Raw genomic sequence first — 55,754 nt, 5'->3', positions numbered from 1 at the left:
TCACGGTCAGCTCGTCGGCGTCCAGCAGTTCGTCGCCGTCGCGGGCGGTGGCGAGGGCGCTGATCAGGTCCTCGCCGGGCGCGGCGCGGCGGGCCGCGGTCAGCTCGCCGAAGTAGGCGCGCAGCGCGACCTTGGCGGCCTCCTGGCCGTCCCGGCTGCCCGGGCCCATCCGCATCATCGCGACGGCGTGGCCGCGCAGTTCGGCGCGGTCGGCCTCGGGGATGCCGAGCAGCTCGCAGATGGTGGTGAGCGGGAGCCGGCCGGCCAGGAAGTGCATCAGGTCGGCGGGGGAGCCGTGCTCCGCCATCTCGTCGTAGTAGCCGTCGACGATCCGCTGGGTGGCCGGGCGCATCCGCTCGACCTGGCGGTTGGTGAAGCCCTGGGCGACCAGTCGGCGAAGCCGGTTGTGGGCGGGCGGGTCCATCAGGTTGATCGCCTCGGCCTGGGCGATCGGGGCGGGCGTCATCCGCGGCAGGTCACGGCCGATGCCCGCGGCGCGGCTGAACCGGCGGTCGGTGGTGACCACCCGGACGTCCTCGTAGCGGGTGGCCAGCCAGGCCTCGCCCTCGCCGTGCGGCAGCCGGATCCGGGCGATCGGGGCCTCGGTGAGCAGCCGCTTGAGGAGGGGGTCGAACTCCAGGCCGTCGGTGTGGTGGAAGGGGCAGTCCCACACGGGGGCGGTGGTGGTCACGGGCCTGTCCAATTGTCTTCGTCCTGGTCTTCGTCATGCCGGGTGATGCCGCCCGAGGTGGTTCTTCCGTTCGGGCGCGGACATGCAGATGTTGCCCCATGGATTGGCAAAAAAGGCGATTCGACAGGGAGTTAGCTCTAATGAGTGAGATGCATGATTGTCATGCGAACTGCCTGATGCAGGAAGCCTGTTGGGGATCAGCCCTTGCCCGGCGCGACCAGGCCGGTCTCGTAGGCGAGGACCACCGCCTGCGCCCGGTCGCGCAGGTTCAACTTGGCGAAGATCCGGGCCACGTGCGTCTTCACCGTCGACTCGCTGAGGGTGAGCTCGCGCGCCAACTCGGTGTTGGAGAGCCCACGTCCGAGCAGGGCGAGCACCTCCGCCTCGCGCGGGGTGAGTGGGGTGAGGTCGCGGTGCAGCGGCGGGCCCTCGGCGCCGGGGGCCGGGCGTGGGGCGTCGGCCGCGAAGCGCTCGACCAGGCGCCGGGTGATCGAGGGCGCGAGCAGGGCGTCCCCGGTGTCCACCAGCCGCACGGCGGCGGCGAGGTGGGCGGAGGTGACGTCCTTGAGCAGGAAGCCGCTGGCCCCGGCGGACAGGGCGGCGTAGACGTAGTGGTCGAGGTCGAAGGTGGTCAGCATGATCACCCGGCAGCCCGGCACCCGGGCGAGGATCCGGCGGGCGGCCTCCAGACCGTCCATGCCGGGCATCCGGATGTCGAGCAGGGCGACGTCCGGCCGGTGCAGGACGGCGGCGGCCACCGCCGCCTCGCCGTCGCCGGCCTCGGCCACCACGTCGATGCCGCGCGCGGTCAGGATCATCCGGAAGCCGGTGCGGACCAGCTCCTGGTCGTCGGCGATCACCACCCGCGGGCGGCGCTCCGCCGCCGGGTCCCGCACCTCTGCCGCGGTGCCCTCGTTCACGGTGCCCTCGTCCATGGTGCCCTTCTCTGCAGTGGTCTCGTCCACGGCTCTCTGCGTCACGGCCCTCTGCGTCACGGCCCTCTGCGTCACGGCGCGGGCTCCGTCACGGCTCCCCGTCACGGTCGGTCCAGCGGGATGCGGGCGCGGACCCGGTAGCCGCCGCCGAGCCGGCGCCGGGCGTCCAGGTCCCCGCCGTACACGGCGGCGCGCTCGCGCAGGCCCAGCAGCCCGCGCCCGGTGCCGTCGGCCGGGCGCGTCGCCGGGGCGGGGCCGTCGGCGAGCACGCTGGGCCCGCTGTTGAGCACCTCGACCCGCAGGTAGTGGTCCGCGTAACGCACCGTCACCTCCGCCGTCACCCCGTCCCCGTGCTTGAGCGCGTTGGTCAGCGCCTCCTGGACGATCCGGTACGCCGTCACGTCGATGCCGGCCGGCAGCGGCCGGGGCTCGCCGGAGATCCGCACCTCGACCGGCAGCCCGGCGAAGGCGAAGCGGTCGATCAGCGGGCTCAGTCGGCTCAGGCTCGGCTGCGGCGCGAAGTCGCCCCCGTCCGGGTCCTCGCTGCCGTCCGCGGCGGGTGCCAGCAGGCCGAGCAGGTGCCGCAGTTCGGTCATCGCGTCCCGCCCGGCGGCCTCGACCGCGCCCATCGCCGCCGCCGCCTCCTCGGGCATGGTGGCCAGCACCTCGCGCGCCGCCCCGGCCTGCACCACCATCAGGCTCACGTTGTGGCTGACGATGTCGTGCAACTCGGCGGCGATCCGGGCCCGTTCGGCGTCCACGGCGGTACGGGCGGCGCTCTCGCGCTCCCGCTCCAGCAGCCAGCCGCGCTCGCCGATCGCCGATCGGTACAGCCGCCGCGCCCGCGCGAGCGCCACCGCCAGCCGTGCGGCGCCCGCGCACGCCACCACCGCCACCGCGACGGACACCCACTCCGCTTCCGATCCCCACACGGCGTCAGCTTCCCAGGTCACGACATGATCCACATCATCCGGGGGTGCCGCGCCCGTACATCCCCGGTACTACGGCGGCCCGCGGTTACACCCCGGGTGGGACGTACCGGCCGGGCGCCCGCGCCTACCGTCGTCCACCATGAGCAACGACCACGACGGGACCTCCCGGCCGGACGACGCGCAGGTCGTCGTCGAGCTGTCCGGGGTGCACAAGGAGTTCGGCGACGCCAAGGCGCTCGACGGCGTCGACCTGCGGATCCGGGCGGGCGAGGCGGTCGCCGTGATGGGCCCCTCGGGATGCGGCAAGTCCACCCTGCTGAACATGGTGGCCGGGCTGGACCGGCCCACCGCCGGCACCGTCCGGGTGCAGGGGCAGGACCTCGGCGGGCTGAACGAGACCGGCCTGGCGCTGTTCCGCCGCCGGCACGTCGGGATGATCTTCCAGTTCTTCAACCTGATCGACGACCTCCCGGCCCTCGACAACGTCGCCCTGGCCGCCCAGCTGACCGGCACCACCGCCCGCCAGGCCCGCCGCCGCGCACTGGAACTGCTGGACGAACTCGGCGTCGCACACCGCAAGGACGTCTACCCGGCCGCGCTCAGCGGCGGCGAGCGCCAGCGGGTCGCGGTGGCCCGGGCGCTGATGAACCGCCCGGCCCTGCTGCTCGCGGACGAGCCGACCGGCGCGCTGGACAGCCGCTCCGGCGAGCAGGTGATGGACCTGCTGATCGACCTCAACCAGATCGGGCAGACCCTGCTGATCGTCACCCACGACCCCAACCTGGCCACCCGGTGCGCCAGTCGGCTGGTCGAGATGGCGGACGGCAGGGTGGCGCGCGAGCGGATGCTGGAGGCCCGGTCATGAACGGCGGAGCCGTGTGGCGGGCCTCCCGGGCGGCGGTGAAGCGCCGCCGGGTGCAGACCATCGTGATCGGCCTGGTGGTCTTCTGCTCCACCACGACCGTGCTGCTCGCCCTCGCGGTGATCAGCGCCGCCCGGGCCCCCTTCGACGACGCCTTCGGCGCCCAGCGCGGAGCGCACGTCGTGGCGGCCTTCGACGCGGGCAGGGCCTCCGCGGAGCAGCTCGCCGCCACCGCCCACCGGCCGGGCGTCGAAGCCGCCGCCGGGCCGTTCGACCAGGCCGTGGTCGAGATCCCCACCGACTGGGTCGGCAACCCGCCGGGCCCGCTGAACCTGGTCGGCCGGGCCGATCCCGGCGGCCCGGTGGACCGGGTGGAGCTCCTGTCCGGCCGCTGGGCCGCCGCACCGGGCGAGGTGGTGCTCGACTCGCCGTTCGGCGGAGCCGCGCCGAGCCAGCTCGGCAAACCGATCACCACCAGCACCGGACTGAAGCTCACCGTCGTCGGCTTCGCCAACAGCATGAGCCGGTCCGCCGGCGGCTGGGTCACCCCCGGGCAGGCCGCCGACCTGCAACCCACCGGACGGCAGATGCTCTACCGCTTCGCCGACGCCGACACCGCGCAGCAGGTCACCGCCTCCCTCGGCACCGCCACCGAGGGCCTGCCCGCCGACGCGCTCACCAGCGCACAGTCCTACCTGGTGCTCAAGCAGGCCTTCTCCGCGGGCGCCGACGCCTACCTGCCGCTGATGACGGTCTTCGGCGTGCTCGGCCTGGTGGTCGCCGTGCTCATCGTCGGCAACGTGGTGAGCGGCGCGGTGGTCTCCGGCTACCGGCACATCGGCGTGCTGAAGTCGATCGGCTTCACCCCGCGCCAGGTGGTCACCGTCTACCTGACCATGGTCTCGGTACCCGCGGCCGTCGGCACCGTCCTCGGTACGGCGGCCGGCTGGGCGGCGGCGCACCCGATCCTCCGCACCGCCTTCAGCGGCATCATGACCGGCGTCGCCGTGATCGAACCGGCCGGCTGGCTGCCCGCCGCCACCCTGGCCGGCGTCCCGCTGCTGGTCGCCCTCGCCGCGCTCGCCCCGGCCTCCAGGGCGCACCGGCTCTCCGCCGCCCAGGCCATCTCGGCCGGCAGCGCGCCGCGCACCGGACGCGGGCTGAAGGTCCAGCGGTGGCTCAGCGGCACCCGGCTGCCGCGCGCCGTCAGCCTCGGCCTCGGCCAGCCCTTCGCCCGCCCCGCCCGGACCGCGCTGACCATGGCGGCGATCGTGCTCGGCGTCGTCACCGTGACCGTGACCACCGGCGTGAGCAGCACCCTGGCCCGCACCATGGCCCCCACCGACGGCAGCACCCACATCAACGTCAAGACCGCCCACTTCGGGGGCAACCGGACCGCGCCGCGGCTCACCCCGGCCCAGACCGAGGCGATGCTGCGCGCCACCCCCGGTGCGGCGGCCGTCGTGACCCGGGGGCTGGTCCAGGTGGGCCTGGTCGGCTACGGCCGGCCCGTCTTCGGTGACTTCTACGGCGGCGACGACATCGGCTCCAGCAGGTGGCTCCGAGTGGTCGACGGCCACCCGCCGACCGGCCCGAACGAGGTCGCGGCCGGGCCGGCCTTCCTCGACCAGCGCGGGCTCAAGGTCGGCGACCGGCTCACCCTCGACCTGGAGGGCCGGCACCTGACCGTCACCATCGTCGGGAAGGACATCGAGGGCAACGCGAACGCCATCACCTCCAACGACGCGACCCGGGCCGCGCTCACCGACGACCCGCACCACGTCGAGTACGACGTACGGCTCGCCGCGGGCGCCGACACCGCGGCGTACCGGAAGGCCGTGACGGACGCCGACCCGAGCCTGACGCCCTCCGTCGTCGAGTCGCACATGGACGCGGGAACCGTCGCGATCAAGAGCTTCACCACGACCTTCACCGTCCTGCTGTCGGTGGTCGCCGCGCTCGGTGTCTTCAACACCCTGCTGCTCACCATCCGGGAACGCCGCCGCGACCTCGGCATGCTGAAGTCGATCGGGATGACGCCCCGGCAGGTCGTCACGATGACGATCACCTCGGTGGCCTGGCAGGGCGCGCTCAGCGGTGTCATCGGCATCCCGGTCGGGATCCTGGCGCACCGGCTGATCGTCGAGAACGTCCGGATCATCGCCTTCACGGAGGATTCGATCGACGTCTGGGGCGCTCCGCTGCTGGTCGGCCTCGCCCTCGCGGGCGTCGTGATCGCCGTCCTCGGGGCACTCGTCCCGGCGCGTTCGGCGGCCCGGCTGTCGATCGCGGAGGTGCTGCACAACGAGTGAGCCTCGGCGAGACCGGGACCGGGGCGGAGACGGGACGGGCGGCGGGCGGACTCCGGCTGTCCGCCCGTGCCCGTCCGTCGTCTCTGCCGGAACCGCCGGGCTGTCCGCTCGCGTCCCAACTCCCGCTGAGGACAAGGTGATCGGGGGAGGACGTCGTGTCACTGTTCAGGGCGCCGGGCCTGGGCCGCCGGGCGGCGGTCACGCTCGGCGGGATCGTCCTGCTCCGGCTCGGGCAGAACCTGCCGCTGCCGGGCGTCGACCCGACCGTGCTCGGGCGGGTCGCGGACGGGTCACCGCCCGGCGACCAGGTACACGGACTGGTCGACCTGATCACCGGCGGCGGGCTGTACCGACTGGCGCTGCTCCCGTTCGGGGTGCTGCCGTTCCTCCTGGCCCGTCTGCTCGTCCCCGCCCTCGCCCGGCTGCACCCCCGGCTCGGCGCACTGCGCGCCGTGCGCCCCGGGCTGGTCCTGCTGCAGCGCCGCACCGCCCTCGTACTCGGCCTGCTCGGCGGGCTCGCCCTCGCGCTGGTCGCATCGAGCGGACACCTGCTCCCCGGCGCGGCGGCCGGGGACGGCGTGCTGCGGCTGCACGGCGCGCCCGCCGTCGCCGTCCTGACCGCCGGGGCCGCGGCGGGCACGGCGGCGCTGGTGCCGCTCATCCGGTGGATGGACCGGCACGGGCTCGGCGACGCGGTCGCCGTGCTGCTGTTCGCCCAGGTCGTGGCCGTGCTGCCCGGTCAGCTGTGGGCCGTCCGGGAACGGGCCGGGTCCGGCTCGTACGCGTCGGCGACGGCGGCCGTGCTGATGGGCCTGGCCGTGACGATCGCCCTGGTGATCGCCGGGCGCAAGGGAGAGCGGCGGGTCGAGGTCTTCTACTCGCCGCTCGGGCGCCGGACCGGGGGTGAACGCCGCTACCTGCCGCTGGTGCTCAGCCACCGGGGATTCGTGCCGGCGGTGGCCGCCGCGCTGCTGCTCGCTCCGCTGCGGCTGCCGTGGTTCCCGTACCTGGTCCTGCTGTTCCTGCTCGCCGCGGCCGTGGCCTGGCTGGCCGTGCTGGACGGCCGGTCCGTGCTGACCGACGCCGACAAGCTGCTGCGCACCCGCGCGTACATCCCCGGCGTCGAGCCCGGCAGGGCGACCCTCGACCACCTCGCCGCCGTGCGCCGCCGGCTCGCCGTCGCCGAACTGCTCGGCACCGGCCTGGTCGCCGTCCTGCCGACGCTCGTGCTGTCGGCCGTGGGCGCGCTGGGCGCGCTGGGCGCGCTGGGCGCGCTGGGCGCGCTGGGCGGGGTCGGCGGGTTGGGCGCGTTCGGTGGGTTCGGCGGGTCCGGTGGTGCCGGGGGGTACGCGGGGGGTGGCTACGCCTTCGCCGGGGCGAGCGTGTTGGTGGTGGCCGGGGCGTCGATCGACGCGGTGGGGCCGCTGATGCAGGACGTGCAGCGGAGGCGGATGAGGCGGCACTACCCGCCATATGCCTGACGTGCCGTCAATGACGGGTGTTCGAAGGCCTATCATCGCGCCATGTCCACCGCTGAGCTGATCCGCATCGTCTCCCGCTCCTCGCCCATGGCGCTCGCCCAGGTCGAGCGGGTCCGCGCCGAACTCGCCGTCCTGCACCCGGGCCTGCGCACCGAGGTGGTGCCGGTCACCACCTCGGGCGACCGCTGGACCGGCGACCTCGCCCACCTGGGCGGCAAGGGCGCGTTCACCAAGGAGGTCGACGCCGCGCTGCTCGCCAGGGAGGCCGACGTCGCCGTGCACTGCCTCAAGGACGTGCCCGCCGACCGCCCGCTGCCCGCCGGCACCGTCTTCGCCGCCTACCTGCGCCGGGACGACATCCGCGACGCCCTCGTCCACCCCGGCGGCCTGACCCTCGCCGAACTCCCGCCCGGCACCCGGATCGGCACCTCCTCCGTCCGCCGCACCGCCCAACTCGCCGCCTCCCACCCGCACCTGGAGTGCGTGCCGATCCGCGGCAACGCCAACAGCCGGCTCGCCAAGGTCGACGCCGGCACGGTGGACGCCCTGCTGCTCGCCGTCTCCGGCCTGGAACGGATCGGCGAACAGGCGCGGATCACCGAGATCCTCGGGGTCGAGGCGATGTGCCCGCCGATCGGCGCCGGGATCCTCGTCCTGCAGTGCCGCGAGGACGACACCGCGACCATCGACGCCGTCACCACGCTCGGCCACCACGACACCTGGCGGGAGGCGGCGGCCGAGCGGATGTTCCTGCACGTGCTGCAGGGCCACTGCAACAGCCCGATCGCCGGCTACGCCAAGGCCGAGCCGGACGGCCGCCTCTCGCTGCGCGGCCGGGTCTTCACCCCGGACGGCAAGCAGGTGCTGGACGCCCACGAGTGGGCGGGCGCCCTCAGCCCGGAGGACCTGGGGACCTCGGTCGCCCTGGCGCTCAAGCGGCAGGGGGCGCAGGAGCTGATCTCCTCGATCCCGCACTGACCGGCCCGGTCGATCCCGCGCTGACCGTTCCGGCGGCGTGATCGGGAGGAACGGTCAGAGCAGCGTGTCGGCGAGCCGGTCCACCTGGTCCGGATCCGAGGACCAGCAGTACAGCATGAGCTCGTCCGCGCCGACGCCCGCGAAGCCGTCCACGGCGGATCGGACCGCCTGCTCGGTGGTGAGCAGGCGGTCCGCCACGTGGGCGGCTCGGCCGGTGAAGTCGTAGTACGAGCGGATGTTGTGCCGGGCCTGCTCGATGGTGGGGCCGGGGCCGAGGGCCACGTTCGCCTGGGCGACCAGCCGGGGCCTACCGGACCGTCCGTGCCGCCGCCAGGCCGCCTCGACCTCCCGGAACAGTCCGCCCATCGCCTCCGGCGGCAGCGCCGCGCCGAGGAAGCCGTCCCCGAAGCGGGCGACCCGCTCCAGCGCCGCCGGGGCGAAGCCGCCGAACAGCACCTCGGGGCCGCCGGGCGTCGCGGGCGCGGGGCCGATCGGGCCGACCTCGTCGTCGTAGCGGCCGCCCGCCCAGAGCCGGCGCAGGACGGGCAACTGCTCGTCGAGCCGGCGGCCCCGGCGGCGCAGGTCGATGCCGGCGGCGCGGCAGTCGTCCGCCCGGCCGCCGATGCCGATGCCGAGGGTGAACCGGCCACCGGAGAGCCGGTCCAAGGTCGCGGTCTGCTTCGCCAGCAGTGCGGTGTTGTGGTGCGGCGCGATCAACACCTCGGTCTGGAGGCGGATCCGGGTGGTCGCGCCGGCCAGGGCGGCCAGGGTGACCAGGGGCTCAGGGTTGTCGAACACCAGCCGGTCGAGCAGGCCGAGGGCGCTGAACCGGGCCGCGTCGGCGCGCCGGGCCCAGGTGAGCAGCAGGGCGGGGTCGTCGACGGGAAGGCCGAGGCCGATCTTCATGGGGAACCGTCTTCTCGGAGGGGCAGGCCGCGTGCGCGGGCATGCCGGATACCGGTGCCGCCCCTCCATGGGCCCGCGCTGCGTCCGTGCTGCTGTCGCACGTCGTCCGAGCGGCGGGCCGTGCTCCCGTTCTGCGGCTGCTTCGTCCCAGGGAGCGTGATCGTCAGAGTGCCTCGACGGTAGTGCGGGGGGCGGGCCCGGAGCAAGCCCTTTCCGGCGGGGCGCCGGAGGGGTGCCGGAGGGACGGCGGTGGAGCGGCGGAGGGGCGGCGGCGGAGGGTCGGAAGGGCGTCGGCGGAGTGCTCCTCTGCGGGGGTCGACTGCCGGGAAAGGGATTCCCCGCCCGGGCGAGGGCGGTTTCTAGGGGTCGTTGCAACACGTGGTCGGTTTGATCAGGCCGCGATGAGTTTATGCAGGCGCTCGGCTGGGGTTTCCCAGCCGAGCGTTTTGCGTGGGCGGCCGTTGAGCTCGGCGGCGACCGCGACCAGGTGCTCCGGGCCGTGGACGGACAGGTCGGTGCCCTTCGGGAAGTACTGCCGCAGCAGGCCGTTCGTGTTCTCGTTCGAGCCGCGCTGCCAGGGACTGGCCGGGTCGCAGAAGTAGACCGGGACGCCGGTGGCGACGGTGAACGCGCCGTGGGCGGCCATCTCGGAGCCCTGGTCCCAGGTCAGCGACCGCACCAGGTGTCCGGGCAGGGTCCGCACGGTCTCCACGAGGGCGTCGCGCACGTGCTCGGCGGTGCGGCCGTTCGGCAGGTGCAGGAGCATCACGTAGCGGGTGGCGCGCTCGACGAGGGTGCCGATCGCGGACGCGCCGTCCTTGCCGATGATCAGGTCGCCTTCCCAGTGGCCGGGCACGGCCCGGTCCTCGGCCTCGGCGGGGCGTTCGCTGATCATGACCATGGGGTGGGCGAACCTGGGCCGGCGTGCGGCCGCCTGGCGGTGTGGGACGCGGCGGGCGCGTCCGGTGCGCAGGGCGGTGGCCAGTTCGCGGCGCAACTCGCCCCGGCCCTGGATGTAGAGGGCCTGGTAGACGGTCTCGTGGGCCACGTGCATCTCCGGCCGTTCGGGAAAGGTGTCCCGTAGAGCCTGGCAGATCTGTTCCGGGCTCCACTTCTTGTCCAGGTGGTGCTGGATGAAGTCCCGCAGTTCCCGGTTCTGGGCGATCTTGCCGAGCTTGGGGCGAGGCCGGCGCTCGTCGGCGCGGGCCTGTGCGGCATGGGGCCGGTAACTGCCGCTGCCCGGATGCCGGTTGCGCCGGATCTCCCGGCTGACCGTGGAGGGGCTGCGGCCCAGCTCGGCCGCGATCGCCCGGACGGTGGCCTTCTCCCGCAGCCGGTCGGCGATGTGGAGGCGCTCGTCCTCGCGCAGGTACCGGGACGGCCCGGGCGGCGAGGAATCGGCCGCCCGCGCCGATTGCGCGGGCGGCCGCGGCCTCTTCACACGGCCCTCGGGCCGGCCGTGGCGCCACTCACGGCCGGTCCGCTCGTGGACGCCCACGAGCCGGGACGCCTCTGTGTTGCTGTAGCCCTGCTGCACGAGCCGGAAGTATTCCTCCCGCTCGCCACGCAGCTTCCTGGGCCCCTGCGGCTTCCGGTCCCTGCGGATCTCGAAGTCCATCGCACCCCTTGAGCTGGGGTGTTGCAACGACCATTAAAACCCAAGGAGAACCGGCCGGGGGTTCGCGGCGTCCGTTGAGGAGTGATCAGTGCGGTGCTCGGCGGGATGCCGATGTTCTGGCCCGGGCTGCTGCTCTCGCTGGCGCCCGCGGCTCTGTTGAACCGGCCGGTGGGACGGTTGCTGCGGGCCCACTGGGCGGTGGGCTTCGTCCTGCTGCTCGGGCTCGGTGGGGTGATCGTGGCGACGCTGCTGCCGGAGGCGTTCCGGCTCTCCGAGGACGCCGTGCGGCACTGCACGGTCGAGGGCGGGCGGCCGCGGTCGCCGTACGAGCTGCTGCACGTCCGGTACATCGAGCTCAAGCTGGCGACCTACGCCCCGGTCGGCTTCGCCGCCGCGCTGGCGGGGACCAGGCGGCGGGCGGTGGTGGCTTTGCTCGCCGCGGCGGCGCTGCCGTTCGCGGTGTCGGCGTTGCACTACGCGCTGCCGGTGATCGGACGATCCTGCGATGTGCAGGACGTCTGGGACGGAGTGCAGGGGATCGTACTGGGCGCGGCGGTGGGGCTCCTGGTCGGTCCGCTGGTACGGGCGGTGGCCCGGCAGTCCTGGCGCCGGGCCTGAGCGTGGTCACCGTTCCTCGGGAAGCCCCCGGGGACGGGGACGGGGACGTGGGCGGGTGCGGGGGCGCGGGTCGGGGAGCGTGCCGGGAAGCGCGTCGAGGAGCGGGAACAGGCGGGTGACGGCGGCGACCGGGCGGGCCTCGGCGGGGCGGGTGGCCGGGTCGGCCTCGCGGCCCCGGTAGCGGGCGAGCACCTGACGGACGGCCTCGCCGACGGCCGCGAGCTCGTCGGGGGTCAGGTAGACGACGGCGCTGAAGGCTTCGTCGTGCTGCCAGCCGGCGGGGGCTTCGGCGCGGTGGGCGAGCCACCGCTGGTAGCTCTCGTCCTCCAGGCCGCGGGCCAGCGCGCCGAAGTCGTCACCGAACCCGCTGCGGGGCTCGCTGCCGGGCTCGGTGGCGAACTCGCTGCCGGGCTCCTGCGGGCTCCGGGGCGTTTGCGCTCGGGGCAGGCGCCAGGGCCGGGCGCGGCCGTCGACGGGCGGCGCCTCCTCGATCAGGCCGTGCCGGCCGAGCCGGCGCAGGTGGAAGGAGCAGAGGCCGGAGCTGAGGCCGAGTCGGGCGGCGGCCTCGGTGGAGGTGATGGTGCCGTGCTCGGTGAGCAGGTCCAGCAGGGCGGTGCGGACGGCGTGCTCGGGCAGGGCTCCGGTGGCGGCGAGATCTTCTTCGGTCACTTTGCAAAGCCTGCTACTTTGCAAAGCAAGTGACAAGTTGTCATGCTTGGACTGCGTCGAGGAGCACACCCATGTCCGACCTGCGCGAACGTCCCCCCGTCCGGCGGATCACCGAGATCGGGGAGTCGATCCTGCACGGCCCCTGCCGCCCGGCCGGCGAACAGGACTACGGAAGCGAGGAGTTGGCGCAACTGATCGACTCCATGTTCCTGACCATGTACGTCGCCGTCGGCTGCGGGCTCGCCGCCAACCAGGTCGACGTGGACCTGCGCCTCTTCGTCTACGACTGCCCCGACGACGACGGCGTCCGGCACACCGGCCACCTGCTCAACCCGGTCGTCGAGCCGCAGGCCGCCGGCCGTCGGCTGATCGAGGACGCCGAGGGCTGCCTCTCCGTCCCCGGCGCGGGCACCCCCGCGCTCGCCCGCCCCGCCCACGCGGTGGTGCGCGGCTTCGACCGGCACGGCAACCCGCGCACCGTCGAGGCCACCGGCTACTTCGCCCGCTGCCTGCAGCACGAGACCGACCACCTCGACGGGCGGCTGTACGTGGACCGGCTCTCGCGGCGCGACCGCAAGGACGTGCTGCGGCAGACGGCGGACCACCGGGAGGAGGTGTTCGCAGAGCGCGCAGCGGCCGGCGAGCGACTGAACTGGGCCGGGACGGTGGAGGAGTGCGACGCGTCGTGCCGCTGCCGGCGGCTGGAAGTCCAGGCGTGAGCGAGCCCGGCGTCTCGGGCTTCCCCGACTTTTCCGACCGCCTCGCTGCGATCCGGGCCTCCTAGGACACGTCGCCGCCGACCATGCCCGTGCCGAGACCGTCGTCCCGCCTGCGACCGGGATGGACTCCCGGTCGCAGGCGGAGCCGGCCGCCTTCGTGGGGCTGGTGCGAGGGACGGGGTGCGGGCGCGGGTGCGGGTTCCTGCGCGGGTTCCTGCGCGGGTTCGGGTTCGGGATTCGTGTGCGCCTGTGGGCCCGGTCGCCGACCCTTTACTGCGGACCGGGCGTCGTGCTCGCCCGACGCGACTACCCCGAACTCCGCTTCCTGCAGGGCGCGATGACCGACCTCGACCTCCCGGACGGCACCCTCGGCGGCGAGCCCGATGGCCACCTCCTCCTCGGCGGCCATGTCGGCGACGAGCACCAGCGCCGTGCCTCGGCCCACGGCCACCCGGTGTCGTCCTCCTCCCGCCTCGTCCCGGCCGACCGCCTGGCCGACCGCCCGGCCGACCGCCTGGTTGAGCTGTCGGCCGAGCTGTCGGCCGAGGCCGGCTTCACCGTCACCACACGGCTGGAACAGCTGCGCCCGGACCACCCGGGTCGCGGGTACGTCAGCCTGTCGGCGCACAGGTAGGTGGCTCCGCCGGGGGAGCGGGTTGCGTCGGGCGGACGAGGCGGGGCACCGGTGCTGTCGGCGACGGTGGACGCATGCTGAAGAACATTCCGGTGGGCGACACCGAACGCCCTGTCCCCCGTTGGGCCCTGCGTCTGGCCAGGGCGCTCCCGTTCGTGCTGCTTCCGCACTGCCTGTGGCGGCTGCCGTTCGCGGTGGACTTCCGGATGGGGTCGATCGAGCCGAACGCCCCGGCCTTCACCTGGTGGGCCACGCCGTACGTGATCGGCCTGAGCGCGCTCACCGAGGCGCTGGCGTTGCTCACGCTGGGGCTGGTCAGTGGATGGGGTGAGGTCTTCCCGTCCTGGGTGCCGTTCCTCTCGGGCCGCCGGGTGCCGCGGCTCGCCGCCGTCGCCCCGGCGGTCCTCGGCGGGCTGACCCTCGTCGCCCTCTTCGACCCCATGCCCCTCGCCTGGCTCGGCGTCCTCGGCTTCGAGGAGGTGCCGTACGCCAACGGCTGGTGGCAGGCCCTGGCCCGGATCTGCACCTCGCCCACCATGCTCTGGGGCCCCATCGTCCTGGCCCTCGCCTGCGCCTACTACCACCGCCGCCGCCCCACCCCCGAACCCCGCATCTCCGGGCTGAATATGTAGACCGACCGTCATATTCGTGCCACCCGTCCACAAGAGGCGCCTGCACAGGAAGTCGGCCCGGCCGACTTCTCGCGCAGGCGCCTTTGCAAGCGAGAGCAGTATGTAGACCGGTCGACATATTCTTCCGTCCCGCCTGCCGTGGAGCGTTGCGCAGGAAGTCGACCAGGCCGACTTTCTGTGCGCGTGCAGCGCTGGACCGGGCGAATATGTAGGCCGACCGTCATATTCTGAGCGGGCATGTCGCGGGACGCGCGTGAGAAGTCGACTGGTTCGACTTCCTGTGCGCGTGTACTGCTTGGCCGGGGTGAATATGTAGACCGACCGTCATATTTTGCCCCGGCGCGCCGCAGGTGCCTCACAGGAAGTCGGGCGGGCCGACTTTCGGTGCGCGTGGCACCCTCGCGGACATGTTTATGTAGACCGGTCGTCATATTCCCGTCGGCGCGACGCCCTGCGGCGAGGGTCTGGCGCAGAAAGTCGGGCCGGCCGACTTCTCGTGCGGTTGCGGTTGCGGTTGCGGTTGCGGTTGCGGTTGCTGCTGCGGGCGAGATGTTTATGTAGACCGGTCTTCATATTCGCGTCCGGCTGATCCCGTGGCGTCGGCGTGGTCCCCTCGCTCGGTGCGTGCTGCGGGGTGCGGTGCTGCACGGGCAGTCGGGCGGGCCGACTTCCCGTGCAGCTCGGGGGTGGGGACGGGCCGGCGGTGGGGGTCAGTCGGCGGCGTTTCCGGTGAGTAGGGAGTCGGCGAGGCGTTCGGCCGTGTTCGGGTCCAGTGGGCCGTGCCCGAGGAGGAAGCGGTACCAGAACACCCCGTAGACCTGGTCCACGATCAGCTCCAGGTCGGCGTCCCCGGCGAGTTCGCCGCGTTCGCGCCCGCGGGAGAGGAGTTCGCGCAGGGCGGTGCGGCGGGTGGCGGTGAAGGTCTGCATGAGTTCGGCGAGGTGCGGGTCGCGGGCGGCTTCGCGGGCGAGGGTGCGCAGGGCGGAGGCGGTGGTGCTGCGCTGGGCGGCGTCGAATGTGGTGGCGACGAAGGTGCGCAGGTCGGTGCGCAGGGTGCCGGTGTCGGGGCCGCGGACGTCCTGGTCGGCGCGGTCGGTGAGGGCGTCGAGCAGGACGGCGCCCTTGGAGGGCCACCACCGGTAGACGGTCTGCTTGCCGACGCCGGCTGTGCGGGCGATGGCGTCGATGGTGACGGGGGTGCCGTCCGAGTCGGCGAGCAGGTGGAGGGCGGCGTCGAGGATCGCCCGGTGGGCGGCCTCGTTGCGGCGGCGTCCGGTGTGCGGGCGGGTGGGCGCGGTCTGCTCGGGCGTCTGGTCCGTACGTTCCGGCTGCTGTGTCCGCACTGCCGGTGCGGCCTGTTCCGACCGGGGTTCGGTCTCGCTCATGGTCTCCCTCTCGTCTGCCCCGTTTCCTTGCCCCCCGCTTGACAAGACTAGCAGTCTCGACAAATATCAATGCCGGAACCGACAGTCTCGACAAGTCGAAAGGCCCCACCGCCATGAGCACTGCGTCAAACCTCTTCGCCGGACAGCGCGTCGTCGTGATGGGCGGCAGCTCGGGCATCGGCGAGGCAGCCGCGACCGTCTTCGCGGCGGACGGCGCCGAGGTCGTGGTCACCGGCCGTGACCGCGAGCGGCTCGACGCCGCCGTCGCCCGGATCGGCGGCAAGACCACCGGCCGCCGACTGGACGCGACCGACCCCGCCGCACTCGCCGCGTTCTTCGCCGACGAGGGCACCGTGGACCACCTGGTCGTCGCGGTCAGCGGCGCGGCCGGCAGCGGCCCGTTCGCCCAGCTCGACCTGGCCGACCTCGCCACCGGCTTCGATGCCAAGTTCTGGCCGCAGGTCCGCGTCCTGCAGGCCGCACTGCCGCACCTGCGCGCGGACGGCTCGGTCACCCTGATCACCGCCGCCTCCGCCCGCGCCGCCATCCCCGGCACCGCCGGACTGGCGGCCATCAACGGCGCGCTGGAGGCGATGGTCCCGCCGCTGGCCGTCGAGCTCGCCCCGCTGCGGGTCAACGCCGTGTCGCCCGGCGTCATCGACACCCCGTGGTGGGACCGCGTCCCGGTCGAGCAGCGCACCGCGCTCTTCGAGGGCCTGGCCGCGACCACCCCGGTCGGCCGGGTCGGCCGCGCCGAGGACGTCGCCCGGGCGATCCACATGCTGGCGGCCAACACCTTCGTGACGGGCGTGGTGTTCGACTGCACCGGCGGCGCCAACCTGCCCACCGGGCGCTGAGTGCACCGAGGGCGCCGACGGCACTGAGAATGCCGTACGGCCCGGCCGGGGAGTGCTCCCCGGCCGGGCCGTTGTCGCAGGTCACCCGTACGGTTCGACCGTGAACGTTCCCGAGCTGATCCCGATCCGGCACGAGCCGGAAGGGCGCACCCGTACCATCGGCCGCTGGCAGGGCGGGGAGTTCTTCGCCTCCGTCACGGGTCCGGTCGACCGGCCGGAGTGGTACGCGGTGCTGCACCGCTTCGACTCTGCGGGTCGGCACCTCGACTCGCGCATCCGGGCCACGGGCACGGGCCCCGAGGCCCGGGAGCTGTTGGACGAGTGGCTCGACGCCCTGCCCGGCCGGGCGTACGGGAACATCGCTGTCGCACCCTTCGAAGTCCGGGTCGACGGCGTGCTGTTCGGCCTCGTCATCGAGGAGGACGACGAGGCCGACGAGTACGACGGGGACGGGGACGAGGACGAGGACGAGGGGGCCTACCGCCTCACCGCCGAGCTCCACCCCGACGGCCTGGGTTTCCACGCGCCCTGGTGCGGCTGCTACGACACCTGAGCAACCGCGCGGGCCGGCCGGGAGGCCCGGCCCGTCACCACTCCGCGACCCGGTAGTCCTTGAGGAAGACCCCCGACACCGGGTGCCCCGCCTCGCCCCGCACGATCGGGTCGTAGACGCGGGCCGCGCCGTCCACGATGTCGAGCGGCGTGCGGAAGCCCCGTTCGGCCAGGTGGGCCTTCTTGGGAGCCGGGTTCTCGTCGGTGATCCAGCCGGTGTCGATGGCGCACATGTGCACGCCCTGGGGGGCGAGTTCGGCGGCGCTGGTGCGGGTGAGCATGTTGAGCGCGGCCTTCGCCATGTTGGTGTGCGGGTGCCGGGCGGTCTTGTTGCGGACGGCGAACCGGCCCTCCACCGCCGTGACGTTGACGATGTAGCGGGCGGGGTGCGGGGAGGCCAGCAGCAGGGGCAGCAGTCGGTCGCAGAGCAGTGCCGGGGCGAGGGCGTTGACCAGCTGGGTCTCCAGGACCTCCGCCGGGTCGAGTGATCCGAGGGTGGCGGACCAGGAGTTGGCGGGGGCGAGGTCGGGCAACAGCCCGGCCTCATCGGCGCGGTTGACCAACTCGCCCAGCTCGCCCAGTCCGCCCGGCTCGCCCGCCTGGCCCAGCTCACCCGGTCGGCCGAGTCCGCCCAGTTCCCCCAGGCCGCCGAGTCCGATCAACAATCCGGCACCGGACGACAGTTGGGCGTATCCGGCGGCAGGCCGGAATCCGGGGGCGTGGCTGACCGCCCGGCGGTCGGCGGCGGGCAGGGCGTCCTGCTCGCCGGCGGCCAGCAGGGCGTACGACTCGGGAGGGCGGCGCAGCGTCTGGGCGGCGTTGTTGACCAGGATGTCGAGCGGGCGCCCGTCCGAACGCAACTGCTCGGTCAGTCCGATGACTTGGCGCGGGTCGCGGAGGTCGATGCCGACCACGGTGAGGCGCTCCCACCAGTGCTCGCTGCCCTCGGCGGCGCGGAAGCGTCGGACGGTGTCCTGTGGGAAGCGGCTGGTGACGATCAGCTCGGCGCCGTCGCGCAGCATCATCAGGGCGAGCTGGAAGCCGATCTTCACCCGACCGCCGGTGAGCAGGGCGCGGCGGCCGTGCAGGTCGGTGCGCAGGGCCCGTCGTGCGGTGTTGTCGGCCGAGCAGTCCGGGCAGAGCATGTGGTAGAAGCCGTCGACCTGGCGGTAGGCCTGTTTGCAGACGTAGCACTTGCGTGGGGTCCGCAGCTCGCCGACGGGCCCGCTCCCGGGCGTGAGCGGTGTGAGCGGCGCGTCCTCACGGCGGCGCCGGCTGCCGGTCGCGGTGGTGGCGAGCAGGGCGGCGTCGGCCTGTCGGACGGCCTCCCGGGCCTCCTGACGGCGGCGCTTGCGGCTCTCCATGACGAAGGAGCTGATCTGCCGTTCGGCGTGCAGCCGGGTGTGGTCGTGGGCGGGGAGTGCCCGCAGGCGGCCGAGGGTGCGGCTGAACGCGGCCAGTTCCTCGCTGGTGAGGCCGGCCGCGCAGGCGGCGTCGCTGGTCGGATGGATCGTGCCGAGCTGGTTGTGGTCGTCCCGGACCGTCATGTCCGCCCCCTCGTGCCGTACAGGTGGGAGGGACAGTAGCCGACGGTCCGGGACGATGAGATGCCAATTTCCTCGGGCCGACCCTGGCCGACCCTGGCCGACCCTGGCCGACCCTGGCCGGGCCTGGCCGACCCTGGCCGGGCCTCGGCCGCCGTCGGACCGCAGCCGCCGTCGGGCCTCAGCTGCAGTCGCGGTCAGGGGCGCGACCCGGCCGCCGATCCGCTGCCGGCCGCCGAACGACCCGCTGTCAGCCGGTGTACTGGGCGAAGAGCTTCGCGAACTCGTACGGCTGCTGCGGGATGTTGGTGCACTTGGAGAGCGAGCCGCCGGTGCAGGCGTTGGCGTCCCGGGTGGCGTCCCAGAAGGCGAGCAGGCCGAGGTGGTTCTGCTTGGCGAAGGTCACCAGCTGCTGGGCGTCCGCCTGGTTGTAGATCTGGTGGTCGTCGTTCTCGCCGATCATCGGGGTGACACCGACCATGGCCCACAGCTGGGCGTCGGTCTTCGCCGGGTAGAGCGCCTTGAGCTGGCCGAACAGCGACTGGGCGGCCTGGACGGCGGCGTTGCCGTAGTCCGTCCCGCTCCGGTAGTAGTCCATCGCCATGATGTTGACCAGGTCGGTGTTCACCCCGGCGTCGCGGGCCGACTTGACGATGGCGACGCCCTCGGTGGTCAGGCCCTCGGGCAGCACGGGCAGGGTGAAGGAGACCTTGAGGCCGGGGTGGGCCTGCTGCAGCTTGGCGAGCGCGGCGGAGCGGCGGTCGTTGGCGGCGGTGTCGGCGATCGCGGCGCCCTCGATGTCGAAGTCGACGTAGCGCAGGTTGTAGGCCTTCACCACGGCGTCGTACTCGGCGAAGAGCGAGTCCACCGAGGCGCAGGCGGCGGCGAGTTCGGTGCCGCCGGCGCCGCCGAAGGAGACCTTGACGTCGCCGCCCGCCGCGCGCAGGGCGTCGACCTGGTCCTTGGCCCAACCGGTGCGCGGGTCGTAGGCGTTGAACCAGCTGGCCTTGCAGCCGACGCCGGTGACGAAGCCCATCGTGTAGCCCTTGAGGTTGCCGGCCTTGGCGAGGTCGGGCATGGACGGGGTGGGCCAGGCGCCCATGTCGATGTACGGGGCGACCGGTAGTGCGACGTTCGGCGGCGGGGTGCTCGGGCCGCCGGTCGGGGTGCCGGTGGGGGTGCCCGTGGGTGTGCCGGTCGGGGTCGGCGTGCCCGAAGTCGGTGGCGGGGTGCTGGGGTTGCCGCCGCCCGGGCCGGTCAGCGTGACGTCGTCGGCGAGGTAGCCGCCCTGCCCGTACCAGCCGTGCAGGTACACGGTGACGCTGGTGGTGGCCGGGCCGGTGGTGAAACCGGTGGACAGCTGCTGCCAGTCGGTGCCGCCCGGGGTCCAGGTGGCCGGGTCGGTGACGCCGCTGCCGGTGGCTCCGAGGTAGACGTACTGGCCCTGCACCCAGGCGCTGAGGCTGTACCGGGTGTTGGGCTGGACGCTGACGGTCTGGCCGCACTGCGCGGTGTCGCTCGCGCTCGCGGCCCCCTTCAGCGCGTACGTCCCGCTGTGCGCACCGGAGTTGACGACGCTCCCGGTGCCGGCGGAACAGCTCCAGGGGCTGAGCGCGCCGCTCTCCAGGCCGCTGTTGGCGAGCAGGTTGCCGTCGGCGGCGCCGGCGTTCCCGGCGAGGACGGCCAGGCCGCCGGCGGCCAGTGCGGTGGCGGCGACGAGGCTCAGCAGGGTGGTCCGGCCGGCGGGGCGGCGGTGCGTGGGGGCGTGCTGGGGCGCGCTGGGCATGGGGGTGCCTCTCGGGACGTGGTGGCCGCCCGCGCCGCGAGGGGGGAGACACGGGCGGGCGGCAGCCTGGGGTGGTCCGGCGTGGGGGAGCGCGGTGCTGAGCATCAAACTGGACTAGACCAGCTGTGCACGTCAAGCACTTCCCGGCGCCGGACGCCTCACCGAGGGCAGGTTTTAGGGAGGGTTAAGGCGGCACCCCGGGGTGGCCGGGCCGGTGGCGCTCCGGGCTCCGGCCGGTCAGCCGCAGCACGGCTTGCACTCCTTCACCTGCACGTCGTCGAGCACCGGCCCGTACGCCCCCGCCACGGTGCTGGTGAAGGTCAGGGTGGTGGAGGAGTTCTGTGCGACGAAGCTGAACTGCCGCCCCACGTAGCCCATTGCGGCCATGGTCTTGCCGGTGGAGTCGAAGGAGAAGTCCTGGAACTCCTGGCCGTCGATCAGCGCCCGGCCGGTCTTCACGGCCGGCCCGCCCGCGGGGTTGGCGGCCAGTGCGTACGTCACCGAGTAGGTGGTGCCGGGGGTGGTGGTGAAGGTCTGGGCGATGGTGCCGCTGGTGCCGCCGTTGAGGTCGACGGACTGGTCGCCCTCGGCGGCCTGCCAGAAGCCGGCGCCGATCAGGTCGATGTTCCCGGCGGTGATCCGCCACGGGCCGATGGTCTGGCCGGCGGCCAGGGTCGTGAAGGAGTTCGCCGGGGCCTTGGGCGACTCGAAGCTGCCGTCGTCGAAGCGGCTGAGTGCGCGGTGCCCGCCGGCGGCTTGGGCCGGGACGGCGAGCGCGGTGGCGGCGGCCGCGAGCAGGGCGACGGTGGTGACGCGGGTGCGCGAGAGCTGCATGGGTTTCTCCCCGGTCGGATGTGAACGGACGAGCCTGACGGTGAACCGACGAGCCGATGATCGGCTGTGCACAGAGCGTCGACCGTCCCGGTGAGTCCTGCCAAGACCGGACGGGCGGCGCCCGGTGGTGCGGGAGATCCGTGGGCGGGCTCCTGCGCGCCGGTTTGACGGAGCATCACTCGTGATGGCCCGGCGGAAGGTCCGGGGGCGAAGCTCACGGTGTCGACGGCCGGTTCGCCCGGCCCGGTGGTGAAACCGGAAGCGTGCGCCCCGCTCGCACCCCTACGGTGGGCTGATGACCATACGAACAGACTTCGACGGCCCCCGGATCTGCTTCCTCGGCGACTCCTTCGTCCAGGGCCTCGGCGACCCGGAGTTCCGCGGCTGGGTCGGCCGGGTGCTGCAGGCTGCCGCACCGGGCGCCACCGCGTTCAACCTCGGGGTCCGGCGGGACACTTCGGCGCAGGTGCGGCGCCGCTGGCAGGCCGAGGTCGAGGCGCGGGCCGTTCCCGGGGCGGACAACCGGCTGGTGCTCTCGGTCGGCGCCAACGACGCGACGGAGGAGAACGGCGCGCCGCGCGTGCCGCCCCTCAAGACCCTCCACAACCTCGCCGTTCTGCTCGACGGCGCCCGCGAACTCGGCCTCGGCGCGCTGGTGGTCGGCCCGCCGCCGGTGGTCTGCGACGGAGCGGCGCACCTCGACCGGCTGCGGCGCCTCGTCCCGCAACTGGCCGCGACCTGCGCCGCGTTCGAGGTCCCGTTCGTCGACGTCACCGAGGCGCTGGCGGCCGATCCGGTGTGGGTGTCCGAGGCCGGGGCGGCGGACGGCGCTCACCCCGGCGCGGGCGGGTACGGCCGGTTGGCGGAGCTGGTCCTGGCGGGCGGGTTCCGTGAGTGGATCGGAACGGGCTTGACCTCGAGTGGATCGGAACGGGCTTGACCTTGAGTGCACTCCAAGGTGAAAGCTGAGGGCGTTGATCACCGCACCACCGCGCTGACCAGCACGCGAACCACGCGAGCCGGCACACGAAGGAAGTGAGCCGGCACACGAACCACGATGGGAGCACCGTCATGCGCAACGCCACCTTCGGTACCAACGGCCCGGAGATCGGCGTCATCGGTCTCGGCTGCATGGGCATGACCTGGGCCTACGACGTGCAGAACCGGGACGACGAGAACTCCGTGCGGGTGATCCGGCAGGCGCTGGACCTCGGCGTCGGCCTGATCGACACCGCCGACATGTACGGCCCGTACACCAACGAGGAGGTCGTCGGCGCGGCGCTGGCCGGCCCGTACCGGGAGCGCGCCTTCCTGGCCACCAAGGTGGGCATCGTCCCGGGTGGCGAGGGCCAGATGGAGCGCAACGGCCGGCCCGAGCACGTGCGCCGCTCGATCGACGAGAGCCTGCGCCGCCTGGGCACCGACCACGTCGACCTCTACCAGCTGCACCGGGTCGACCCGGAGGTCCCGATCGAGGAGACCTGGGGCGCGTTCGCCGAGCTCGTCGCGGCGGGCAAGGCCCGGCACATCGGCCTCTCCGAGGTGACCGTCGAGGAGATCAAGCGGGCCCAGTCGGTGCACCCGGTGGCCTCCGTGCAGAACGAACTGTCCCTGTGGACCCGGGACGCGCTGGCCGAGGTCCTGCCGTACACCGAGGAGCAGGGCATCGCCCTCCTGCCGTTCTCCCCGCTCGGCCGCGGCTTCCTCACCGGCAGCATCTCCTCCTTCGACGAGCTGCCCGCCGACGACTTCCGCCGCCGGCTGCCGCGCTTCCAGCAGGACGCGCTCAAGGCGAACCTGGCGCTGGTCGCGAAGGTCCGGGAGGTCGCCGAGCGGATCGGCGCCACGCCCGCGCAGGTGGCGCTGGCCTGGGTGCTGGCGCAGGGCCGGTACGTCTTCCCGATCCCGGGCACCAGGACGCCGCGCTACCTGGTGGACAACGTGGGTGCGGCCGGGGTCGTGCTCTCGCCGGCCGACCTCGCCGAGCTGGACGGGCTGCCGGCGCCGACCGGCGGCCGCTACTGATCTGGCGGTACTGATCGGCCGCTACTGGCCCGTCGGTACCGGCCGGTCGGTGCGGCGGCCGGGTCCGGGTGCTGTCGGCCGACCCGGGCGCTACCGGCCGGTGTCCCGGTCGGCCCGGGGCCGTTCCGTGACCCACACCAGCTGCCGACCGGTCTCGCCCGGCGCCCGGACGGCGGCCGTGGCGACCCGATCCAGCCGGTAGCCGAGCTTGCGCGGGACGGCCGCGCTGGCGGCGTTCGCCCGGTCGCAGCGGATCTCCACCCGGGTGATCCCGGGCAGGGCGAGCGCGGCCTCGGTCAGCGCGGCGGTGGCGGTGGTGGCGATGCCGCGGCCGACGTGCCCGGCGGCGACCCAGTACCCGAGTTCCAGCGCGCCCGGGCCGATCCGCGCGTGCAGGCCGAAGGCGCCGATCACCTCGCCGGGTTCGGCGTCCAGGCCGGCCAGGTACATGAAGTCGGTGCCGGCGTCCCAGGCGGCGGAGCCGGCCCGGGTGAGCTCGGCGGTCCGCGCCCGGGTCGGGGCCTCGGCCGCCCACTCCAGCCAGGGACGCAGGTGGTCCAGGTTGGCGCGGACGGCCCGGTTCAGCGCCACCGCGTGGGTGCTGCGGCGTCGGCGCAGCCAGAGGCCGCCGGGCAGCCGCAGCAGCTCGGGCGGCCGCCCGGTGGTCACCTGCGCCGCGGTGGTCACCTCTGCCGCGGTCGGCACCTGCTCGGCCGCGTGCGCCTGCTCGGCCGCCGGCCCCCCGCCGGCCGCCAGTCCCCGTCCGGCCGCCTGCCCCCGTCCGGTGGTCCGGGCCCGTCCGGTGGTCGGTGCCTGCCCGGCCGGGGCCGGGCCACAGGACCGTGGCTGTGCTTGGCTCATGGCGGCGATTATGTCCTTGGCCCGGACCTGTCACCATTCGACCCCCGCCCGGCCCCCCTGGCGGCGGGCGCGCAGGGTCGCGGATCCCGGTGTCGGGCCGCGCCCCCGGCGTGCCGCCGCGCCTCCGGCGCCCGGTCGCCGCCCCCGGCGCGTCAGAGCCGGACCATCACCTCGTCGAGCTCCTTACGCCGCAGGTCCGGCACGTGCGCCCCCTCGGCCGGGTAGCCGACCGGGATCACGTACGCCGCCCGCTCCTCGGCCGGACGGTCGCACACCTCGTTGAGGAACCTCATCGGGCTCGGCGTGTGGGTCAGCGTGGCCAGCCCGGCCTGGTGCAGCGAGGCCAGCAGCAGCCCGACCGCGATGCCCACCGACTCCTTGGTGTAGTACGGACGCGGCGAGTCGGGCCCCTTGTGCACCTCGAACACCACGATCACGGCCGGCGCGTCCTCCAGGAACGGCTTGCGCCAGTCGGTGCCGATCGGTGCCAGCGCGGCCAGCCACTCCGCCGACGCCCGGCGGGCGTAGAACTCGCGCTCCTCGGCCTCGGCCGCCTCGCGCAGCCGCCGCTTGCGTTCCGGGTCGGTGATCACCACGAACCGCCAGGGCTGGACGTGTGCGCCGCTGGGCGCAGTGCTCGCGGTCCGGACGGCCCACTCCAGGACGCCGTCCGGGATCGGGCGGGTGGCGTAGTCGCGGACGGTGCGGCGCCGGGCCATCACCTCGTGGAAGGACCTGCTGCGGGCCTCGGCCTCGTGGGCCGGGACCGTCATGGGGGTGAGGGGGACGGTCGGGTGGGGCGTCCCCGCCGCGGCGCGCTCCGCGCGCTCTGCACTGTCAACCATGGCCGACAGCACAGCACATGACGACCCCTCCGGGAAGAGGTAGAGACCAATCCCGAGAGGGGTCGCCAGGTCGCCGCCGGTCGGGCGGCTACCGCTCGTGCACCGCCGGGGCGGGCGGCCGCAGCTCCTGCAACGTCCGGAGCCGGCGGTTACAGCTCGTGCACCCGCCCGTCGCGGACCTCGATCCGCCGGTTCACCGCGACGGTGTCCAGCATCCGCCGGTCGTGCGTCACCAGCAGCAGGGTGCCGGTGTACGAGCCGAGCGCGGACTCCAACTGCTCGATCGCGGCCAGGTCCAGGTGGTTGGTGGGCTCGTCCAGCACCAGCAGGTTGACCCCGCGGGCCTGCAGCAGCGCCAGCGCGGCCCGGGTGCGCTCGCCGGGGGAGAGGGACTCGGCCGCGCGCAGCACGTGCACGGCCTTGAGGCCGAACTTGGCCAGCAGGGTGCGCACGTCCTCCGGCGCGAGCTCCGGTACGGCGGCGGAGAAGGCCTCCACCAGCGGCTCCCCGCCGAGGAACAGTCCGCGGGCCTGGTCCACCTCGCCGACCACCACGCCGGAGCCCAACGAGGCGCTGCCGCCGTCGAGTTCGAGCCGGCCGAGCAGGGCGGCCAGCAGCGTGGACTTGCCCGCGCCGTTGGTGCCCGTGATGGCGACCCGGTCGGCCCAGTCGATCTGCAGGTCCACCGGGCCGAAGGCGAAGTCGCCGCGCCGCACCGTGGCCCCGTTCAGGGTGGCGACCACCGAGCCGGAGCGCGGCGCGGTGGCGATCTCCATCCGCAGCTCCCACTCCTTGCGGGGCTCCTCGACCACGTCCAGCCGCTCGATCATCCGCTGCGTCTGGCGGGCCTTGGAGGCCTGCTTCTCGGTGGACTCGGCGCGCATCGCGCGCCCCATCTTGTCGTTGTCGGAGGACTTGCGGCGGGCGTTGCGCACGCCGTGCTCCATCCAGCCGCGCTGCATCCGGGCGCGGGCCTCCAGGCCGGCCTTGGTGTCGGCGTACTCCTCGTACTCCTCGCGGGCGTGCCGCCGGGCCACCGCCCGCTCCTCCAGGTACGCCTCGTAGCCGCCGCCGTACAGGTTGACCTGCTGCTGGTGCAGGTCCAGCTCCAGCACCTTGGTCACGGTGCGGGCCAGGAACTCGCGGTCGTGGCTGATCACCACGGTGCCGGCGCGCAGGCCCTTGACGAAGGCCTCCAGCCGCTCCAGGCCGTCCAGGTCGAGGTCGTTGGTGGGCTCGTCGAGCAGGAAGACGTCGTAGCGGGAGAGCAGCAGCGAGGCGAGGCCGGCCCGGGCGGCCTGGCCGCCGGAGAGCGCGGTCATCGGCAGGTCGAGCGAGACCTTCAGCCCGAGCGAGTCGGCGACCTCCTCGGCCCGCTCCTCCAGGTCGGCGCCGCCGAGGTCCAGCCAGCGGTCCAGGCTCGTCGCGTACGCGTCGTCGGCGCCCGCGCGGCCCTCGACCAGGCCCTCGGTGGCCTCGTCCAGGGCGGCCTGGGCGGCCGCCACGCCGGTGCGGCGGGCCAGGAACTCGCGCACCGACTCGCCCTCGCGCCGCTCCGGCTCCTGCGGGAGGTGGCCGACGTTGGCACTGGCCGGGCTCAGCCGCAGCGAGCCGCCCTCGGGGGCGTCCAGGCCCGCCAGCAGCCGGAGCAGGGTCGACTTGCCGGCGCCGTTCACGCCGACCAGGCCGATCACGTCGCCGGGGGCGACGACCAGGTCGAGGCCGGAGAAGAGGGTGCGTTCGCCGTGACCGGCGCTGAGGTCCTTGACTACGAGTGTCGCGCTCATGATGGGGCCGATTGTAGGAGGAGCGGGGCCCACACGGGAAAAGCCCGGGGGCCGCGGCTGTGGCAGCCGCGGCCCCCGGGACCGGTGGGGGATCATCCCCCGTGGATCACTTGGCCTTCTTCGAGAAGTACTCGAACATGTGCTGGGCCACGTCCTCCAGGTACGGACCGGCCTCGTAGGTGTTCGCGCCGTTGCCGATGGAGGTGTCGCTGACCAGGGCCGGCTTGCCGTCCTTGGTCGCGTACCAGCCGCCGCCGCTGCTGCCGCCGGTCATGTTGCAGCCGATCACCAGCATCGCCGGGCGGCTCGGCTCGCCGGTCTTCTTGGACGGCTTGCCGCCGTCGCAGTGCTCCAGCTCGACACCGTCGAAGGGCTTGCCCTCCGGGAAGCCGTAGTTGGCGACGGAGGCGATCTGGTCACGCGGGGCGTTGAACCACAGCGGCACCGAGCCGCCGACGGTCTCCTCCAGCGACTTGCCGTTCGGGTCGGGGTTGGCGACCTTGATGATGCCGAAGTCGTACTGGCTCCACGGGCCGCCCTTCTCCGGGTCGGCCTCGCCGGTCCACTGCGGGGAGACCATGCCGGCGGTCGCGCCCCACTCGCCGTACGGCTCGGCGTCGTCCAGCTTGGACTTCTGCTTGTTGCCGTTGCTCAGCACGCCGTTGCTGTTGAAGGCCGGGGCGAAGGTGATGTCGGTGTAGTACTTGTTGCCCTTGCCGCCGTGCAGGCAGTGGCTCGCGGTCCACACCAGGTTGCTCTTGCCCGGGTTGGCCGGGTCGGAGACGACGGTGCCGGAGCACACGTAGTCCTCGTCGCCGTCCTTGAAGAAGATCTTGCCGTTGACGTGCATGTTCTTCGGGAACGGGTGCGCGACGGGCTTCGCCTGGACGACGGCGGGCAGCTGGTCCGGGCCGGCCGGCGGCTGCGCGGCGGTGGGCTGGGCCGGGGCCGGGGCAGCGCTGGTGGGCTGTGCGGTCGGCTGGGCGGGCGCCTGCGTCGGGTCCTGACCCGGGGCCTGCGGCAGCGGCTTCGGCTTGGCGTTCAGCAGCTTCTGCAGGGTCCAGTAGCCCTTGACCGCCGGGGTGATGACGTTCGCCTGGGCCCACTTGTCCCAGTCCTCAAGCTTCCAGGTCTTCAGCTCTTCGAGCGTCGGAAGCTTGATCGGTGCCGCGCCCGGCTTGCCGGAGGCGCTCGCCGCGACCGAGGGAGCCGTGGTCTGGGCTCCGGTCACCGGGTCGCTGTTGTCCGGTCCGCACGCGGTCGCGACCACCATGGTCAGCGCGGCGACGGAGGCACCCAGGACGGCGCGGCTCGGCCGGGATATCGGTGACATGAGTTCAAATCCCCCTGTTGACTACCGCCATACGGCCCGTTCCTCGGGTACGGCCCGGGGCCGCAGGTATGGCAGGTGAGGAGTCTGCCATGCAGATGAGGAACTCCTTACACCCACCCCCGACTGGGACGAGGCTGTCACCGGATCGGCACCGGATCGGCACGGAGCCTCCGTTGGGGCCGGAGGAGTCGGGCCGGAGGAGTCGGGTCGGAGGGGTCGGGCCGGAGCAGTCGGGGCGGAGGAGGCGGGGCCGGAAAATCGGTTGCACGTGTCCCGGGGCGTGCCTAGCGTGGTCCGGGTCGTCAACCAGACAAGGAGAAGGCCGTTGATCTACTGAGGCTCCGGGACACCGCCCCGCCGCGCAGGCACTGTTGCCGCGTGGTGCGCGAGTGTGCGACCTCAGTCACGGCCCGGTGGCGATTCGCGATCCTCCACGATCGATGCCCTGTGATCCTCCGTGATCCGCTGCGATCGTCGGTGTGACGCCACCCCTCTCGTCCTTGCCGGCCGTACCGGTCTCCGCACCCGCGGTGTCTCCCCGTGTTGCTCATCACCCCTTCGGCAACCACCCCCGGGAGGCCTCCATGGCACAACCCACCACCGCCGTCCTCTGCACAGACCTCGCGTTCGACTGGCCCGACGGCAAGCCCGTCCTGAGCGGCTTCCACCTCGCCGTCGGCCCCGGCCGCACCGGCCTGATCGGGCTCAACGGCGCCGGCAAGTCCACCCTGCTGCGACTGATCGCCGGCGAGCTCACCCCGACCGGCGGCACCGTCCGGGTCGACGGTGAACTCGGCTACCTGCCCCAGGGCCTGACGCTCGACACCTCGCTGCGGGTGGACGAGGCGCTCGGCATCCGGGCGGCCCGCGAGGCCCTGCACGCCATCGAGTCCGGCGACACCGACCAGCGCCACTTCGACGCCGTCGGCGACGACTGGGACGTCGAGGAGCGCGCCCGCGCCACGCTCGACCGGCTCGGCCTGCGCCGCCTCGGCCTCGACCGCACCACCGGCGAACTCTCCGGCGGCGAGGCGGTGCTGCTGCGGCTGGCCGCCCTGCTGATGGCCCGCCCCGACGTCCTGCTGCTGGACGAGCCCACCAACAACCTCGACCGGGCCGCCCGCGAGCGGCTCTACGAGACGGTGGCCGGCTGGCACGGCGTGATGCTGATCGTCAGCCACGACCGCGAGCTGCTGCAGCACGTCGACCAGATCGCCGACCTCCGGGGCGGCGAAGTCACCTGGTACGGCGGCAACTTCGCCGACTACGAACGCACCCTCGCCGCCCAGCAGGAGACGGCGGAGCGGCTGCTGCGCAGCGCCGAGGCCGACGTCCAGCGCCAGAAGCGGGACTTGGTCGAGGCCCGGAGCCGGCTGGAGCGCAGCGCCGCGTACGGCAGGAAGCGCTCGGTCACCCGCAACGACCCGCACATCTTCGCCGGGATGCTCAAGCGCAAGGGCCAGGAGACCGCCGGGCGGATCCAGGGCATGCACACCGAGCGGCTGGAGGACGCCAAGGCGCGGCTCAGCGTGGCCGAGGAGGCGGTGCGCGACGACGCCGAGATCCGGATCGACCTGCCGCGCACCGAAGTCCCGCCCGGCCGCACCGTCCTCACCCTGCAGAAGGTCCGGCTGCCGCACGGCGGCACCGCCGACCTCGACCTGCGCGGACCGGAGCGGATCGCGCTGGTCGGCCGCAACGGGGCCGGCAAGTCCACCCTGCTGCGCACCATCGCGGGCGAACTCGACCCGCTGGAAGGAGAGATCACCACCCCGGTGCCGCTGCGGCACCTCCCGCAGCGGCTCGACCTGCTGGACGAGCAGCGCAGCGTGGTGGAGAACGTCAAGCTGTTCGCCCCCGCCGCCGGGGACAACGCGATCCGCGCCCGGCTCGCCCGCTTCCTGTTCCGCGGCGCCAGGGCCGACCAGCCGGCCGCCACCCTCTCTGGCGGCGAGCGGTTCCGCGCGACGCTGGCCGCCCTGCTGCTGGCCGACCCGCCGCCGCAGCTGCTGCTGCTCGACGAGCCGACCAACAACCTGGACCTCGCCAGCGTCCGCCAGCTCACCCAGGCGCTGGCCGCCTACCGGGGCGCGCTGATCGTGGCCAGCCACGACCTGCCGTTCCTGCGCGGCCTGGGCCTGACCAGGTGGCTGGAGCTGGACGGCGACCTGCGGGCGGTGGACCCGATGTAGCGGGAACCGCTGCGGCCGCTAACGCTGCTCGCGGGCGTTCCGGGCGTTCCGGGCGTTCCGGGCGTCCTGGGTGTCGTGGTCGCCCTGGGTGTCGTGGTGCCCCTGCTCGCCGTGGTCGTCCTGGTGGCTCTGGTTGCCCCGTGCGTCCTCGGCGAGCACCCGGCGGGCCGTGCTCAGGGCCGAGTCCCTGAGCGCGGCCAGTTCGTCGGGGGTGAAGACCGGGGTGCGGACGTCCGGCGGGATGCCCGGTCCGTCGAAGGTGCTGCCGTTCCGGGTGAGGTACTCCTCGTTCGGCAGGACGACCATCAGCTCCGGCGAGAGCGTCTTGATCAGCACGTCGGAGAAGACGCCCTGGGTGTTCTCCCCGATCCGGACCACGTGCGGGGAGCGGCCCGTCATGGCCTGGGTGAAGGTCTCGGCCGCGCTGGCCGAGATCGAGGAGGTGAGCACTGCCACCGGCCCGGTGAAGTGCCCGCCCGCCGAGGGCTGCACGGGGATCGGCTCGGGCCGGGTGAACCCGGTCGGGTCGGCCGGGTCGTTGCGCGCCACCTTCCGGTAGGCGAGGTACGGGCGGTCGGTGAGCCGGGCGGCGATGTGCAGCCCGAGCGCGTCCGAGCCGCCGCGGTTCAGCCGCACGTCGACGACCAGGCCGGCCAGCCCGTCCGGGCTGGTGCGTCCGTCCGGGCCGGCCAGTCCGTCCGGGCCGGTGCGCCCGTCCGGGGCGGCGAGGAGGGCGTCCAGCGCCCGGTCCAGTTCGTCGGCCTGGCTGCGGTAGTCGCCGTCGGTGTAGTCCTCGAAGCTGCTCACCCGGAGGTAGCCGATGCCGTCGGGGAGTCGTCCCACGCCGATCCGGCCGCCGGCGAAGGGCTGCTCCGGGCCGGTGAGCTGGGCGGTGGACGCCTGCAGGGCCCGGGCGTGCAGCTCGGGGGTGTACTCCGTCGTGCCGGGTCGTCGCCCGCCGAAGACCGGCCGGGGCTGCCCGTCGACCACCCGGGCCAGTCCGGTGTGCGCGTCGCCCAGCGGCCTGAGCATGTCGACGAGGACGTCCTGCAGCTGGGCGGTGGTCGTCGTGGGCGTGATCCGGCGGCGCTGCTCGCCCCGGACGGCGTGCCAGTCGATGCCCTTGGCCGCGAAGAAGGGGTAGTTCTCCTCGAAGGTCTCCCAGAACCGGTCGAAGACCGCGAGCGGGTCGTTCGGCGCCGGCCGGGCGCACAGCGGCGGCAGGGCGTCGAGACGGTTCAGCGTCGTGGTGCCGACCCCGCCCTCCTCGCGGTCGACGGCCCGGTTCCGTCCCTTCGGGGTGAGGGTCAGCGCGTTGGTCCCCATGGTGTAGCGGGTGGTGCCGTCGGGGCCGGGCGGGCCGGCCTGCGTCGCGGTGATCCACGCAGGCACGCAGCTGTGCGCGGTGACGTCGTAGGTGGTGAGCCGGCCCCCGGTGATCGCGACCCCCAGGCCGTAGCCGTCCGTCTGCCAGACGCCCTCCAGTGCGTTCCCGGGCCGCCCCTGTGCCACGGCCGTCCCCGGTGCCGCCGGCCCGACCGCCGTGGCGAGCGCCACCGCCGCGGCCGTCGCCCTGCCGATCCGTCCGAGTGTCGTTTCCGGCCTGTGTGTCATTCCGGCCTCCGCCGAATCCCGGCCTCCCCCGCGGAACCCCTCCGCCGCCGGTTCCGACGTTACGGCGGGCCCGGCCGCCGGGGCGTCATCCGACGCGCCGTGGCTGCTTCCTCCTCCGGGCCCACCCGGGGCCGCGGCGGAACGGTCCCCGGAGGTATCGACAGCAAAGCGTTTTGACGGCGGGTGGAAAGCGGGTGGAAAAACGTCGGCGGCGGCCCCAACTGCCGTGCGCTGCAGTACCATCGGCGGCATGCCTGCGCTCACCATCGAGTACACGGAGCACGAGCTCGCCGCGATCCGCGAGGCCGCCGCAGCGGACGGCAAGAGCGTGAGGGCGTACATCCACGACCTCAGCGTGCGGGAGCAGCAGCGGCGGGCCTTCGTGGACCACGCGGTGGCGTTCTGGAAGTCGGACCGGACGGAGTCCGACGCCCCGCGCCCGGAGGACGCGCCCGCGGCGTGAGAGACGCGCGGGCGGCGTGAGAGACGCGCGGGCGGTCGCTCCCGGGGTGTCGCCCCCGGTGTCGCGTCCGCCGCTGCGGCTACGGCTGCGGTGCTACGGCTGCGGCGCGGGCCGCAGCCTGCCCGCGACCAGCGTCCCGAGCCGGTCCAGCCCGACGACGAGGGCGGCGAGCACGACGAACTCGACGGTCAGCTGGGCGATCTGACCCCAGACGTAGCCGTAGCCCTTGGTGGTCGGGTCGAAGAAGAAGTACGGGTAGGGCAGCGGGTAGTCGTCGAACAGCGCGTTGCGGGCGAGCACGATCGCCGCGTAGCCGAGCGGGAAGGCCAGCCACAGCGGTATGTCCTTCCAGGCCGCCGCGTTGCGCGGCTTCAGCACCAGCCAGTCGACGATCACCATCACCGGCGTCACGTAGTGCAGGAAGAACGAGGACCAGTGCGCCAGCCGGTCCGGCCCGCTGACCAGGCCCGGAAGCGGGTTGGCGCCGTGCTGCAGCAGGATGTGCGAGACCAGCCCGGTGATCAGGATGTACAGCGTGGCGGCGCCGCGCAGCCGGGGCGCGGGTGCGTCCACGGTGCCGCGCCGGTTCATCCAGTACACCGCTCCGATGAAGTAGCCGAGCACGACCACGTTGCTCTGCACGGTGAAGTACACCAGCGGTGCCGTCCCGAGGGTCAGGCCGAGGCCTGCCGAGAGCACGATTCCCATGCGCCACCACAGCGCGGGTCGGGTCCGGACTGTCATACGGCCACCAGTTCGTTTCAGGCGATACGGGAGGTATCGGACGGCGGAGGGGAAGATCGCACTCTACTCGCCGGTACCGGCGGGGTGGAACCCGTGTGCGATCCCCGGAACGCCCGATGGGCTCCCGGCCCCTCCTGCCGGTGCTCAGCCCGGCAGCACGAACCCCGACTCGTACGCCGCGATGACCGCCTGGGTGCGGTCCCGCGCGCCGAGTTTGGCGAGCACGCTGCCGACGTGCGTCTTCACCGTCTCCTGGCTCACCACCAGCCGGGCGGCGATCTCGCCGTTGTTGAGCCCGGTGGCCATCAGTCGCAGCACCTGACCCTCCCGCTCGGTCAGCCGCCCGATCGGCCCCCGGTCGGCGCCGGCCTCCCGCCGGCGGTCCGCGCCGTGCCGTACCGCGAGTTCGCGGACGGCTGCCGGGAAGAGCAGCGAGTCCCCGCGCGCGACCAGCCGCACCGCCTGCACCATCTCCTCGGCCCGGGCCCGCTTCAGCAGGAACCCGGCCGCGCCCGCGCGCAGCGCGTCGTACACGTGGTCGTCGTGCTCGAAGGTGGTGACCACCAGGATCCTCGGCGGCTCGGCCATTCCGCCGACCAGTTGCTCGGTGGCCCGGATCCCGTTGATGCCGGGCATTCGGACGTCCATCAGCACGACGTCCGGCCGCAGTTCGCGCACCAGCGGGACGACCTCGGCGCCGTCGGCGGCCTCGCCGACCACGGTGAGGTCCGGTTCGGCGTCGATCACCACCCGCAGCCCCATCCGGACCAGCCGTTCGTCGTCGGCGATCACCACCCGGATGCCGCCTGCGCTGTCGTCCGCGCCGCTGCCCACACTGCCGTCCGTGCCGCTGCTCATGCCGTTCCCGTCGCTCGTCATGCGGTCCCTCCCACCGGCAGCCACACGGCCAGCCGCCACGTCGTGCCGTCCGCGCTCGGTCCCACCGTGCTGCCGCCGCGCAGGGCCGCCGCGCGCTCCCCGATCCCGCGCAGCCCGCGCCCGCCGCCGGGCCGGCTCGGGCGGGCGGGGCCCAGCGGGTTGGTCAGTTCGATCTCCAGCCGGCCGTCGGCCAGCCCGACCCGCAGCCCGGCCGGGGCCGGCCCGGCGTGCCGCAGCACATTGGTCAGCCCCTCCTGCACGATCCGGTACGCCTCGCGGGAGACCGGGGCCGGCAGGGCGGCCAGGCCGGGGGCCAGTTCGGCGTCCACCGTCACGCCGGTGCGGGCGAGTTGGCGCAGCAGGTCGTCCAGCCCGGCGAGGGTGGGCCCGGCCGGTCCGGCGGCCTCCGGGTCCTCCTCGCGCAGCAGGCCGAGCACGGTGTCGAGTTCGGTGACGGCCGCCCGCGCGGTCTCCTCGATCGCGTGCAGCGCCTCGGCGGCGAAGTCGGGGTCGGTCCGCAGCACCCGGGCGGCCGCCGAGGCCTGGATGCCGACGGCGCTCAGCGCGTGCCCGACCGAGTCGTGCAACTCGCGGGCCAGCCGGTTGCGTTGGGCGAGTACGGTGGCCCGGCGTTCGGCGGCGGCCAGCCGCTCTTCCGGGGTCGGGCCGAGCAGGGCGGGCGCCCAGCGGGCGAGCAGCGCTCCGCAGCCGGCGTTGGTGAGCAGGACCAGCAGCAGGACGGCGACGCCGAGGGTGGGGCCGGTGAACATCCAGCCGGGGAAGCGGTCCTCCCAGAACCGGGCGAGGTCCTCGGCCCCGCCGAAGGAGAACATCAGCACCACCGCGAACGGCACCCCGGCCAGCGTCATCCCGGCGACCACCCCGCCGAAGAACAGGTGCAGCACGTACCAGACCGAGGTGCGCCACCGGGCCGGCCAGGTGCGGGCCGGCCCGCCGGCCAGCTCCTCGGGCCGCTCGGCCGTGCACAGTGCCCGGGCCGCCGCTCCCTCCAGGCCCCGGACGGTCGGCACCAGCGCCGTGACGGCGGCCATCGGCAGCGAGGTGAACAGCGAGAGGAACTGCAGCAGCGCCTGCCGGGCGTTCCCCTGCGCGGGGTCGAGCGCCCCGAGCAGCACCACCGACAGCAGCCAGTACGGCATCAGCAGCGCGCCGCCCAGCACCAGGTGCACCCAGCGCAGCCGGGCCCGCCGCCCGACCACCGCCCCCGCCGCACGCCGCAACCGCGTGCCCGCCCCCGTGATCACCTGGGTGACTCTACGTCAGGGAGGCCTGCGCGGGCTCCCCGTTCGGTCAGCGCGATCGCCCCGACGGCCAGCATCAGCACCCCGGTCACCACCTGGGCGGCCTGCACCAGCGGCATCAGTCCGGGCACCGCCATCCGCAGGTCGGTCACCCGGGTCGTCGTCGCTCCGAAGGCCACCAGCTGCCAGCTGCCCCAGCCGAACAGCGAGCCGGCCGCCGTCCAGGCCACCAGCAGCGGACCGAGCAGCCGCCGCCGCGGCCGGAGGCGGAAGACCACCACCAGCAGGGCTGCCGCCGCGGCCACCGCCATCACGGCGGTGACCCCGTCCATCACCGCCACGCCCCGGTTCCGCTCCTGCGCCATCGCGACCGGCAGCCCGGCGGTGCCGCCCGCCGACCAGTACAACCGGGCGGTCGCGACCCCGGCGGCGAGCAGCGCGGCGACGCAGGCGAGGGCGCGCTGCACGGCCAGCGTGGGGGAGCGCGGCAGATCGCCGATCCGGTCGGTGAGCAGCCCGGCCCAGCGCCGCCGGGCGTACAGGGCGAAGGCGGTGATCAGCGCGAGGCCCTGCACCGCGAACCCGCCGTACACGACGGCGAAGACCCAGTCGCCGAGGCCCTTGTCGTCCGCCGGGGTGCCGTGCTCCGGGCCCAGCACCAGGTCGCCCAGTAGGGACAGCGGCAGCGCCACGAGGATGGTGCCGAGCAGTCCGGTCGCCACCCACATCGGGAACGCCACCAGCCCGGCCGGCGCCCGCTGACCCCACGGCCGGACGAAGGCCAGCGCCAGGGCGACGGCGATCGCGTCCATCCCGAAGGTGAGGAGGTTCAGCAGCCAGAGCTTGTCCATCCCGCCGGGGTCGTCCGAGCCCACCGGATGGCCGGTCAGCCAGAGCAGCTTGAGCGTCAGGTACGGCCCCGTCGCCGCCACCGCCGTCCATGCGGCCCCGGCCCGTACGACGGTCTCGTTGATCCTCATGTCCCCACGGTCGCGCCGGGACCGGCCCGCGGTCCTCCGCCCCGGGCGTGATCCCGCTCCCCCCGGTGGGGGATATCCGGCTCAGGCCATCCGGTGGATCAGCCGGTCCTCGGCGTCGACCCGCCCGTCCGGGTCGGCCACCAGCCCGAGCCGTTCGGCGAGCCGGCGGGAGGGCAGGTTGTCGGCGTGGATCAGCGCGACGACCGGGATCCCGGGGAACCGCGGGCGGCCCTCGGCCATCGCCGTCCGCGCCGCCTCCGCCGCGTAGCCCTTGCCCCAGGCGGACGGCCGGAACCGGTAGTAGAGGTTGAACACCCGCTCCCCGTCCAGGGTGTGCAGGTACAGCCCGGCGAACCCGATGATCACCTCGGGCTGCTCCCGGGTCGACACGGCGCAGTAGCCCACGCCGTCCCGCACCCAGTCCGCCGCGAACCCGTCCAACGCCTCCCGCGCCTCGGCGATGTCCCGCTGCGGGCCGTGCGGGTTGTACCGGTTGGTCTCCGGATCCCCGTGCACGGCGAACATGGCCTCGGCGTCGCCCTCCTGCGGCCGCGTGAGCACCAGCCGCTCGGAGACGGCGACGACCGTGCGGGTGGCGGCGGTCCGGTCGGTGATGGTCATGGCGCTTCCCCGTTGTCCTCGGTAATGGATGCCTTGCAGGCTAGGCCATTACGCCGACAGGTGCTCGGTCGTTTTCCACCGGTGGGCCCCGGGGCGGTGCGCACCGGTGCGGAGGTCTTGTTACCGGCGGGTCGCTTGCCTATCATCGCGAGTGTTACAGCTTTACTGTCAAACCCCGAAGGGTTCTGCGGCCAGTGCGTGACTCAAGCGGTGCAGCGGGCTCGGGCGGCCCGTTGGCGGGTGTGCGGGTGGTGGAGCTGGCCGGGATCGGGCCGGGGCCGTTCGCGGCGATGCTGCTGGGGGACCTCGGGGCGGACGTGGTGCGGGTGGACCGGCCGGAGCCGTCGCCGCTGGGGACGGATCCGGCGTACGACCTCAGCAACCGCAACAAGCGCTCGGTGCTGGTCGACCTGAAGTCGCCCGAGGGGCCCGGACTGGTGCTGGACCTGGTGGAGCGGGCCGACCTGCTGATCGAGGGCTACCGGCCGGGCGTCGCGGAACGGCTCGGCGTCGGGCCCCGGGCGTGCCTGGCGCGCAATCCGGCGCTGGTGTACGGCCGGATGACCGGGTGGGGGCAGCAGGGCCCCCGGGCCGCGACCGCCGGGCACGACCTCGGGTACGCGGCGGTCGCCGGAGTGCTGGGGATGGTGGCCGCGCCGGGCGGCGCCGACGAGCCGCCCGGGATCCCGGCCAACCTCCTCGGCGACTACGCCGGCGGCTCGCTCTACCTGGTCGTCGGCCTGCTCGCCGGGCTGCACCACGCCCGGGCCACCGGCGCCGGCCAGGTGGTGGACGCGGCGATCGTGGACGGCGCGGCTCACCTCGGCAGCATGCTGTGGGGCCTGCTCGCGGCCGGGCACTGGCAGGACCGCCGGGGCGTCAACCTGCTGGACGGCGGCGCCCCGTTCTACGCGATCTACCGGGCGGCGGACGGCGGGCACCTGGCCGTCGGCGCGCTGGAGCCGCGCTTCTACGCCGAGTTCGCCCGGCTGCTGGAGCTGGGCCAGGACGCGCCCGGCCAGCACGACCTCGCCCGCTGGCCCGAGCTGCGCGCCCTGATCGCCGCCCGCTTCGCCACCCGGACCAGGGCCGAGTGGGAGGCCGTCTTCGCCGCCTCCGACGCCTGTGTGGAACCCGTATTGACGATGCGTCAGGCAGCCGCGGACGAACACCTCTCGGCCCGTGGGACGTACGTCGAGGCGGGCGGCGTCACCCAGCCCGCCCCCGCCCCCCGCTTCTCCGCCACCCCCGGGGCGCTGCGCCGCCCGCCGGCCCGACCGGGCGCGGACACCGCCGGGGTGGCCCGGGACTGGGGCGTACCGGCACTCGACCCGTCGGCCCTCGACTCCGTAGCAGAGCAAGGAGAGTAGCGTTGCAGCGCGAGATCTTCACCGAGCAGCACGACGACTTCCGGGCCACCGTGAAGGCGTTCCTCGCCAAGGAGGTGCTGCCGCACTACGACCGCTGGGAGAAGGCCGGCATCGTCGACCGGTCCGCCTGGCTCGCGGCCGGCCGGCAGGGCCTGCTCGGCATCGCCGTCCCCGAGGAGTTCGGCGGCGGCGGCGCCCCGGACTTCCGCTACGCCGCCGTGCTGGCCGAGGAGTTCGCCCGGGCCGGTGCCTCCGGGCTGGCGATCGGCCTGCACAACGACATCATCGGCCCCTACCTCACCTCGCTCGCCACCGACGAGCAGAAGCGCCGCTGGCTGCCCGGCTTCTGCTCCGGCGAGCTGATCACCGCGATCGCGATGACCGAGCCCGGTGCCGGCTCCGACCTGCAGGGCATCCGCACCCAGGCGGTCGACCGCGGCGACCACTTCCTGCTCAACGGCGCCAAGACCTTCATCTCCAACGGGATCCTCGCGGACCTGGTCATCGTGGTGGCCCGCACCACCCCCGAGGGCGGCTCGCGCGGCCTGAGCCTGCTGGCCGTCGAACGCGGCACGCCCGGCTTCGAGCGCGGCCGCAACCTCGACAAGATCGGCCAGAAGGCCCAGGACACCGCCGAGCTGTTCTTCGAGGACGTCCGGGTGCCGAAGGAGAACCTGATCGGCGAGCTCAACGGCGGCTTCGTCCACCTGATGCAAAACCTCGCCCAGGAGCGGCTCACCATCGCGGCCTCGGCGATCGCCGGCGCCGAGTACCTGGTCGAGATCACCACCGACTACGTCAAGCAGCGCGAGGCGTTCGGCCGGCCGCTCGCCAAGCTGCAGCACGTCCGCTTCGAGATCGCCGAACTGGCCACCGAGTGTGCCGTCACCCGGACCTTCGTCGACCGTTGCATCACCGAGCACAACCGCTACGCGCTCACCCCGGCCGACGCCTCGATGGCCAAGTGGTGGGCCACCGAACTGCAGAAGCGCACCGCCGACCGGTGCCTCCAACTGCACGGCGGCTACGGGTACATGAGCGAGTTCCCGGTCGCCCGGGCGTTCACCGACGGCCGCATCCAGACCATCTACGGCGGCACCACCGAGATCATGAAGGAGATCGTGGGCCGCGCCATCCTCGGCTGACCTGCCAAGCCCCCCGCCCCGAAAGGCAAATCCCATCGTGACCACCGAAGCGTACGTCTACGACGCGATCCGCACCCCGCGCGGCCGGGGCAAGGCCAACGGCTCGCTGCACGGCACCAAGCCGATCGACCTGGTCGTCGGCCTCATCCACGAACTGCGCATCCGCTTCCCCGAGTTGGACCCGGCCGCGATCGACGACATCGTGCTCGGCGTGGTCAGCCCGATCGGCGACCAGGGCTCCGACATCGCCCGGATCGCCGCCGTCGCGGCCGGCCTGCCCGACACCGTCGCCGGCGTCCAGGAGAACCGCTTCTGCGCCTCCGGCCTGGAAGCCGTCAACCTGGCCGCAGCCAAGGTCCGTTCGGGCTGGGAGGACCTCATCCTGGCCGGCGGCGTGGAGTCGATGTCCCGGGTCAAGATGGCCTCCGACGGCGGCGCCTGGTTCGCCGACCCGATGACCGCCTACGAGACCAACTTCGCCCCGCAGGGCATCGGCGCCGACCTGATCGCCACCATCGAGGGCCTCTCCCGCACCGACGTGGACGCCTTCGCCGCCGAGTCCCAGGCCCGCGCGGCCAAGGCCCAGGCGGACGGCCTGTTCGACCGCTCGGTCGTCCCGGTGCGCGACCGCAACGGCCTGGTCGTGCTGGAGCGCGACGAGTTCATCCGCCCCGGCACCACCGTCGAGACCCTGGCCGGCCTCAAGCCCTCCTTCGCCCAGATCGGCGAGGCCGGCGGCTTCGACGCCGTCGCCCTGCAGAAGTACCACTGGGTCGAGGCCATCGACCACGTCCACCACGCGGGTAACTCCTCCGGCATCGTGGACGGCGCCGCCCTCGTCGCCATCGGCAACCGCGAGGTCGGCGAGCGGTACGGGCTGCGCCCCCGCGCCCGGATCGTCTCCGCCGCCGTCTCCGGCTCCGAGCCGACCATCATGCTCACCGGCCCCGCCCCGGCCACCCACAAGGCGCTCGCCAAGGCCGGGCTCACCGCCGCCGACATCGACCTGGTCGAGATCAACGAGGCCTTCGCCGCCGTCGCGCTCCGCTTCATCCGCGAACTCGGCTTCCGCCACGACCAGGTGAATGTCAACGGCGGCGCGATCGCCCTCGGCCACCCGCTCGGCGCCACCGGCGCGATGCTGCTCGGCACCGTGATCGACGAGCTGGAGCGGCGCGACCTGCGCTACGGCCTGGTCACCCTCTGCGTGGGCGGCGGCATGGGCATCGCCACCATCGTCGAGCGCATCTGACTCCCCCCGTCCCTCGGATCCCCTCGGAGACCCTGAACTCATGAGCGACACCACCACCATCCGCTGGGAGCAGGACCAGGACGGCGTGGTCACCCTCGTCCTCGACGACCCCACCCAGTCCGTCAACACCATGAACGAGGCCTTCACGGCCGACTTCGAAGCCGTCGTCGCGCGCCTGGCCGGCCTCGGCGACGCGCTGCGCGGCGTGGTGATCACCTCCGGCAAGAAGACCTTCTTCGCCGGGGGAGACCTGCGGATGCTCTCCGCCGCCCGCACCGAGGACGCCGAGGCCGTCTTCGAGAAGTCCATGCGGATCAAGCGCTCGCTGCGCACGCTGGAGACCCTCGGCAAGCCGGTCGTCGCCGCCGTCAACGGCAGCGCGCTCGGCGGCGGCCTGGAGATCGCCCTCGCCTGCCACCACCGGATCGCGCTGAACACCCCGGCCAGCCGCATCGGCCTGCCCGAGGTCACCCTCGGCCTGCTGCCCGGCGGCGGCGGAGTCGTCCGCACCGTGCGGCTGTTCGGCATCACCGACGCCCTGCTGAAGTACCTGCTGCAGGGCCGCCAGTACCGCCCCGCGCAGGCGCTGGAGCACGGACTGGTACACGAACTGGTCGACACCCCGGAGGAGTTGGCCGCCCGGGCGCGCGTCTGGATCGACGCCAACCCGACCGCCGTCCAGCCCTGGGACGTCAAGGGGTACAAGATCCCCGGCGGCACCCCCGCGACCCCGGCCTTCGCCGCCAACCTGCCCGCCTTCCCGGCCAACCTGCGCAAGCAGCTGAACGGCGCGCCCTACCCGGCCCCGCGCAACGTCCTGGCCGCCGCGGTGGAGAGCGCCCAGGTGGACGTCGACACCGCGATGGTGATCGAGGCCCGCTACTTCACCGAACTCGCCTGCGGTCAGACCAGCAAGAACATGATCCAGGCGCTGTTCTTCGACATGCAGGCCGTCAACTCCGGTGCCGGGCGCCCCAAGGACGTCGAGAAGCGGCCGGTCCGCAAGGTCGCCGTGCTCGGCGCCGGCATGATGGGCGCGGGCATCGCCTACGCCTGCGCCAAGGCCGGCATCGAGGTCGTGCTCAAGGACGTCAGCACCGAGGCCGCCGAGCGTGGAAAGGCCTACTCCGAAGGCCTGTTGAACAAGGCCGTCGCCCGCGGCCGCTCCACCGAGGCCAAGCGCGACGAACTGCTCGCCCGGATCACCCCCACCGGCGACGCCGCCGACCTGGCCGGCTGCGACGCGGTGATCGAAGCCGTCTTCGAGAACACCGAGCTCAAGCACAAGGTGTTCCAGGAGATCGAGGGCGTCGTCGCCCCCGACGCGCTGCTCTGCTCCAACACCTCCACCCTGCCGATCGGGCTGCTCGCCGAAGGCGTCCGACGCACCGGCGACTTCATCGGCCTGCACTTCTTCTCGCCGGTCGACAAGATGCGGCTGGTGGAGATCATCCGCGGCCCGCAGACCGGCGACGAGGCCCTCGCCCGGGCCTTCGACCTGGTCCGCCAGATCGACAGGACCCCGATCGTGGTCAACGACTCGCGCGGCTTCTTCACGTCCCGGGTGATCGGCCAGTTCATCAACGAGGGCGTCGCCATGGTCGGCGAGGGCATCCACCCCGCCTCCGTCGAGCAGGCCGCCGCCCAGGCCGGCTACCCCGCCAAGGTGCTCTCCCTGATGGACGAGCTCACCCTCACCCTGCCGCGCAAGATCCGCGACGAGCACCGGCGCGCGGTCGAGGCCGGCGGCGGCACCTGGACGCCGCACCCCGCGGACGCGGTGGTCGACCGGATGGTCGACGAGTTCGGCCGCCCGGGACGCAGCGGCGGCGCCGGCTTCTACGAGTACGGCGAGGACGGCAAGCGCGGGCGGCTCTGGCCCGGGCTGCTGGAGCACTTCGGCGGTGCCGGCGCCGTCGATCCCTCCGACGTCCCGTTCGAGGACCTCAAGGAGCGGATGCTGTTCAGCGAGGCCCTGGACTCGGTCCGCTGCCTGGAGGAGGGCGTGCTGACCTCGGTCGCCGACGCCAACGTGGGCTCGATCCTCGGCATCGGCTTCCCGGCCTGGACCGGCGGCGTGTTCCAGTACATCAACGGGTACGAGGGCGGCCCGGCCGGCTTCGCGGCCCGCGCCCGCGAACTCGCCGCCGCGTACGGCGAGCGCTTCGCGCCCCCGGCGCTGCTGGAGCGGATCGCGGCGGAGGGCCGGACGTTCACCGACTGACCCGGGGACGGCCCGGGACCGGGCGGGGCCGCGCGCGCCGCGGCCCCGCCCGGGGTCCTAGCCCTGGCTGCGGTCCTCGTGCAGGTCCTTGCCGAGCTCCTCGTGCGGGTCCTCGTCGCGCAGGTCCTCGTCGAGCTCCTCGTTCAGCTCCTCGCCGAGTTCCTCCCGGAGCGAGCGCTGGAACGCCGTGACGAGGGCCTGTGCCACCATCGGCTGGATGTGGTCCGTCAGCGCCTTCATCCGGGCCAGCTCCTCCGGTGCCGGCTCGCTCTCCCGATACGGCTTCCACACCGTCTCCCGGAACAGCCGCTGCAACTCCCGCGCCGTCGCCCGGCTGTGCTCCAGCACCACGGCGCGGGCCGCCAGCAGCGTCTCCAGCGGGATCGGCACGTCCAGGATCCGCACGCCCAGCGGCAGCAGGCCCGGATCCACCCGGAACACCTCCGGGTCGTCGGTCCGCTCCAGCACGCCCATCGCCGCCAGCCGTTCGACCTGCGCCTGCGACAACCCCCGCCCGGCCCGCCGCTCCAGCTGTGCCCGCCCCAGCTCCTCGGCGGCCTCCGGCGTCCAGGACGCCACCAGCGCCCGGTGGATCGCCAGGTCCAGCGGCGTGCTGTCCTCCGGCAACCGCGCCAGGTACCGCTCGATCGCCGCCAACGTCAGCCCCTGCCGCTGCAGCTCCTCGATCAGCCCCAGCCGGTCCAGGTGCGCCGCCCCGTACAGCCCCACCCGCCGAGGCCCCAGCTCCGGCGGCGGCAGCAGCCCCTTCGTCCCGTAGAACCGCACCGTCCGCACGGTCACCCCGGCCCGCGCCGCCAACTCGTCCACCGTCAGCCGCACCTCGCCCGTCCCGGCGCCGTGCTCCCCCATCTACTGCCTCCCGCGCTGGCACACTCCTGCTGTGACAGCAGCAGTGTGACAGTGCGGCCGGTGCCGGTCCACCGGCGGCCTGCGCGGTCGGGCTCGGGGCGGCGCCCGGTGGTGGCTGTCGGCGCCGGGCCGGGCGTGAGGCCGGCCGAGCAGCGGTAGGGCGCCGGGACGCGACGGAGCAGGAGGCCTCCGGTGCGTGGGTACGGCGACGCTCCCGCCCGTGTGCCGGGAGGCGGCTCGGGGCGGGGGCGTCGTGGCTGGGTTCCGGTGGCCCGCCTGGGTCTCGCCGACCGGGGCGGGCCGGCAGGGCAGGGGTGTGGCAGCGGGCGTGCGGGGTCGGTCCGGGTGTGGCTCGTCGGCTCGGCGGGGTCGACCCGGGGCCAAGTCGGGGCCGACCCGGGGCCGACCCGGGCCGCCGGGGATGTCCGGCGGCCTGGTCGGTCAGGCGAGGGCGGCGTGGTGGCGGCGGGTGACTTCGGGGTGGGCCCGGGTGTAGCCCTTCCACTCGTTGAGGCCGAAGTCGGCGAAGAGGGGGTTGTCCGGGTCCTCGGTGGCGCCGGGGGCGTGGTGGGCGAGCGGGAAGTCCAGCGGCTCGATGTGGGCGTCGAGGCGCGGGTTGTAGAAGAACGGGACGGAGAAGCGCTCGCGTGCTCCGGGCGGGCTGACCACGCGGTGGCTGGTGGCCTTGAGGTAGCCGTCGGTGGCCACCTCCAGCAGCTCGCCGAGGTTGACGACGAAGGCGCCGGCGAGCGGCGGGACGTCCAGGAACGTGCCGTCCTCGCGTTCGACCTGGAGGCCGCCCACGGTGTCCTGGAGCAGCAGGGTGATGAAGCCGTAGTCCTTGTGGGCGCCGACGCCCTGGCCGGCGCCGTCCGGGGCGGTGCCGGGGTAGCGGACCAGCTTGAGGCGCAGGTGGGGGTGGCCCGCGAAGGCGTCGTCGTAGAAGTCGGGGCGGGCGCCGATCGCGGTGAGGAGTTCGTGCAGCAGTCGCCGGGCGACCCCGCCGAGGTGGTCGATCCAGCCGAGCGCGGCGGTGCGCAGCGAGGGGAGCGCCTCGGGCCACTGGTTGGGGCCCTCCAGCCACCAGTACGGGGGCTCTCCGGCGCCGGGGACGTGCGGGGGCAGCTCGGCGCCGATGTCCAGCTGGTCGCGCCAGTCCTGGCTGCCGCCGGTGCGCTCGTCGCCGGTGCGGGTGTAGCCCCGGTAGTGCGGGGAGTTGAGGTTGCTCACGGCGAGCCGGTCGGCTTCGGGGAGGGTGAAGAAGGCGCGCATGGCCCGGGTGAGCGCGGCCGTCTCCTCGGGGGTGACGCCGTGGCCGACGAGCTGGAAGAAGCCGACGCCGGTGGCCGCGGCGCGGAGTTCGTCGTGCAGGCGGCGGCGGTCCTCGGGGCTGCCGTCGGCGAGCGAGAGGTCGATCACCGGGAGGGCGGTTACGGGGTTGGAGCCGGAGCCGTTTTCGGGTACGGGCGTGTGCTGCTGCGTCATGTGTGACATCCGCTGGGTCTCGTCCCGGCCTGGCCCGGTGGTCGACCGGGGGCGCCGGAGCCGCGCCTGGTGCGGCGGGTGCTCCGGGAGCCGGGAGGCGGGGGCGGCCGGGTGGTGGGGCCGCCTGAAGGTGGGTGGAGCGAGGTTCAGCCGGAGCGTCGACAGGACATGCTGGTCACGCGGAGCAGGTCCACGTGGCGGCGGCGAACAAGGATGAGCACTTCACCAGCTTAAATGACCGCTTCGGCGGCGGGCGAGCCCCCTGCAGCGGAGGGCCGCCCACCACTTGTCGGTAGACGATCAAGTGGCGGTTTTCGATCGAGGGCGCGGCGCGGTCGGCGACCCCGTTCAGGTGTTGTTGAGGTAGGCCAGGACGGCCAGCACCCGGCGGTTGTCGTCGTCCGAGGGCTGGAGGTCGAGCCGGACGAAGATCGACGCGGTGTGCTTGGCGACCGCCCGCTCGGTGATCACCAGCTGCTGGGCGATGGCGGCGTTGGAGCGGCCCTCCGCCATCAGCGCCAGCACCTGCCGCTCGCGCGGGGAGAGGGTGGAGACCGGGCCGGCCGAGGAGTTGTGGGTGAGCAGCCGGGTGATCACCTCCGGGTCCATCGCGGTGCCGCCCTGGGAGACCCGCCGGACGGCGTCGATGAACTGGGTGCCGTCCATCACACGGTCCTTGAGCAGGTAGCCGATCCCGCCGGTGCTGCCGGCCAGCAGCTCGCGCGCGTACAGCTGCTCCACGAACTGCGACAGCACCAGGACGGGCAGGCCGGGGTGGGCCTGACGGGCGGCCAGCGCGGCCCGCAGCCCCTCGTCGGTGAAGCTCGGCGGCAGCCGGACGTCGACCACAGCGATGTCGGGCCGGTCGGCGGCGACCGCGGCGAGCAGCTGGTCGCCGTTCTCGACCGCCGCGGTGACCTTCATCCCGTTGGCTTCCAGCAGCCGGGTCAGGCCGTCCCGGAGGAGGAAGAGGTCTTCGGCGATGACAACGCGCACGGGATCTCCAGGTTCACGATGGTCGGCCCGCCGGACGGACTGCTGATCGCGAGCACCCCGTCGAAGGCGGCCAGTCGGCGTTCGGTTCCGCTGAGACCGGTGCCCCGGGACGGGTCGGCGCCGCCGCGCCCGTCGTCGGTGACCGATATCCGCAACAGCCCGCCACTGTGCCCTATCTCGATCCAGACGCGCGAGGCGCCCGCATGCTTCACCACGTTGGCCAGGAGCTCGGTGACCGCGAAGTAGGCGGCCGACTCCACCGGTGCCGGTGCCCGGCCGGTCAGGGTGCCGGTGAAGGTGACCGGCAGCGGCAGGTCCAGCGCGGTCGCCTGCACCGCGTCGGCCAGCCCGCGGTCGGCGAGCACCGGGGGGTGGATGCCGCGGACCAGGTCCCGCAGCTCGCCCAGCGCCTTCACCGAGGACGTCCGGGCCTCGGCCAGCAGCGGGGCCAGGGCGTCCGGGTCGTCCTTCAGCTGCTCGGCCACGGTCAGCAGCATGCCGAGGGCCACCAGCCGGGCCTGCGCCCCGTCGTGCAGGTCCCGCTCGATCCGGCGCAGTTCGGCGGCCCCGGCGTCGATGGTGTCCGCCCTGGTCCGCGCCAGGTGGCTGACCTGGCTGGCGAGTTGGGCCCGCCGGGAGGGCCCGAGCAGGGCCCGGGCGGCCCGCTCGTGGATCCGCAGGACCGGCGGGGCGGCCCACAGGACGGCGGCCGGCGCCGCCCACAGCCCCATCCCGTAGATCATGCCGAGCGGGAAGAACGGCCCGTTCCGGCCGAAGACCTCCAGGGCGACCGGGGTCAGCACGATGACCGCGGCGGTGAGCAGCACCGCGAAGCCGGTGAGGAGCGCCCAGGCCACGTCACGCCAGGTCGCCGGGTCGGCCAGCCAGCCGCCCGCCCGCAGCCGCTGCCAGGGGCCGGTGGCGCCGGGCGGGCGGCGGTACGGCACCGGGACCGGCCGCCCGCTCCACTTCCCGACCACCCGCCTCGTCTCGCCCGCGATCCAGCGCGCGCCGAACAGCCCGAGCATCAGCAGCGAGGGCGACAGCCAGAGCGAGACGGACCGGCCGCCGGGCGCGGCACCGCCGTAGAGGTGCGTCGCCATCACCGCGAGCGCGCCCGGGGCGAACAGGGCGGCCCCGACGGCCCGACCGCCGCCCCCGGTGGCCCAGCAGAGCGCCCAGAGGGCGACCGTTCCCGACGGCACAAGCAGGATGAACGGGCCGCCCGGCCCGAACTGCCCGGACTCCTCCGGGCCGAACAGCGCGGAGGCCAGCAGGAGCGGCCCGGCCAGCAGCGAGACCAGGCCCGTCACGGCCAGCGTCACCACGTACCAGGCGCGCACGCCCTCCACGCAGGCCCGGCCCAGCCGGGCCGCCACGTTCGCATCCGCCTGCATCCCCATGAAGCGCCCCCTCGCCGTTCCGGAGCCCCTGCCCGGGGGCTTCGCAGCCCCCGGGCCCGCAGCCCCCGCAGCCCCCGCGGGCCCCGCGGACCCCGGTTCCTGATCTTCCGGTGGCTCAGTCTGCCCGGCTGCGGTGGCCTGCGCTCTAGGCCTGGACACCCAATGCGGGGTGTATCTGGATACACCCCGAAGACGCCGTCCAGACGGTTGTCCGTACCCCCGGGCCGGTTCGTAGCGTCGTGTCCCGTCAGCCGGTCCGGGTCCGCCCGGGGCCGGACCCCGAACCGTGGAGGGCCAGTGAACGCGCCGATCATCCGGATCCGCGGCGTCAGCAGGACGTACGACCGATCCGACGCCGCCCGCCCCGCCCTGGCCGGGCTCGACCTGGAGGTGCGGGCGGGCGAGGCGCTGGCCGTGCTCGGCCGCTCGGGCAGCGGCAAGTCCACCCTGCTGAACCTGATCGCCGGCCTCGACCGCCCGAGCGAGGGCACGGTGGAGGTGGACGGCGTGGCCGTCCACGAGCTCGGCGAGGCCGCGCTGGCCGAGTTCCGGCGGCGGCGGATCGGCATGGTGTTCCAGTTCTTCAACCTGCTGGACGACCTGAACGTCGAGGACAACGTGCTGCTCCCGGCCCAGCTCGCCGGAATGCGGAGGGAGCAGGCCCGCGCCCGGGCCGGCGAGCTGCTGGAGCGGCTGGGGGTGGCCCGGCACGCCAGGGCGTTCCCCGGCCGGCTCTCCGGCGGCGAGCGTCAACGGGTCGCGGTGGCGAGGGCGTTGATGAACCGTCCGCCGGTGCTGCTGGCCGACGAGCCCACCGGCGCGCTGGACACCGCCTCGGCCGCCGACGTCCGCGACCTGCTGCGCGGGCTCAACGCGGAGGGGCAGACGATCCTGCTGGTCACCCATGACACCGCGCTCGCCGACTCCTGCGCGGACCGGACGATCGAACTGCTCGACGGCCGGCTGGTCCGGGACACCGCGGCCGTGCCGGCCCCCGGGGGTGCGCGGTGAGCGTGGGGTGGGGCGCGCCGCGGTGCGCGCGGGCGGGGGAAGGGCACGGACGGGCGGACGCCCCCGAGGAGCGGAGCGGGGTGGACGCATGAGTGTCCTCGGCAAGGTGGTCCGGGCCGGGGTGGGCCGCAAGCGGGTGCAGACCCTGGTCATGGTGCTCACCACCATGATGTCCGTGACGGCGTGCATCCTCGCGGTCGGCCTGCTGGTCGCCGCCCAGGGCCCGTACCAGCGGTCCTTCACCGACCAGCACGGCGCGCATCTCAACGTGCTCTACGACCCGGCCGGGGCGAGCCCCGACCGGCTCGCCACGGCCGCCCACGCGCCCGGTGTGACGGCCTCGGCCGGCCCGTACCCGGCGGTCACCGTCCAGCCGCGCTCGGGGGAGGGCACCGAGCTGCCGCCGCCCGGCAGCCTGCTCCCGCCGATGACGCTGGTCGGCCGGGCGCAGGACGGCCCGCTGGACGGCCTGCGGATCACCACGGGCCGCTGGGTCGCGGGCCCCGGTGAGGTGGTGTTCGCGGACGGCCGCTCGCCGCTCGCCGTCGGCGACAGCATGCAGTTCCCGGACCTCCCCGGGCACCCGACGCTCAAGGTGGTCGGCCTCGCCGCCTCCGTCTCCTGGAGCGCGGACGGCTGGGTCGCCCCCGAGCAGGTCGCCGGGCTGACCGCGCCGGGCACGACGGCCGCCGCCCAGTACCTCTACCGCTTCGCGCACGCCGGCACCGACGCCGAGGTGGAGGCCGACCACGCCGCGCTCGCCGCCGCGGTGCCGGCCGGCGCGCTCGTCAAGGCGACCTCCTACCGGCCCGCCCAGCAGGAGGCCGACCGGACGGCCTCGACCTTCGTCCCGTTCGTCACGGCCTTCGGGGTGCTCGGCCTCGCCATGTCGGTGCTGATCATCGGTGTCGTGGTCAGCGGCGCCGTCACCGCCGCCACCCGGCGGATCGGCATCCTCAAGTCCCTGGGATTCACCCCGGCCCAGGTGGCGCGCGCCTACGTCGGCCAGGCGCTGATACCCGCCGGGATCGGTACGGCGCTCGGCGTGCTCGGCGGCAACCTGCTCTCCGTACCGGTCCTCGGCATCGCCCGCAAGGCGCTGCGCGGCGGCCTGCTCGGCATCCCGCTCTGGGTGGACTTCGCGGTTCCGCTGGCGGCCCTGGCCGCCGTGACGGGCACCGCGCTGGTGCCGGCGCTGCGGGCCGGACGGCTGCGCACGGTGGAGGCGCTCGCGGTCGGCCGGACGGCGCCGGGCGCAAAACGGGCCGCCGCCCTGGCCGCCCGGGGCGGCCCCGACCGGGCCGGAGCCCCGGGTCTGTCGGCGCGGGTCCGGAACGGGATCGGGCGGCTGCCGGTGCCGCGCTCGCTGAGCCTCGGACTGGCGAGCCCGTTCAACCGGCCGGGCCGTTCGGCGACCACGGGGGCCGCGGTGGTGCTCGGTACGGCCGGGGTCACCCTCTGCGTCGGCCTGACGCTCTCGCTCGGCCTGCTCCAGGACGGCCTGGAGGCCGGGCGCGGCGGCAAGGTCGTGGTCCAGGCCCCGATCGAGGGCGCCACGAAGCCCGCCGAGCAGGTGGACGAGGCGGCCGTGGCCCGGGCGATCGGCGCCCGCCCGGGCACCCGGGCCTGGTACAGCAGTGTCCCGGCCCGGGCGGCCGTGGCCGGGAACACCGGTCGCACCGAGGTGGTCGCGTTCAGCGGTGACACCTCGTGGGCCGGCTACCAGCTGGTCTCCGGCCGCTGGTTCGGCGGCCCCGGCGAGGTCGTGGTCGGATCGGCCTTCCTCCGCGCCAACCAGGCGAAGGTCGGTGACACCGTGACGCTCACCGACCACGGCCGCACCACCCCGGCGAGGATCACCGGCGAGGTCCTGGCCACCGAGGACTTCGTGTACCTGGACCGGGCCACGCTGGCCCCGATCGGCGGCGCCGTCGCCGCGGAGGCGATCGCCTTCCACATCGACCTCACCTCCGGCACCGACCCGAAGACGTACGCCGACGCGCTGGACGGCGCGGTCCGGCCGCTGGGGCTGAGCGCCGAGCCCGGCGAGCAGCACATCAACATCGTGATGCTGGCGATGAACACCCTGGCGGGGACGCTCACGCTGCTGCTCTCCGTCGTCGCGGGGCTCGGGGTGCTCAACACGGTGCTGCTGGACACCCGGGAGCGGGTGCACGACCTCGGGGTGCTCAAGGCGCTCGGGATGTCGCCCCGGCAGACCGTCGGCATGGTGCTCACCTCGGTCTGCGGCAGCGGGCTGGTGGCCGGGCTGATCGGGGTGCCGGTCGGGATCGCGGTGCACCACTGGGTGATGCCCGCGATGGCCCGCGCCGCCGGGATCGGCGTGCCCGACGTGGATCTCGGTGTGTTCGGCCCGTCGGTGGTGGGGCCGCTGGTCCTCGGTGGCCTGGTGCTGGCCCTGCTCGGCGCCGCCCTCCCCGCCACCTGGGCGGCCCGGACCCGGACGGTCACGGCGCTGCGGACGGAGTGACGGCGGGGCGGGGGTGGCCCTCCACCGGTCGGCCGGTGAAGGGCGGGTGGAGCGCCGGTGAGGGCCGCCCCGCAGGGTTCGTCCCTGCGGGGCGGCCCGCTCGGCGGGGTCGGCCGCACTCAGGTGAGCCGCACTCGCGCCGCCACACTCAAACCGGCCGCACTCGGGCCGGCCGCACTCAGGTCAGCCGCGCCGCCGCGTACGCCTCCATGGCGGCCCGCTGGTAGGCGGCCAGGCCCGGGGCGATGGCCTCGTACGCGGCGCTCCACTGGTCGTTCTCGGTGCAGGAACGGGCGATCGCCAGGTACTCCTCCACCGGGACCGACCGGATCGTGCCGAGCAGCCGGTACTCCTCGTCGATCGTGCTCTGCACGGGCTCGGCGTCGGCCGGGTGACCGGCCGCCAGCAGCTCGGCCAGGTGGATCATGCGCGCGGTCCGCTCGCGCTGCCCGGCCTCGATCTCGTCCGGGCTCATCGCGGCCGTCGCACGTCGGGCGGCATCGGCGTGCTCGGGGAAGTCACGCAGACTGGCGTCGACGTCGGCGGGCCGGATGCCCTCGAACAGGTTCTCGGGGCGGTTGATGGTCATGGGTGTGCCGTCCTTCCGAAGGCGTTCCAGGTCGGCGATCGTGCGGGAGACGGTGGCGGCCAGGGCGTCCAGTCGGTCGCGTTCGGCGACCAGCCGCAGGTGGTGGCCCCGCAGGGCGTCCAGCTCGTCCACCTGGTCGCCCAGGATCCGGGCGATCTCGGTCAGCCCCACGCCCAGCGCCCGCAGTACGAGGATCTGCTGCAGCTGCAGCAACTGCCGTTCCTCGTAGTAGCGGTGGCCGTTGGAGCCGATCCGGGCCGGCGGCAGCAGCCCGATCTCGTCGTAGTGCCGCAGGGTCCGGGCGGTCACCCCGGACATCCGGGCGACCTCCGCGATCGGCCAGGCCATGGCCGCCTCCCCTCGCTCCCGGGTTCCGTTCCCGGGTTCCACGTTCGTCGTACCGGGGCCGGTTCCTCCGGCCCTGGTCACGACGGTAGGAGTTGCCGCTGCGGCAGCTTCAAGTCCGGACTCGCAGACCGTCCGTTTCGGCTCCGGTGGCCTACACCGGGCCGCGCCGGCCACGCCCGTCCGAGCCCTTCCGCGCCGGCCACGCCCGTCCGAGCCCGGCCGTGGCCGCCTACGCGTCGCCGAACCAGTCCAGGGACTGCCCGTGCGGGCCGGTGAAGGCCACCGGCCGTTCGTCCAGGGCGAGCGCGAACAGCCCGGATCCGGGCGGGGCCGGGCGGGGCAGTCGCCGGGCGACGGCCGGCAGCACGGAGACCGCCTCGTTGGAGATCCAGTGCCCGGGCAGCTCGCGCACGGTCACCGCGAACTCCTCCCGCGCCTCCGGCGACAGGTACGCGAGCACGGCGCTGTGGAACACCACCGGGGTCGTCCCCGCCGGCACCTGCGCCACCAATTCCCGTACCGTCGCGTTGAGATCACCGCGCACCAGCAGCGGAGGCTCGGCCCGGGCGACCCGTACGGCGCCGCGCAGCCGGTCCAGCCGGTGGGTCTGCTCCGGCCAGACCAGCGACTCCAGCCAGCGCATGTCCTCCTCGGCCCGGACGTCCAGCGGGTTGAGGTCGATCCCGGCCCGCCACACCACCTCCGGCAGCCGCTCCCGCAGGAGCGTGGTGAGCGGCACCGGCCCGCTCACCGCGCAGTCCAGCGTCACCGGGCTCGCCGCGGCGCCGAACTCGGCCACCGGGGCGCCCGTGCCGTCGGCGGGCAGGTACCGGTAGCGGTACCGGTCCGGGTACAGGCAGAGCCCGGCCGAGGCGCCCACCTCGATCAGTGCGAGCGGCTGCGGAAGCGTCGCCAGCAGTGGCAGCAGGGTGGCGCAGCGGCCCGATTCGTTGGTCTGCGTCCGGCGCTTCAGCATGGTGGCCGACGCCTCGTCCCAGTGGGCCGTCACCCAGGCGCGGAAGGCGGGCCAGCCCTCCGTCACCGGGCCGCCCAGGTGGCGGACGGCGCCGAACAGCAGGTTCGGCTGCCGTTTCGCGGTCGGCAGCCCGTCCAGCAGCGCGCGCACCTCCTCGTCCCTGGCGACGTGTTCGGCCAGGTCCTGGTAGATCGCCGAGTTGCCGCGGGCCTCCCGCTCCGCGAAGCCGCGGTAGAGGTCCCCCGTATCGCTGTGCATCCTCGTCCGTCCTTCCGGATGATCAGAATCGGCCCAGCGTAAGCCCGGTCGCTGCGCGGTGGCCGACCGGGCGGGAAGCGGTGTCACCCCAGCATGCCGCCCATGTGCCCGTCCTCGGCGAGCAGCCGCCAGGAGCAGCCGGGCGAGGCGAAGGCCTCCGGGTCGACGGCCTCCACCAGCCGGTCCACCACCGTGCTCAGCAGCGACTGCGGGTCGAACACCGCCCAGGTGTCGTGGCCCCGGCCGTAGTCCCAGCGCTCCCACTCGGCGCGCAGCCGCTCGTACGTCCAGAGGGCGTAGAGCAGGGCGGACAGGTCGCGGTTCAGGTAGGCCTCGGGCTGGCCGTCGTCGTACCAGTCGGGCAGCTCCAGCCGGCCGGTGGCGCCGTCCAGCGCGATCGTGAGGTCCGTCGGCCAGTCCCCGAGGGCGATGAAGTCCCGCTGGTACGGGCGGTCCTCCTCGCCGTCGAAGTACTCCGGGTACGCCTCGCCCATGGTGACCAGCGGCTCGTCGCACACCCCGAACATCGCCCCGCCCAGCGGCAGCCCGACATCGGTCAGCAGCCGCCGGGTCGGCTCGTGCACCAGGGCGGCGGGCAGGTACTCGGGCCGGAAGCGGTGAACCCGGCCGGGGCCGTCGTCCTCGTCTGTCAGCGCCGCGAGCTCCGCCACCAGTTCCGGGCCGACCTCGTACGCGGGCCCGCCCGGACCGCCCGGCAGCGCACCCCAGCCCAGCGCGTGCACCAGCAGCGCGGTGCCCCAGTGCGCGGGCGGCGTGGAGCCGTTCGCGAACAGGCCCGGATCGACCTCCCGCATCCGCCGCTCGGCCCGCGCCATGACCTCGGCCACCACCGCCGGGCCGCGCCGCCCGTCCAGTGCCTCCGGCCGCCGGGCCGCCTCGGCGACCGTCTCCACCTCCCGCACCAGGCCGGCCAGCGCCGCCAGGTCGGAGGCCAGCAGGTCCCGTCGCGGGCCGCCGTTGTCCAGGAACACCTCACCGGTCGCCCCGTCCAGCAGGACGAGGTTGCCGACGGCGGCGAAGGGCGTGCAGTAGTCCGTCTCCCCCAGGACGAACAGCCGCTCCGCGTCCGCCGGGAACGGCCGCACCGCCCCGAACTCCAGGAACGCCCCCGCGGTCGGCAGCCCCTCCCGCGCCAGGAACTCCCGGCTCTGCGCGTGCACCACTCCGCCCGGCGAACCCGGCACCTGCTCACACCCCACGTACCCCACCCCTCCCCGGCCCTGACCCCCAGACCCTAGCGGCCCGGCCCGACATCGCCGCGCGGGTTTGTCGCCGCGGGTTTCGGCCGCGCCGCTCCGGCCCCGCCGCGGCCCCGCTCCGGCCCCACCCGGGGCCGGCCGGCTACGCCCCTGCCGCCGGGTCCACGTTCCACTGCTCGGGCAGGTCCGCGTCGCAGAAGGCACAGGCGTAGTGCTCCTCCCGGACGAGGTTGACCATGGTGCACCCGGGGCAGCGGCGGAAGACCGCCCCGTACGTGAAGGCACCCGGGTGCGGCAGGCCGATGCGGGTGAGGGCGGCGGTCACGGCGGGCCAGGAGGTGGTGTCGGGGCAGTAGCCGGTGGACTGGTTGCTGACCGTCCCGACCTCCCAGCCTCCGCCTCCGCCCGAGCGCCGGAACCCGATCTCCCCGGCGCTCAGCACCAACTCCCCACCCGCGCAGGCCACGTGCTCGCTGCGGCGCGGGGCGAGCCGCAGTGCGCCGCCCAGGTCGACCACGAAGGTGAACGGCTCCGCCGAATCCTGCGCGGTCCGCGTACCGATCCAGGCGGTGAACTCGTCGGCCGTCCGGACCGGTTGACCGCCGGGCCCACCGGCCTCCCGCAGCTCCGGCGGCCCCACGTACCGGTACGCCCGGCCGAAGCCGTCCTCGACCTCCGCCGCGATGCCCCGCTCGGCCAGCCGGGCCCGCCAGTACGCCATCTCGACGGCTGTCCCGGCGAGCCCGAAGTGCCTCAGCCGGTCGAGGAGTTCACGCGCCTGCGGCAGTGACGCCGCCGAGCCCTCGCGGAGCGCCCGCAGCGCCGCGACCGGGTCGGCGAGCGGTCCGGTGAGCCGGAGCCGGGCCGGTCCGTGGGCGGTCAGCAGCGCCTCGCGGACGTCGCCCGGCAGTTCCTCCGGCCCCGAGTGCTCGCACAGGTAGGCGCCGCAGTGCGGGCAGGAGCGCTCGGCGTCCCACCACAGGTCCCGCCCGTGCATCAGGAACTGCCCGACGCTGCGGACGGCGGTGCCCCCGCAGTCCCGGCACCGGACGGCCGTCCGCACGCCCTGTTCCGCCTCGGTCATGCGCGCACTCTACGGTGACCGGGACGTCCTGGAGCACGAGGGCTGCGGGCCACCCGCTGACCGCCCCCCGGCCCCGGCTCCGGGGCCAGGGGTTGAGGCCTGGGCCGGGTCAGGTGACCCCGTGGGTCAGGCGAGGCCGCCGGCCTTCCGGGCGGCCTGCTCCACGCGGTCGTGGTGGGCCCGCCACCAGTCGGCGTCGCCCTCGGCGGTGTTGATGCCGTCCGGGCGCTGACCGACGGCGCCGTCCACGAGTTCGCGGACCAGGTCGGCGTGGCCGACGTGCCGGTGGCTCTCGGCGATCATGTGAACGAGGACCCGGTGCAGGGTCTGCTCGGGCCGGTCGCCGAACGGCAGCCGGCCGGTCGCGTCCAGCGGCAGGGCCTCGATGGTGGCGTCCGAGTGCGCCCAGACCCGGCGGTAGCGTCCGACGATCTCCTCGGTGCTCTCGTCCGCCCGCGCCCACAGGTCGCCGTTCGGCTCG

At 74.0% G+C, this 55,754-nt stretch carries 49 protein-coding genes (2 of these 49 running past the window's edge); 20 read left to right on the top strand and 29 right to left on the bottom strand.

What is annotated here, in order from left to right; genetic code table 11:
• From ABTY56_RS03230 to ABTY56_RS03220, 3 genes are all read right to left on the bottom strand, one after another.
• Positions 1-691: the 5' portion of a cytochrome P450 gene (locus ABTY56_RS03230; RefSeq protein WP_350625980.1), read on the bottom strand. 515 nt of this gene lie to the left of the window's left edge; the window shows 691 of its 1,206 coding nt (coding positions 1-691); it begins with the start codon at positions 689-691; its stop codon lies off the left edge, out of view.
• 197 nt (positions 692-888) lie between these two features.
• Positions 889-1,626 (bottom strand): response regulator, encoded by a 738-nt coding sequence (locus tag ABTY56_RS03225; protein WP_350626262.1) that lies wholly within the window; start codon positions 1,624-1,626, stop codon positions 889-891.
• 101 nt (positions 1,627-1,727) lie between these two features.
• Positions 1,728-2,579 (bottom strand): sensor histidine kinase, encoded by an 852-nt coding sequence (locus ABTY56_RS03220; protein WP_350625978.1) that lies wholly within the window; start codon positions 2,577-2,579, stop codon positions 1,728-1,730.
• Between the two features lie 118 nt (positions 2,580-2,697).
• Here ABTY56_RS03220 and ABTY56_RS03215 point away from each other — a divergent pair, with 118 nt between their 5' ends.
• The 4 genes from ABTY56_RS03215 to hemC all read left to right on the top strand — a co-directional run bounded on the left by ABTY56_RS03215 (position 2,698) and on the right by hemC (position 8,191).
• Complete coding sequence (locus ABTY56_RS03215) at positions 2,698-3,423, top strand: ABC transporter ATP-binding protein (protein WP_350625976.1); 726 nt, start codon at positions 2,698-2,700, stop codon at positions 3,421-3,423.
• Entirely contained in the window at positions 3,420-5,732 is a 2,313-nt protein-coding gene (locus ABTY56_RS03210) for an FtsX-like permease family protein (RefSeq protein WP_350625974.1), read from the top strand. Before ABTY56_RS03215 ends, ABTY56_RS03210 begins: the two co-directional genes overlap by 4 nt.
• Positions 5,733-5,887: 155 nt before the next feature.
• Complete coding sequence (locus tag ABTY56_RS03205) at positions 5,888-7,213, top strand: hypothetical protein (RefSeq protein WP_350625972.1); 1,326 nt, start codon at positions 5,888-5,890, stop codon at positions 7,211-7,213.
• A 42-nt stretch (positions 7,214-7,255) separates the two neighbouring features.
• Positions 7,256-8,191, top strand: a complete 936-nt coding sequence (gene hemC / locus ABTY56_RS03200; RefSeq protein WP_350625970.1) for a hydroxymethylbilane synthase — start codon at positions 7,256-7,258, stop codon at positions 8,189-8,191.
• 54 nt (positions 8,192-8,245) lie between these two features.
• Here hemC and ABTY56_RS03195 read toward each other — a convergent pair whose 3' ends face one another.
• Together ABTY56_RS03195 and ABTY56_RS03190 are read right to left on the bottom strand one after the other, a co-directional pair.
• A complete protein-coding gene (locus ABTY56_RS03195) occupies positions 8,246-9,097 on the bottom strand; it encodes an LLM class flavin-dependent oxidoreductase (protein WP_350625968.1) in 852 nt (283 codons plus the stop codon).
• A gap of 391 nt (positions 9,098-9,488) precedes the next feature.
• Positions 9,489-10,715, bottom strand: coding sequence for an IS30 family transposase (locus ABTY56_RS03190; protein ID WP_350625966.1), 1,227 nt, complete (start codon positions 10,713-10,715; stop codon positions 9,489-9,491).
• An 81-nt stretch (positions 10,716-10,796) separates the two neighbouring features.
• Here ABTY56_RS03190 and ABTY56_RS03185 point away from each other — a divergent pair, with 81 nt between their 5' ends.
• Positions 10,797-11,333: a hypothetical protein gene (locus ABTY56_RS03185; RefSeq protein ID WP_350625964.1), complete on the top strand. Its 537-nt coding sequence runs from the start codon at positions 10,797-10,799 to the stop codon at positions 11,331-11,333.
• Positions 11,334-11,339: 6 nt separating this feature from the next.
• On the opposite strand, the gene ABTY56_RS03180 is transcribed toward ABTY56_RS03185, so the two are convergent.
• On the bottom strand, positions 11,340-12,002 hold the full coding sequence (locus tag ABTY56_RS03180; RefSeq protein WP_350625962.1) for a winged helix-turn-helix domain-containing protein: 663 nt from the start codon (positions 12,000-12,002) through the stop codon (positions 11,340-11,342).
• A gap of 71 nt (positions 12,003-12,073) precedes the next feature.
• Between ABTY56_RS03180 and def the strand changes: the two genes are divergently transcribed.
• The 3 genes from def to ABTY56_RS03165 all read left to right on the top strand — a co-directional run bounded on the left by def (position 12,074) and on the right by ABTY56_RS03165 (position 13,987).
• Positions 12,074-12,721, top strand: a complete 648-nt coding sequence (gene def / locus ABTY56_RS03175; RefSeq protein ID WP_350625960.1) for a peptide deformylase — start codon at positions 12,074-12,076, stop codon at positions 12,719-12,721.
• Positions 12,722-13,010: 289 nt separating this feature from the next.
• Positions 13,011-13,355, top strand: coding sequence for a hypothetical protein (locus ABTY56_RS03170; protein ID WP_350625958.1), 345 nt, complete (start codon positions 13,011-13,013; stop codon positions 13,353-13,355).
• Between the two features lie 74 nt (positions 13,356-13,429).
• Positions 13,430-13,987, top strand: a complete 558-nt coding sequence (locus ABTY56_RS03165; protein ID WP_350625956.1) for a hypothetical protein — start codon at positions 13,430-13,432, stop codon at positions 13,985-13,987.
• A gap of 710 nt (positions 13,988-14,697) precedes the next feature.
• On the opposite strand, the gene ABTY56_RS03160 is transcribed toward ABTY56_RS03165, so the two are convergent.
• On the bottom strand, positions 14,698-15,372 hold the full coding sequence (locus ABTY56_RS03160) for a TetR/AcrR family transcriptional regulator (protein ID WP_350625954.1): 675 nt from the start codon (positions 15,370-15,372) through the stop codon (positions 14,698-14,700).
• Between the two features lie 113 nt (positions 15,373-15,485).
• Between ABTY56_RS03160 and ABTY56_RS03155 the strand changes: the two genes are divergently transcribed.
• Both ABTY56_RS03155 and ABTY56_RS03150 read left to right on the top strand, forming a co-directional pair.
• Positions 15,486-16,229, top strand: coding sequence for an SDR family oxidoreductase (locus tag ABTY56_RS03155; RefSeq protein ID WP_350625952.1), 744 nt, complete (start codon positions 15,486-15,488; stop codon positions 16,227-16,229).
• A 100-nt stretch (positions 16,230-16,329) separates the two neighbouring features.
• Positions 16,330-16,782 carry a hypothetical protein gene (locus tag ABTY56_RS03150; RefSeq protein ID WP_350625950.1) on the top strand — a complete coding sequence of 151 codons (453 nt, stop codon included), beginning with the start codon at positions 16,330-16,332 and terminating at the stop codon, positions 16,780-16,782.
• Positions 16,783-16,816: 34 nt separating this feature from the next.
• On the opposite strand, the gene ABTY56_RS03145 is transcribed toward ABTY56_RS03150, so the two are convergent.
• The 3 genes from ABTY56_RS03145 to ABTY56_RS03135 all read right to left on the bottom strand — a co-directional run bounded on the left by ABTY56_RS03145 (position 16,817) and on the right by ABTY56_RS03135 (position 20,945).
• A complete protein-coding gene (locus ABTY56_RS03145; protein WP_350625948.1) occupies positions 16,817-18,328 on the bottom strand; it encodes an SDR family oxidoreductase in 1,512 nt (503 codons plus the stop codon).
• A 247-nt stretch (positions 18,329-18,575) separates the two neighbouring features.
• Complete coding sequence (locus ABTY56_RS03140; protein WP_350625946.1) at positions 18,576-20,111, bottom strand: carbohydrate binding domain-containing protein; 1,536 nt, start codon at positions 20,109-20,111, stop codon at positions 18,576-18,578.
• Positions 20,112-20,348: 237 nt separating this feature from the next.
• Positions 20,349-20,945, bottom strand: a complete 597-nt coding sequence (locus tag ABTY56_RS03135; RefSeq protein ID WP_350625944.1) for a choice-of-anchor C family protein — start codon at positions 20,943-20,945, stop codon at positions 20,349-20,351.
• A 295-nt stretch (positions 20,946-21,240) separates the two neighbouring features.
• On the opposite strand from ABTY56_RS03135, the gene ABTY56_RS03130 reads away from it, so the two are divergent.
• On the top strand, positions 21,241-21,885 hold the full coding sequence (locus tag ABTY56_RS03130; RefSeq protein ID WP_350625942.1) for a GDSL-type esterase/lipase family protein: 645 nt from the start codon (positions 21,241-21,243) through the stop codon (positions 21,883-21,885).
• A gap of 131 nt (positions 21,886-22,016) precedes the next feature.
• Positions 22,017-22,970, top strand: a complete 954-nt coding sequence (locus ABTY56_RS03125) for an aldo/keto reductase (protein WP_350625940.1) — start codon at positions 22,017-22,019, stop codon at positions 22,968-22,970.
• A 90-nt stretch (positions 22,971-23,060) separates the two neighbouring features.
• Here ABTY56_RS03125 and ABTY56_RS03120 read toward each other — a convergent pair whose 3' ends face one another.
• The 4 genes from ABTY56_RS03120 to ABTY56_RS03105 form a co-directional block, all read right to left on the bottom strand.
• Positions 23,061-23,831, bottom strand: a complete 771-nt coding sequence (locus ABTY56_RS03120; protein ID WP_350625939.1) for a GNAT family N-acetyltransferase — start codon at positions 23,829-23,831, stop codon at positions 23,061-23,063.
• A gap of 152 nt (positions 23,832-23,983) precedes the next feature.
• Positions 23,984-24,676: a nitroreductase family protein gene (locus ABTY56_RS03115; protein ID WP_350625937.1), complete on the bottom strand. Its 693-nt coding sequence runs from the start codon at positions 24,674-24,676 to the stop codon at positions 23,984-23,986.
• A 149-nt stretch (positions 24,677-24,825) separates the two neighbouring features.
• Positions 24,826-26,463, bottom strand: coding sequence for an ABC-F family ATP-binding cassette domain-containing protein (locus ABTY56_RS03110; protein WP_350625935.1), 1,638 nt, complete (start codon positions 26,461-26,463; stop codon positions 24,826-24,828).
• A gap of 106 nt (positions 26,464-26,569) precedes the next feature.
• Positions 26,570-27,796: a trypsin-like serine peptidase gene (locus ABTY56_RS03105; protein WP_350625933.1), complete on the bottom strand. Its 1,227-nt coding sequence runs from the start codon at positions 27,794-27,796 to the stop codon at positions 26,570-26,572.
• A gap of 584 nt (positions 27,797-28,380) precedes the next feature.
• On the opposite strand from ABTY56_RS03105, the gene ABTY56_RS03100 reads away from it, so the two are divergent.
• Positions 28,381-29,988: an ABC-F family ATP-binding cassette domain-containing protein gene (locus tag ABTY56_RS03100; RefSeq protein WP_350625931.1), complete on the top strand. Its 1,608-nt coding sequence runs from the start codon at positions 28,381-28,383 to the stop codon at positions 29,986-29,988.
• An 18-nt stretch (positions 29,989-30,006) separates the two neighbouring features.
• On the opposite strand, the gene ABTY56_RS03095 is transcribed toward ABTY56_RS03100, so the two are convergent.
• On the bottom strand, positions 30,007-31,602 hold the full coding sequence (locus ABTY56_RS03095; protein ID WP_350625929.1) for a S41 family peptidase: 1,596 nt from the start codon (positions 31,600-31,602) through the stop codon (positions 30,007-30,009).
• 250 nt (positions 31,603-31,852) lie between these two features.
• Here ABTY56_RS03095 and ABTY56_RS03090 point away from each other — a divergent pair, with 250 nt between their 5' ends.
• Entirely contained in the window at positions 31,853-32,065 is a 213-nt protein-coding gene (locus ABTY56_RS03090; RefSeq protein ID WP_350625927.1) for a hypothetical protein, read from the top strand.
• 93 nt (positions 32,066-32,158) lie between these two features.
• Here ABTY56_RS03090 and ABTY56_RS03085 read toward each other — a convergent pair whose 3' ends face one another.
• The 5 genes from ABTY56_RS03085 to ABTY56_RS03065 all read right to left on the bottom strand — a co-directional run bounded on the left by ABTY56_RS03085 (position 32,159) and on the right by ABTY56_RS03065 (position 36,551).
• Complete coding sequence (locus ABTY56_RS03085; RefSeq protein WP_350625925.1) at positions 32,159-32,773, bottom strand: Pr6Pr family membrane protein; 615 nt, start codon at positions 32,771-32,773, stop codon at positions 32,159-32,161.
• Between the two features lie 180 nt (positions 32,774-32,953).
• On the bottom strand, positions 32,954-33,667 hold the full coding sequence (locus ABTY56_RS03080; RefSeq protein ID WP_350626260.1) for a response regulator transcription factor: 714 nt from the start codon (positions 33,665-33,667) through the stop codon (positions 32,954-32,956).
• Positions 33,668-33,684: 17 nt separating this feature from the next.
• Positions 33,685-34,953: a sensor histidine kinase gene (locus ABTY56_RS03075; protein WP_350625923.1), complete on the bottom strand. Its 1,269-nt coding sequence runs from the start codon at positions 34,951-34,953 to the stop codon at positions 33,685-33,687.
• Positions 34,950-35,930 carry a hypothetical protein gene (locus tag ABTY56_RS03070; RefSeq protein WP_350625921.1) on the bottom strand — a complete coding sequence of 327 codons (981 nt, stop codon included), beginning with the start codon at positions 35,928-35,930 and terminating at the stop codon, positions 34,950-34,952. Before ABTY56_RS03070 ends, ABTY56_RS03075 begins: the two co-directional genes overlap by 4 nt.
• 81 nt (positions 35,931-36,011) lie before the next feature.
• Positions 36,012-36,551 (bottom strand): GNAT family N-acetyltransferase, encoded by a 540-nt coding sequence (locus ABTY56_RS03065; RefSeq protein ID WP_350625919.1) that lies wholly within the window; start codon positions 36,549-36,551, stop codon positions 36,012-36,014.
• A 194-nt stretch (positions 36,552-36,745) separates the two neighbouring features.
• Between ABTY56_RS03065 and ABTY56_RS03060 the strand changes: the two genes are divergently transcribed.
• Genes ABTY56_RS03060 through ABTY56_RS03045 form a run of 4 tightly spaced genes read left to right on the top strand, consistent with a single transcriptional unit; the run spans position 36,746 to position 42,542 of the window.
• Entirely contained in the window at positions 36,746-37,921 is a 1,176-nt protein-coding gene (locus ABTY56_RS03060) for a CaiB/BaiF CoA transferase family protein (protein ID WP_350625917.1), read from the top strand.
• Positions 37,922-37,923: 2 nt separating this feature from the next.
• A complete protein-coding gene (locus tag ABTY56_RS03055) occupies positions 37,924-39,066 on the top strand; it encodes an acyl-CoA dehydrogenase family protein (protein ID WP_350625915.1) in 1,143 nt (380 codons plus the stop codon).
• Between the two features lie 37 nt (positions 39,067-39,103).
• Positions 39,104-40,318, top strand: coding sequence for an acetyl-CoA C-acetyltransferase (locus ABTY56_RS03050; RefSeq protein WP_350625913.1), 1,215 nt, complete (start codon positions 39,104-39,106; stop codon positions 40,316-40,318).
• A gap of 40 nt (positions 40,319-40,358) precedes the next feature.
• Positions 40,359-42,542: a 3-hydroxyacyl-CoA dehydrogenase NAD-binding domain-containing protein gene (locus ABTY56_RS03045; protein ID WP_350625911.1), complete on the top strand. Its 2,184-nt coding sequence runs from the start codon at positions 40,359-40,361 to the stop codon at positions 42,540-42,542.
• Positions 42,543-42,599: 57 nt separating this feature from the next.
• Here the strand turns inward: ABTY56_RS03045 and ABTY56_RS03040 are convergent, their stop codons facing one another.
• The 4 genes from ABTY56_RS03040 to ABTY56_RS03025 form a co-directional block, all read right to left on the bottom strand.
• Positions 42,600-43,412 carry a MerR family transcriptional regulator gene (locus ABTY56_RS03040; RefSeq protein ID WP_350625909.1) on the bottom strand — a complete coding sequence of 271 codons (813 nt, stop codon included), beginning with the start codon at positions 43,410-43,412 and terminating at the stop codon, positions 42,600-42,602.
• 441 nt (positions 43,413-43,853) lie between these two features.
• Positions 43,854-44,897, bottom strand: a complete 1,044-nt coding sequence (locus ABTY56_RS03035; RefSeq protein ID WP_350625907.1) for an isopenicillin N synthase family dioxygenase — start codon at positions 44,895-44,897, stop codon at positions 43,854-43,856.
• A gap of 348 nt (positions 44,898-45,245) precedes the next feature.
• Entirely contained in the window at positions 45,246-45,893 is a 648-nt protein-coding gene (locus ABTY56_RS03030; protein WP_350625905.1) for a response regulator transcription factor, read from the bottom strand.
• A complete protein-coding gene (locus tag ABTY56_RS03025) occupies positions 45,845-47,296 on the bottom strand; it encodes a sensor histidine kinase (protein WP_350625903.1) in 1,452 nt (483 codons plus the stop codon). Before ABTY56_RS03025 ends, ABTY56_RS03030 begins: the two co-directional genes overlap by 49 nt.
• 297 nt (positions 47,297-47,593) lie before the next feature.
• On the opposite strand from ABTY56_RS03025, the gene ABTY56_RS03020 reads away from it, so the two are divergent.
• Together ABTY56_RS03020 and ABTY56_RS03015 are read left to right on the top strand one after the other, a co-directional pair.
• Positions 47,594-48,307 carry an ABC transporter ATP-binding protein gene (locus tag ABTY56_RS03020; RefSeq protein ID WP_350625901.1) on the top strand — a complete coding sequence of 238 codons (714 nt, stop codon included), beginning with the start codon at positions 47,594-47,596 and terminating at the stop codon, positions 48,305-48,307.
• Positions 48,308-48,395: 88 nt separating this feature from the next.
• Complete coding sequence (locus ABTY56_RS03015) at positions 48,396-50,798, top strand: FtsX-like permease family protein (protein WP_350625899.1); 2,403 nt, start codon at positions 48,396-48,398, stop codon at positions 50,796-50,798.
• 178 nt (positions 50,799-50,976) lie between these two features.
• On the opposite strand, the gene ABTY56_RS03010 is transcribed toward ABTY56_RS03015, so the two are convergent.
• The 5 genes from ABTY56_RS03010 to ABTY56_RS02990 form a co-directional block, all read right to left on the bottom strand.
• Positions 50,977-51,735 carry a MerR family transcriptional regulator gene (locus ABTY56_RS03010; RefSeq protein ID WP_350625897.1) on the bottom strand — a complete coding sequence of 253 codons (759 nt, stop codon included), beginning with the start codon at positions 51,733-51,735 and terminating at the stop codon, positions 50,977-50,979.
• Between the two features lie 229 nt (positions 51,736-51,964).
• On the bottom strand, positions 51,965-52,969 hold the full coding sequence (locus ABTY56_RS03005; protein WP_350625895.1) for a DUF2332 domain-containing protein: 1,005 nt from the start codon (positions 52,967-52,969) through the stop codon (positions 51,965-51,967).
• An 83-nt stretch (positions 52,970-53,052) separates the two neighbouring features.
• Positions 53,053-54,174 carry an SUKH-4 family immunity protein gene (locus tag ABTY56_RS03000; RefSeq protein ID WP_350625893.1) on the bottom strand — a complete coding sequence of 374 codons (1,122 nt, stop codon included), beginning with the start codon at positions 54,172-54,174 and terminating at the stop codon, positions 53,053-53,055.
• A gap of 157 nt (positions 54,175-54,331) precedes the next feature.
• Complete coding sequence (locus ABTY56_RS02995) at positions 54,332-55,273, bottom strand: hypothetical protein (RefSeq protein ID WP_350625891.1); 942 nt, start codon at positions 55,271-55,273, stop codon at positions 54,332-54,334.
• A gap of 126 nt (positions 55,274-55,399) precedes the next feature.
• Positions 55,400-55,754, bottom strand: the 3' portion of a protein-coding gene (locus ABTY56_RS02990; protein WP_350625889.1) for a DinB family protein. The gene runs 236 nt beyond the window's last position; 355 of the gene's 591 nt are visible here — the last part of the coding sequence; the start codon falls outside the window, past its right edge; the stop codon is at positions 55,400-55,402.

This window comes from Kitasatospora sp. NPDC097691, assembly GCF_040302665.1.
In the GTDB taxonomy this organism is placed as follows: domain Bacteria; phylum Actinomycetota; class Actinomycetes; order Streptomycetales; family Streptomycetaceae; genus Kitasatospora.
Note: the sequence above shows the minus strand (reverse complement) of the source record. Positions and strands in the feature narration are given on the sequence as shown.

Excerpts from the sequence above, each read along its gene's own strand:
- ABTY56_RS03225 (WP_350626262.1), bottom strand. The coding sequence starts at position 1,626 with ATGGACGAGGGCACCGTGAACGAGGGCACCGCGGCAGAGGTGCGGGAC.
- ABTY56_RS03215 (WP_350625976.1), top strand. The coding sequence starts at position 2,698 with ATGAGCAACGACCACGACGGGACCTCCCGGCCGGACGACGCGCAGGTC.
- ABTY56_RS03210 (WP_350625974.1), top strand. The coding sequence starts at position 3,420 with ATGAACGGCGGAGCCGTGTGGCGGGCCTCCCGGGCGGCGGTGAAGCGC.
- hemC (WP_350625970.1), top strand. The coding sequence starts at position 7,256 with ATGTCCACCGCTGAGCTGATCCGCATCGTCTCCCGCTCCTCGCCCATG.
- ABTY56_RS03195 (WP_350625968.1), bottom strand. The coding sequence starts at position 9,097 with ATGAAGATCGGCCTCGGCCTTCCCGTCGACGACCCCGCCCTGCTGCTC.
- ABTY56_RS03190 (WP_350625966.1), bottom strand. The coding sequence starts at position 10,715 with ATGGACTTCGAGATCCGCAGGGACCGGAAGCCGCAGGGGCCCAGGAAG.
- def (WP_350625960.1), top strand. The coding sequence starts at position 12,074 with ATGTCCGACCTGCGCGAACGTCCCCCCGTCCGGCGGATCACCGAGATC.
- ABTY56_RS03165 (WP_350625956.1), top strand. The coding sequence starts at position 13,430 with ATGCTGAAGAACATTCCGGTGGGCGACACCGAACGCCCTGTCCCCCGT.
- ABTY56_RS03160 (WP_350625954.1), bottom strand. The coding sequence starts at position 15,372 with ATGAGCGAGACCGAACCCCGGTCGGAACAGGCCGCACCGGCAGTGCGG.
- ABTY56_RS03155 (WP_350625952.1), top strand. The coding sequence starts at position 15,486 with ATGAGCACTGCGTCAAACCTCTTCGCCGGACAGCGCGTCGTCGTGATG.
- ABTY56_RS03145 (WP_350625948.1), bottom strand. The coding sequence starts at position 18,328 with ATGACGGTCCGGGACGACCACAACCAGCTCGGCACGATCCATCCGACC.
- ABTY56_RS03140 (WP_350625946.1), bottom strand. The coding sequence starts at position 20,111 with ATGCCCAGCGCGCCCCAGCACGCCCCCACGCACCGCCGCCCCGCCGGC.
- ABTY56_RS03135 (WP_350625944.1), bottom strand. The coding sequence starts at position 20,945 with ATGCAGCTCTCGCGCACCCGCGTCACCACCGTCGCCCTGCTCGCGGCC.
- ABTY56_RS03130 (WP_350625942.1), top strand. The coding sequence starts at position 21,241 with ATGACCATACGAACAGACTTCGACGGCCCCCGGATCTGCTTCCTCGGC.
- ABTY56_RS03125 (WP_350625940.1), top strand. The coding sequence starts at position 22,017 with ATGCGCAACGCCACCTTCGGTACCAACGGCCCGGAGATCGGCGTCATC.
- ABTY56_RS03120 (WP_350625939.1), bottom strand. The coding sequence starts at position 23,831 with ATGAGCCAAGCACAGCCACGGTCCTGTGGCCCGGCCCCGGCCGGGCAG.
- ABTY56_RS03115 (WP_350625937.1), bottom strand. The coding sequence starts at position 24,676 with ATGGTTGACAGTGCAGAGCGCGCGGAGCGCGCCGCGGCGGGGACGCCC.
- ABTY56_RS03110 (WP_350625935.1), bottom strand. The coding sequence starts at position 26,463 with ATGAGCGCGACACTCGTAGTCAAGGACCTCAGCGCCGGTCACGGCGAA.
- ABTY56_RS03105 (WP_350625933.1), bottom strand. The coding sequence starts at position 27,796 with ATGTCACCGATATCCCGGCCGAGCCGCGCCGTCCTGGGTGCCTCCGTC.
- ABTY56_RS03100 (WP_350625931.1), top strand. The coding sequence starts at position 28,381 with ATGGCACAACCCACCACCGCCGTCCTCTGCACAGACCTCGCGTTCGAC.
- ABTY56_RS03095 (WP_350625929.1), bottom strand. The coding sequence starts at position 31,602 with ATGACACACAGGCCGGAAACGACACTCGGACGGATCGGCAGGGCGACG.
- ABTY56_RS03090 (WP_350625927.1), top strand. The coding sequence starts at position 31,853 with ATGCCTGCGCTCACCATCGAGTACACGGAGCACGAGCTCGCCGCGATC.
- ABTY56_RS03085 (WP_350625925.1), bottom strand. The coding sequence starts at position 32,773 with ATGGGAATCGTGCTCTCGGCAGGCCTCGGCCTGACCCTCGGGACGGCA.
- ABTY56_RS03080 (WP_350626260.1), bottom strand. The coding sequence starts at position 33,667 with ATGAGCAGCGGCACGGACGGCAGTGTGGGCAGCGGCGCGGACGACAGC.
- ABTY56_RS03070 (WP_350625921.1), bottom strand. The coding sequence starts at position 35,930 with ATGAGGATCAACGAGACCGTCGTACGGGCCGGGGCCGCATGGACGGCG.
- ABTY56_RS03065 (WP_350625919.1), bottom strand. The coding sequence starts at position 36,551 with ATGACCATCACCGACCGGACCGCCGCCACCCGCACGGTCGTCGCCGTC.
- ABTY56_RS03045 (WP_350625911.1), top strand. The coding sequence starts at position 40,359 with ATGAGCGACACCACCACCATCCGCTGGGAGCAGGACCAGGACGGCGTG.
- ABTY56_RS03040 (WP_350625909.1), bottom strand. The coding sequence starts at position 43,412 with ATGGGGGAGCACGGCGCCGGGACGGGCGAGGTGCGGCTGACGGTGGAC.
- ABTY56_RS03035 (WP_350625907.1), bottom strand. The coding sequence starts at position 44,897 with ATGACGCAGCAGCACACGCCCGTACCCGAAAACGGCTCCGGCTCCAAC.
- ABTY56_RS03025 (WP_350625903.1), bottom strand. The coding sequence starts at position 47,296 with ATGGGGATGCAGGCGGATGCGAACGTGGCGGCCCGGCTGGGCCGGGCC.
- ABTY56_RS03015 (WP_350625899.1), top strand. The coding sequence starts at position 48,396 with ATGAGTGTCCTCGGCAAGGTGGTCCGGGCCGGGGTGGGCCGCAAGCGG.
- ABTY56_RS03010 (WP_350625897.1), bottom strand. The coding sequence starts at position 51,735 with ATGGCCTGGCCGATCGCGGAGGTCGCCCGGATGTCCGGGGTGACCGCC.
- ABTY56_RS03005 (WP_350625895.1), bottom strand. The coding sequence starts at position 52,969 with ATGCACAGCGATACGGGGGACCTCTACCGCGGCTTCGCGGAGCGGGAG.
- ABTY56_RS02995 (WP_350625891.1), bottom strand. The coding sequence starts at position 55,273 with ATGACCGAGGCGGAACAGGGCGTGCGGACGGCCGTCCGGTGCCGGGAC.